Below are 42,228 nucleotides of genomic sequence, written 5' to 3'. Positions count from 1 at the left end.
CTATCCTTAAATCACTTGAGATAAACCAGAAATGGGAGATATACTGGAGTACCATCACTTAATATTGTACAGAAGGAAAAAGTACGGAATTAGCAAGGATTATTTTCGATATGCTCATTGCTCATCCAAAGGGTGATAACAGAACAAACACTTGTCCATTGGGCAGTGTTTGTTTTGGCTTTAGATCAAAAAAAACATTTCTTAAGTACCAAGGCAGAATTAAACATATCTAATGGGTAGGTGCAATTATAAGCAAGTTGCTCTTATCTTGTAGCTAATTACACCGATATACATCGGCACCCAAGACTTGCTGCTACTTAAAGCTTCTTCTTTTACACTTTATATTGAATATTTAAGCGCCATTTTCTTTCAATAACTCAATATTGTATTCTAATTGCACTCAATTTTGAACGATGTCACTAAAAACTTAGAACATTTTTTTGATTTCAGCAAATTTAGATTTTAGTTTAAAATTTGATAATTCAATGCAGCATGTTGTTGGGTTACAACTAATAAACATAATTTATCAAGCAATAACCTATTGGTAAAATGGCAAAGACACTTTGGGGCATAGATATGGGCGGTACCAAGATAGAACTTGCAGTGCTCAAATCTGCCGACGATCCAGAAGTAATCATACGTAAACGAATACCTACCGAAAGCGAACAAGGCTATGAACACGTAATTACTCGAATTGGCAAACTGGTAAATGATGTAGCTGAGGAACTGGGGCACAAGCCTGAGATAATAGGCATGGGTACACCCGGTATTATAGACCCTGAGTCACAAACATTAAAAAACAGCAACACGGTAAGCCTCAATGGTAAACCTTTTGCCAAAGATTTGGAACAAACCCTACAAATACAGATGGTGATGGCAAACGATGCCAACTGTTTTGCTATAGCAGAAGCCAACATGGGGGTAGTACAACAACGCCTGCCTGAAGCCAATACTGTTTTTGGGGTCATTATGGGCACGGGGGTAGGTGGTGGCATTGTAGTCAATCGTCAGGTGCTTACCGGTCGACACGGAATTGCCGGAGAGTGGGGGCATAATTTTCTGGATGAATCAGGTGGCAAATGTTATTGTGGTCGTGTGGGCTGCGTAGAAACAATGATTTCAGGTCCTGCCTCTGAGCGTTATTATGCTAAAGTAGCCGGGCAAAAAAAGCAGATGGTAGATATCGTACAAGCACACAAAGAAGGTACAGATCAATACGCTACTGAAACGATTCAACATTTGACCCATTTTTTTGGCAAAGCCATTGCCAATGTGATTAATATATTAGATCCTGACGCAATAGTACTGGGGGGTGGCTTGGGCAATATAGAGGCACTTTACAGCGAAGGAGTAGAGGCAGTCAAACCTTACCTTTTTAATCATAGACTAGACACGCTTTTCTTAAAGCCTGCCCTGGGCGATAGTGCTGGGGTATTTGGAGCAGCCATGCTTACGGTAAAATAGCACACTCAAAACAACATCGGGCTGCCAAAGCCCGGTTTTATTTTTTATGCCTGATATTACTTCGTTAACATTGGTATAAATACCACACTACCATAAAGCTAAAAACAGCCATTTCTTGCGTTTCAAACACCCAATCTATCCAATAAAGTAGGGTACTTTTTAGGTCAAAGATTTAACTCGTCAAACATCTACTGCACAAGGCTACCCCACAACAAATAAAAACACCTTAAAAACAACAAACCAGTCTTTGATAGTCATTGTTTTTTTGTCATAGAAACAAAACGTACCTTTTGGTGAAAAATTTGAGGGAAAATATGCACCAAGAGTTTGAAAAACAGATAAAAAAAATTTTTTAGGTAAAAATACTTGTTAATCAAGCCATAACACTTATTTTTAGTAAAATATTTTGTGTAAGTTATTGTCCAAACATACGGGAATTACAATCTGTAATAACCTCTATATGGGTTTGCCCGTAGTAAAATATAACTCAACATGATAATTTTCGAAGTTGCATATTATTTTGTAATATTACACTAAGAAATCAAATTGTAAACTTATTTTATAAACTTAAAACCGCACATATATATGGGGATTTTTGGTAGAATATCCGATATTTTCAAAGCCAATGTAAACGATGCCCTCGATAAAGCAGAAGATCCTTCAAAGATGATCAAGCTGATGGTAGTAGAGATGCAAGAATCTATTGCTAAAGCAACCTCTGCGCTGGCTACAGCAATGGCACAAGAAAAGAAAATGGAGCGTTCTTATAAACAACATGCAACTGCTGCTCAAAACTGGGAGCAAAAGGCAATGCAAGCTTTGAGTGCTGGTAACGAAGACCTTGCACGTAAAGCACTTGCCAAAAAAGCAGATGCCGAAGGACAAGCCAACCAATACAAAGGGATGTATGACCAGGCAACTGCTACAACAAGCAAGTTGAAAGGTCAGGTCGACACTCTAAAGGCAAAACTGAACGAAGCTAAAATGAAAGAAAGCACTTTGTTGGCAAGACAAGAAGCTGCGGATGCTCAAAAGAAAATTGCCAAGCAAGTGGGTAGCTTCGATGCAAACAGCACTTTCTCTAAATTTGACAAGTTTGAAGAAAAAATCTTAAAAGCAGAAGCAGAAGCAGAAGCTTTCACTGAGCTTTCTGGCGACGGTTCTGCCTCATTGAATGATGAGTTTAAACAACTAGAGCAAAGCTCTGCTGTGGATGACGATTTGGCAAAACTAAGAGCCAAGTTGAACCAGGGCGGAATTTAATTTAGCGGGATTCTACTGTAATACTCCAAAAACCCTTACATTTCATAAAGTGTAAGGGTTTTTTGTAGGCCCACAGCTATTGCAACTCTATGGCAAGCACCAAAATATCGTCGCGTTGCTCGGTGCCCGTCTTGTATTTTTCTACTAACCCATTCAATAATGTATACTGCTCATCTATGCTTTTATCAACACACTGGTCGATAAAAGATTTAAGGCGTTTTGTACCAAAACTTTTACGGCTTTTGGCACCCATAGCCATATCAGTGAGCCCATCAGTAGTCAGGTATACTCTATCTCCCTGGTCTAACACTACTTTTTGGAGAGAAAAACTTCGATACTCTTCTTTTTGTGTGCCTCCAATCGTTTTTCTATCACCTGCCACTACTATCAACTCACGTTGATGTAGACAAAACAAGTCGCGTTTTGCCCCCGCAAACAACACCTCTGTTTTACCTCCTTCCAGTTTTTCCAATCGACAAAGGCATATATCCATCCCGTCATTATTGCCAGAGTATGCCTGTTTCAAATCAGCACGAATGGTTTGATGTAAAGTTTCTAAGATTTGTGAGGGAGCATACACTGCTTTTTCATTGACAATCTCGTTAAGCAAAGTGTTCCCAATCATACTCATAAAAGCTCCCGGCACCCCGTGTCCGGTACAGTCTACTACCGCCAAAAAGGTGTATTGTTTTTTGGTTTGGTATACAAAACGAGCAATGGCAGTATTGGACGGCTGTTCGAGGGTAACTTGACTACACCAATAAAAATCGCCTGAGACAATGTCTTTGGGTCTAAATAACACAAAATAGTCTTTAAACAATTGCTGAAGTGCTTGTTCGGTGGGCAAAATAGCATCCTGAATATTGCGGGCATACTCTATGCTTTTGGTAATTTGCTGGTTTTGGAGCTTCAATACTCTTTCTTTCTCTTTAAGACGTCTGCCTGCTTTTTCCAAAATAGATTTATTGGTTTGCAAACGTTTTTCTTTTACCCTTATAATTTTGTCTTTTTCATGAATAGCTTCTTGCTGTTGATGAATGGTTTGTTGTTGCGTGTGTACCTGTTGTTGCAAATCGCTGTTTTGCTGAAGATAAAGCAAACGCTCCTGTACCTGTTGCTGTTTAAACAGTGCTCCCGAAAAAAACATCAATACCAACATAAGGGGTATTTCATAATAATGTACCTGGGCAATAATATTCACAATAAAAATACTGACCCAAATTAAAAAGCCCAGGGCAAAAAGTATATATGCTGTTTTTTTTTCTGACAAAAATTTCCACAAATGCAACCCTACCAACAAAGTAACCCCAGCAATAAACACTATAGAAATATGCTGAGAATAAAAATCAAGATAATGGGCAGAGGTTGCCAGTGTATAGGCAGCTATAGATGCCCAAAACATATAATCCTGCCACCGTTTGGTAGTTGCAGGTTTTAGAAAATGTACCCCAAACAACAAAAAAACGGGTACTACCAGCATTGTAAATAGCCCCAGGTCGTGCGCGTATGCCCTGGGGTTATAAAATAAATGAATAAGTTCATCGGGTTGACCAAGACTCACTGCAACTGCTACCGCAAGCCCAACAAGCTTCAAGTGCAACCTATGAGACAAGTTCACCAGGAAAGACATCAGATGATAGGCTGCCAATAACAATGGAAAGGCTATGTAACTGCTTTTTTCTAAAGGAGCATAAGACATTGCCATCGCAGGCTGAAACCCGGCAACGCCGATTAATACAAAAATGAGGGTATATATTTTAAGTTTTTTATATAAAAAAATAATGCTCCACATATTATCAAATCACAACCTTCAGGCAATCACTATTATGTACTAAAAGACGAATAAGTAATATTGACATCAAAAATGAAAGAATCCAAGTATTTTTGCTTTTTTGTGATGAAGATCAAAGTGCCCAGTATACCAAAACATTACAAAAACACGGTTTTTACCAAAGAATAATTACTGGCGATTGAAGTTGTACTCAATTATAGGGCTATAATTTATTACGATGTTAGAAGTTAAAAATATAAGCAAATCTTACCAAAATAAAATAGTTTTAGACAACATAAGTTTTCAACTTACTCAAAATAAAGTATTAAGCATTTTGGGTAAATCAGGGAGCGGTAAAACCACTTTATTGAAAATACTTGCCGGGCTCGAACCACCCAACCAAGGGCAAATATTGGTCAATGACCAAGTAATGAACAAAGTACCAGCACACCAAAGAAAAATAGTGTACTTATACCAGGAAAGCCTGCTCTTTCCGCATTTGAATGTGTTCGACAATGTAGCTTTTGGCTTAAGACTGCAAAAACACCGGGGGAAAGCACAAAAAAAAATCATTCAACAAAAAACAGAGGAATTACTAGAGGCATTAGGACTTGCCAATGAAGCGCATAAAATGCCTTATGAAATATCGGGTGGACAAAAACAAAGAGTATCGTTTGGGCGTGCCTTAATCATCAAACCTCAATTGCTATTACTCGATGAGCCTTTTGGCAACCTGGACCCTGATACTCGCCAACAAATGCAGCAATTATTAAAGTCTATGATTGCCCAATATCAAATTACAGGGCTATTCATCACTCATGACATCAAAGAAGCTTTATTAATGGGCAACCAGATAGCCTTGATGCAGCATGGTTGTTTACACACTTTTAGCTCTATAGAGGAGTTTATAGCCAACAAACAAACTGGAGCTCAGGCTGAGATGGAGTTCTGGAAAAACTTGCAAGGATAACATTTTACCATTGCCTGTTATTCCTGTTTTGTTGGTGATGCTTCGCGAAATAACAACGCCCCTAAATTAAATACAGAGGCCAGCACTATGAAGCTTACCTAACATAAGTGAAAATGAAATTTGCCAAATAATTACTTTTAATATACTTATTTCAGAGTTTTCACGAATTACCTGTTTTGTCTGGCATTTAACAAAATAAAAAACATTCGATCAGGGTCATCAGGGTTGAGACGCAATTGACCGGTAAGGGTGATTTTTTTACTGGTAAATTTTATCGGTTTTCGGGTGTTTACTTCTATAATAGACTCAGGGCCAGCCCCTCCACAAAAAAAACAAACTTTAATAGGGTAATAGGATAGCATAAAGTATTGATGCTCTTTGGCTTCATCTAGTGGGTACATATACCCACTAATGGTCACTGTTTTACGATCAAGTGCCTTATGTTTGGCTTCAAATTTGGGTATATACTTATTGTCTTTAAAATGGTATTTTACCTTTAATAAAATTTTCCAAATATCATTATTGAAGCTTGTTACGCCAACAAATGACGTAAACAACACCAACGATAATAACGTAATAAATGAAGTTTTAAAGTGCATAAAAATATTTTGTTTTAAAATAGTGAAAATAGCTTTACAACTTTAAACAAAGGCGAATCTTAAAGGCATAATATACTATTTTTTTGCTTTTTTTGTTATTTTCATAGGTAAAACCCCTATCGTTTTTCAAGGTTGTTTACCTATATAAATGAGAGTTTAATCGAAAAAAACAAACATATTAAATATAATGACTGTTTTTACTTTATTAATGCTTTAATGATCAAATTTAAATAATCACTCCTTCAAACAGCAAGCAACACACTGAGAGCTTGTTTAAAATTCAATAATTAGGTCTTTTACACGATTTTCCTGATTATATATTGTCAAATTTATCAGCAATAGCGCTGCTATTACTTCAAAATTTGACGCATCTAATCCGAAAACTCATTATAAAATCTCCTATGACCGAAAATTTAAACAAGCTCTGATTAATTTTTCCCAGACCAAGAACATTTACAACAATTTGAAGCCTGTAATGAACAACGAAATATTGAAAATCAAAGATATAATTATGTTTTTTGTTGTCATGCTATTTGCCTGTACTACCGCCTGGAGTCAAAAAGGCCCTGGTGGAGTAAGCACAGAGTCAGCAGGAGATAGCGACAACAAGGTTTGGCTTAAGGCAGATGGCATTATCAATGGTTCATCTACTCCAGCCGACAATACACTAGTACAAACCTGGCAAGACGAATCATTAAGCGTGATTGCCAATAACCCCTACCAAAATAACGCTGGGCAACGCCCTCTATTACGAACTTTGGCTGGGCAAGGCATCAACAACCGCCCAGTAATTAAGTTTAACGGGCTCAATCAACGCTTATTATTCAATACCTCAAACGACATCAATGGCAATGGTCCTTATGACGAACGAACCACTTATATAGTTTTTCGTACAGGGAACAATGTCAATACCCGCCAAATGATTTATGAACAGGGAGGTAATGTACGAGGTCTGAATATCTACATCGAGAATGGTAACCTTATCATGGGGGTTTACAATCAAGTAACATCTGATGGTCCTTATGATGGCTGGCAATACCAATACATTTCTACAGCAGTATCTGCCAATACCCCTTATATCATTACCCACGTATATGACGCAACCAACGCGGGACCTGATCCAAATGATCCTGCTACTTACACCGGAACAATTACTGGGTATTTAAACGGGGTACAATTTGGTACTACTTCAGGGCTGGGGCGGTTGTATACACACCCTGACACCCCAGGCATGGGGGCAGTAAACGGACAAACCGTGCTGACTAATAATAGCCCTGACAGTACTCCTGCTTACTTGAATGGTGACATTGCTGAAATGATTCAGTATGAGCGGGTGTTGAATGACGCTGAGCGAACAATTGTAGAAAACTACCTGGGAGCCAAGTATATAGCCAACCCTATAGGTGATGATAAATATGAATATCAGTTGCGTTATGGCTACAATGTAATAGGCGTAGGGCGCGAAACGGCTGGTAACGAACATACTACCAGTCAAGGACAAAATATATTTGAGATAAAGGTGAATAGTGGCAACCTGAACGACGGTGACTATTTATTTGTTGGGCACAACGACCAAGCAATTACAGCCTGGACAGCCAGCGGAGCACCCAATGCTGGAGTAAACTCCAGGGTACTGGAGCGGAGCTGGAGGTTTGACCATACCAATGACGTGGGCAGCACCGACATTACCGTAGACGCAAGCCTATTGCCTGCACTGACTGCCGGATATACAAAATATGTGCTATTGCTCGATAAAAGTGGAGGAGTAATTCCCAATTACCAGAGCTCTTCTACTGAAGTAATCGAATTGGTCAATACCTCAGGTACACTTTATCAGGCCACTGGCCTCACCATTCCTAAAGGTACTTTTGCCACCATAGGTGAGGTAATTCCTACTGTAGAATTTATAGAGGCTGAATCATATAAGTTTGAAACCAACACTCCCTCAAATAGTGTTACTGCACAGCTTAATTATACACCAGCATCACCTGTGACGATCAACTATCAGGTAACAGGTGGTACTGCTACCAATGGAGGGGTTGACTATACACTGGCTACTTCAGGTACCATTACTTTTGCTGCTGGGCAGCATACAAATAGCGTGACACTGGTAACCAACGATGATGCTATTTCAGAAAGCACAGAAACGGTATTATTGAGTATTCCTTCGGTAGTAACTGCCGGAATCACTATTGGTGCACAAAATACGCATACCTTTAACATTTACGACAACGATGCCCCTCCTAAGTTCAATTTTGCTACCAGTACCTCGGTTTTTGCTGAAGATGCTGGAACAGTGTCTGTGCGTATTTCACGCACTGGCTCCACTGCAGGGGTGGCATCTGTTGACTACCGATTAAGGGTATCAGGAGGAGCAGGAACATCTGCTGAAGGCACTGATTATACTTTTACTGCAGGTACTGCTAATTTTGCCGATGGAGTAGCCTTTGTCGATATTTCAGTTAACCTGCTCACTGATGGTACAGACGAAGATGATGAAACACTTATTTTAGAGTTGCATAACCCCAGTGTAGGAACCAACCTACAAACGCCCATAGAACATACCATCACTATTACAGATATTGACCCTACACCCATTGCATCGTTTGAACTAAGCACTCAAACCAACGATGAGAGTGTGTCTTTGCCAGTAATTAATGTGAATTTATCGGTGCCTTCGGCCAAAGTAGTGACAGTTGAGTACCAGATAGATATGGCTTCAAGTACTGCAACTTCTTCATTAGATTATTCGCTTGCTACTACTGGAACCATTACATTTTTGCCGGGCGAAACTACTGCTTCGCTTGCTATCACAGCTTTTATTGTAGATGATAGTGAGGTAGAGCCTAACGAAACTATCGTGATGGAGTTACAAAATCCGGCAAATGCTACTATAGACGCTGCCAAAGATCAGCATATTTATATTATAGAAGAAAATGATCCCTTTGGGTACCTGGCTGCTGCCGGAGTAGGAGAGCGAAGCTTTAATGTGTTTTGGCTACAAGCCGATAAACTGGTTGGGTATACCAATACTTTTACAGATAGCTCGCCCAACAATAATCCGGCAACCCAGACAAACGCTGCCAACCAACCTACGCTCCAAAGCAATGTAATTAACTCAATGCCTGCACTACAGTTTGATGGTGACGACTATATGACATTTGACAATGATGCCTCTATCAATGCTCCTTCGGGTTCTCCTAATTACCATGAACGAAAGATCATATTTTTGGTGATACGTACTGGAGCGGATGTTATTAACCGCCAAACTATTTTTGAACAAGGTGGGGGCACTCGTGGATTGAGTTTTTATATAGATAATAATGAGCTTTATTTTCACGGCTGGAACAATGCCGATGATGATGGAGGGTTAACTACCCCTTGGGGAGCAGATGGAGGCGGTGCGCCTGCCAAATTCGTAAAGGGAGGCATTACTGCCAATACCAATTACATTGTGGCTTTGTTTTACGACCACCTTAACGATAAAATGGAAGGCTTCATTAATGGAACCAGCATTGGCTCTACTACGGGGGTTGGCCGTCTGTTCTCTCATAGTGCTGCCTCTTTGGGAGGGATTGACGGTGGTTCTCGTTACCATGACAACGCTGCACCAGGAGGTCGTGATGAGTTTACCGGGCACATTGCCGAGGTAATCTATTACAACGACCAAGCGCTCAACGAAGCACGTCGTCGCATTATTGAAAACTACCTTTCGGCAAAATACAGCATTACAATTACCAATCAATATTATACTTTTTCGGGCACACACAATGGAGATGTAATAGGTATAGGTCAAACCAACTTTGACAGCAACCACGCCGACTCACAAGGCGAGGGGGTATTACGTGTTCGTCAGCCTTCGTCGCTCAATAATGGTGATTTTGTAATGGTTGGACATAATAACCTGGCAATGAACGAGGCAGACGGAATGGATATTCCCTCAACAGCGTTTAGCCGCCTAAAACGTACTTGGAAGGTAGGAGCAGCTGGTAGCGTGGGAACAGTTACACTGGATTTTGACATGAGTAATAACCAGGTAAGTAATGCTGATGATGTGATTTTGTTAAAAGACAGTGACAGTGATGGTAGTTTTAGCGACGAAAATATAATGACAGGGTTTGTAGCTGCAGCTTATGACGGTTCTACTAAAATACTCACTTTTGAAAATGTAAGCTTAAACAACGGTGACGAGTTTACAGTAGTTTCTTTACGTTCAACCTCTCCCCTACCCGTGAGCCTGGTGTCGTTTACCGCCAAAACCATCGACCAACAAAAAGTAGGGCTACAATGGACTACTATTCAAGAGAAAGACAATGATTATTTTGCTATCGAACGCTCTAGCGATGGAATTACTTTTGAGGAGATAGGTCGTGTAAAAGGGCTTGGAAACTCCACAACTCCTTATACTTATCAGTGGGTAGACCAAACCCCCAAAACAGGGCTAAACTATTACCGTCTCAAACAAGTAGATTTCGATGGTGCCAGCACCTATTCACAGTGGGTGTCGGCATTGGTAGCACAAAGCAAGCAACCACAAATACGGCTGTTTCCTAACCCTACAGTAAACTGGGCTTTTGTTACTTTGCCTTCTGACAATGCCCTAATTGATGCTAAAGCGGCAGATGCTCAAGGGAAAGTAGTCGCTACCCACTTAAAAATTGTCCGCCAAGACAATGGTAACTATGGCATTGATCTACAAACTTTGCCCCAAGGCATATACATCATTACTTTGCGCACCAGCACGCAGGTATACACTCTGAGGATACTGAAAATATAATCACAGTTATTTTTCTGCCATATTTCAGAAAGGTTAGGCAGTTATTTTATCCAACTTTCTAACCTTTCGTTTGAGTGTTTTATACCACTTACTCACTTTAATGATGAGCGTCTTTGCCGTATTTTTTCAACGCCTGTTGCACTGTTAGTTTGGGTACCTGTAGCAATCCCTTGCCTATGTTTTTGCCCGCAAGTGGGTCTATATTGCTTACATCATAAGGTTTGCTGTAAGCAGGGTTGAGATTAAACATAATAATATCAAAAGTATATGCCTTGTCACTCAGGGCTTTGTACCAATGCACATTGTCTTTTTCGTCTGAGATAGAGGTAGCCGCTCCAGCCTTGCTTATTTGATGAATGCTGGGTTTAATAATCATTTCACGAGTATTCTCCTGTACCTTGTCATAATGCTTCACTTCAAAACTTCCCTTCAGAATTAAGTGTGCCGAACTCATATTGTTATGCCCATGTGGAATAATTGCCCTACCTTTGGTCATACCAAATACTTTTTTAGTAAACACGGTATGAGCAGGCACTCCCGCTAGTCTTGGAAAACGAACCCTGCCCGTAGTAACTCCCAAATCAGGGTATTTCATCTGACGCGCCAAACGTTCAAAATCAATCCATTTTAACAAATCTTCCAAGCTAATTTTCTGCAACAACTCTTCTACTTTTTGTTGCCACAATACCTGCGAAAGTTGCTTTGTTTTCAGGTCGCGACACATGCTATCCAACTCCTTTACCCAATGTAAAGTAATGGGTTTTATTTTTTGTCCAAACAAATCCTGGGTAATGAAAGTCTCGAAAAAGGCAAAGCTCACCAAGCCTTTTGAAAACTTTTGGTTAAATGTTCTTCGGTTCATAGTTTTACAATAGTAAAGGAGATCAAACAAAAGCTTATATTTGCGGTTCACCTGTTTAAAACAAAGATACACTTTATGCAAGAAACATTGGATCAATTGTCATTGAATAAATGGGCAGAGGTAGTAGGTGTTGTGCCTGACAAGCTGACCCCTATCCTGACCGATATGGGCTTGTACCCTGGCAAAAAAGTAAAGATACTATTCAAGGCGCCTTTGGGTGATCCCATAGCCATTGATGTCGAAGGTTATACCTTGTCGCTTAGACTCAAAGAAGCCGCCCTTGTGCAGGTAAAGCCCTGTTAACCCAACAAAGGATGCCCCTTATGGTGAGCATCCTTTGTTGTACTAATGAATCGTTGGTGAACTATTACTTGCTCACCATTGCTTTTACTGTTTCCATAGTAACCTCGTCAAACTTCAACACGTTTGCACCTTTGTGCTCTTTCTTAAAGTCATCAGCTGCCGCTTTGTCCTTCAAAGGCACCAAATCGTGTCCCATAGGGCCTAGTATATCACTTCCGGTTACATAATAAGCTGTTTTAGCGTCTATTGGCTTAGTATTATAATATTCTACTACTTTTATTGCTTGAATTTCTTTAGGTGCTTTTGCTTTATCCAAAGTACTTATAAACATACAACGAGGTGAACAATACCAAATATCTCCTGCTTTGGCAGTTACTTTTACTTTCCATTTGGGAAATTCAGCCGAAGGCATTCCACAATGAAGACAATCGGTACTTGCTTTTCCTTTGCTATGATTGTGGGTAGTGCCATCTTTGTGTTTATGGTCGCCTTGGTGCTTATGCGACTCATCGCCTTTGGCTTGGCTGTGTTCTGTACCCCCTTTGTGCTCGTGCTTACCCTCTTTTTTGTCTGATACTTCACCACAAGCTGCTAACAATAAAGCAGTTATCGCATACAAAAAATATTTCTTCATTCGTTTTTTGTTTTAGTTTATTTGAATGGCAGCAAAATTAATGGATTTTATTTGATTAGCTAAAAATTTGCAGCAGATACCCACACCTTCCCTTTTCTCTACCAAACTGAGCAACTGCCGATACCAAGTTTCGTTGGTACCCAAAGTGGCTTCTAAAATAGGGTGTGTTTAAAATTAGCTGAAAAAACTGAGCCTCTGAACTTGATTCGGAGAATTTTGAAAATCGCTCAATGCTACACTTACCCGTACTGCTTAAAAAAGGTCAGCTTGAGTGATGCCTCTGCCCCCATGTGTTTCTTAAAGTTGATCAAGCCATGATTGGGCAGGCTAAATTCTGTAGAAATACCTAAATCAAATAATTTGTACCCTTGTTGTTGTCCGTAGGCGTACATACCCGCCAACAAAGCCACCATAGGACTTGCCGACAAATACTCAGCATCGTCAGCTGGCAAAAAATAATACAAAATATCAGCATTCACCCTCACTCCAGTAGCCAAAGCAATTACCCGCTGTTGGTGACACAAGGTAAATAAGGTGAAATTTTGCGGAAACTGAACATATAAACGCTGCAATGCTTCTAAAGACAACGACACCGGAAAGCCTTTGCGCTGCCTGCACTGACTAATAAAACGATGCACAAAGTCAAAATCAGGAGTAGTCCATGCCTCAAATTTGTATCCTAATGTATCACACTTGCGCAAGCGACGCTTTTCTGAAAGGTGCATACGGTCGCTTAGTGGAGTAGCATTTATATTGATATGATAGTTCAGGTTGTGCTCAATAATACGGAACCCCTGCTGTAGCCAAAGGTATTGCAACACCTGGGCGTTTTCGGGGTGATAACAGTGGGCATAGAGTTTAACCTGTATTGATTCAACCGCCTTTTTCTGTAAATACTCCTCTACAGTTTGCCAAAAAAACTGCAACACCTCCAGCCTAAGCTCAGGGGCAAACTCTATTCCGCCAAAAGGGGCTTGTCCGGGACTATAGCCTGCCTTATGCTGTACAAACAAATGAAAAGTAGCCTCTAAGCGTTGTTTTTTGGTATGTAACAAAAAAAAAGATATTCGCTCCCCTTTTTGCTGTTGGTTCAAGTGTGGCACAGTATTGTACAAGTAAGTCGGGTAGTCGTGTTGATACTGTGAGGTATGTACAGGGTTGATCAATACTTCATAATTTTTCATAAATACGTCATTATAGCTAAACATTGAGGTAGTTGAAAGGTTTTTATCAAAGGTGTTTGTAGATGGTATAAAATACTCAAAGCTGTTAGGACTCCAAACTCTTCATTAACATTCATCCTCCGGTATTAGGCATTATTCTTTAACTTTGCTCGCTTAATTTACTTTTGATATGATCAGTCTACTACTTGGCATTTTGTTTTCTGTAATGCTTTTCATCGCATTTCGTTCCTTCAAAACACTTAAAATCAACACACTACAAGCTGTAGTTATCAATTATTACGTTTGTGTTATCACAGGGTGGTTTGCCTTTGGGGAGTCGTCACAGCTTTCGCTCATATCTTTGAGCAACCCTTGGTTTATTTACGCAATTATATTGGGCATAGCCTTTATGCTGGTGTTTTACCTCATTGCCATTACCACCCAAATAGTAAGCGTAACCGCAGGCTCTCTGGCCACCAAGATTTCACTGGTAATACCAGTGATGGCAAGTTTGTTCATTTTTCAGACTCAACAAAAAACGTTCAATTGGATCAACTATTCAGGCATTGTGCTTGCTTTGGCCGCCATAGTGTTGAGCACCCTCAAAAAAGAAAAAAAAGATGTGCAAATACATTCACGTAGCACCCGAAACTTTTTATTGACCCTGGCTGTATTCGTTTGTGCCGGACTGATAGACACCACCCTTAACTACCTCAACTTGCACTACATCAAACCTGCATCCAGTGCCTTTTTTCTGGTAATATTGTTTGGTACTGCAGGCATAACAGGCAGTATAATCGCGGGTTACCGAATAGCCACCGGCAAAGACCGTCTCCAGAACCGTAACCTTGTAGGAGGCTTGTATCTGGGTATTCCTAACTTTTTTTCGGTGTATTTTTTACTCGATGCCCTTTCTGCTTTTGGCAACGATGGTGCCTTTTTGTTTCCTGTATTTAATATCGGTATCATCGTATGCTCTTCTGTTGCTGCCATCATTATATTCAAAGAGCGCCTGTCGCGCCTCAACCAATTGGGCATAGTACTGGCAGTGCTGGCCATATTTTTTATTGCCTATCAAGAGGTATTACAATACCTGACGGTCTCAAGTAACTGATTTTTACGTAACCATACCAGCATTTAATCGCACGATATATCAAATCTTTATACCTTTGTCTATCATAAGATGGCTCACAGATGATTAAAAAGCTTTTTTTTATTCCTTTCATTCTCTTGTTATTGTTAAGGGTTGATTCGGGCAAGGCACAAAACCTTCTTACCGATAAAGTCAGCCAACAAACCATGCTCAAGGCACTTCAACGGATTTATAACTGGGAATTTGCCCAAGCAAACCAAATCATAGCAAGCCTGCCCCCAAGCTACAGCAATCACCCCTCCTATTACTTGCTCAAAGCATTGGTACTTCACTGGCAATACCTGCCCCTGGAAAAAAGTCATCCACAGTTTGCCGCATACGAAAAGCTGCTCAACCGCTGTGCTAAGTTGTCTGAGGCACGTCTCAAAGCCAATAAAAAAGATGTAGAGGGTATTTTTTTCAAGCTAATGGCTTATGGGCTTAAGGCACTTGCCGAGGTAGAAACGGGTTCGTTGCGTAGTGCTGTAAGTCACGGGCGACGGGCGTATAGAGCCATAAAGCAAGGGTTTAAAAAAACCGATGACTTCAGCGAATTCTATTTCTCTACTGGCTTATACAGGTATTACGCCAAGCAATTCCCCCAAAGCCGTCCTATTATCAAACCATTTATGGTGTTTTTCCCTTCGGGCGATAAAAACAAAGGATTGGCACATTTGCGCACTGCTACACAAAAAGCCCTGTTTACCCGCCAGGAATCCTGGGTTTTTCTGGGCGATATTTATCTTAAATATGAAGCCAATATTTACCAGGCATCGCTTGCTTTTGCTCACTTGACAAACACCTTTCCCAAAAACCCATTTTTTGCCCTCAAATACGCCGAATGCTTGGTACACCTGGAACGCTACTACGAAGCCCAAAACTATTTTGCCAGATTTAAATTGCAATCTTTACCAGTTTACCGGGTGGGCAGTCTTACCCTAAAGGGAATGATCGCCGAAAGGCTACAAAAAAATGATAAGCAAGCACAAATGCTTTACCAACAAGCTATTCGCATCAAAGGGTTTGACCAACGCTATAGCCGTGACTATAGGGCACTGGCAAAAGCAGGATTGGCGCGTATTGCTGCCAAAAAAACAGACAAACAAAGCCAAAAAACGGCTAAAGAATTGTATAAACAAGCCCGCAAGCATACCGAGTACGAATGGCTAAAAAAAGTGATAAAAAAAGCATTGAAGGCACTTTAGGCTACTTAAGTAGTAGATTTTCACCAACACCCGTTACTTGTTGCGATTAAACATAAAAAAAATAATGAAAGATACTTACCAAATGATCACAGCTCCGTCAGAGGGCTTTTTTAAAGATCGAGGCAGCAAATTTTTTGCGTTTGCCTACCCGGTACACACCGAGGAGGAAGTAAAAGCCTGCCAGGACGAATTAAGAAAAAAATACTATGATGCCCGTCATCATTGCTATGCTTTTGTATTGGGTGCCAACCAACAAGCGTTTCGTGCCAGCGATGATGGCGAACCTAAACACTCGGCGGGTGACCCTATTTTAGGGCAAATACGCTCGTTTGACCTCACCAATATTTTGGTGGTAGTTGTGCGCTATTTTGGCGGAACCAAACTGGGCGTAAGCGGGTTGATCAACGCCTATAAAACTGCCGCAGCTGAAGCACTGGAAGCCACTGAAGTGGAAGAGAAACTAATGACACAAAATATCAGCATTCAGTTTGAGTATGACCAAATGAACCTGGTCATGAAGATGATTAAAGACTATGCACTAGAGATTGTGACACAAGAGCAAGCCATGAACTGTACAATGACCCTTGCCATTCGTAATAAATTGTTTGAAGAGGTAGCTACTACATTTGGCAAAATGCATCCGCTTAAGGTATTGGAAGGTGGTGTAAAGTAAGCTATTCCTTTGTTTTTTTACTGACGATAAATCGTGTCCAGTTTACAAAATTATACCCTCAAAAATATTTTTTTAATATTTTTCAAATCCAATAAATCGCTGATAATCAAACTATTACAAGTAAATAATCTCTAAACAAAGCATTTTTTTTATTTTTTGTATAAAAATTTAACATCTGTTCTTGCATTTAAATAAACAACCTCTTACCTTTGCAGAGCATTTGACAAAAATGCCCGATGGTGTAACTGGCAACACGTCTGATTTTGGTTCAGAAGAGTCTAGGTTCGAGCCCTAGTCGGGCAACAAAATATAAATTTTTCAAATGCAATTTGCCCGATGGTGTAACTGGCAACACGTCTGATTTTGGTTCAGAAGAGTCTAGGTTCGAGCCCTAGTCGGGCAACAGGAAGCCACTCAAATTCTTAGATTTGGGTGGCTTTTTTTATTCCCCCTACCCTCAAAAAAAATTATAGAATAACGTCATTTACAAAATACACACTCTAGAAAATATACTTAGCAAAAAAATATTTCATTCTCTACATAGAGCTTGCTTCAACTCAAAACACTTTGCTAAAACATAAATCCTATTGATGGGTTAACTAGCACAACACAACCTGCTCATTTGGTAAAATTTTGTCATTTTTTTATTTATATGCTTTTACTTTTAATGTAACTACATATATTTGCAGTCTATTTAAAACGAAACCAAATTTAAAACCTCATAAAAATGAATACTTCAAGATTTTTAACATTGGTACTGGTACTTTCTGTTACCTTTTTGTTTGTAAGATGCAGCGAATCGCCTAAGAGTGATAAAGCAAAAACTGGAGATGCCCAAAAAGTAGATACGGCAACAGTAGCCAATGCTACTACCATGAATGTAGACCTGGCAAGCAGTAAAGTTACTTGGGTAGGCACTAAACCTGTAGACAAGCATAATGGGGCCTTTGACCTCAAAAATGGTTCGGTTGCTGTAAAAGAGGGTAAGTTAACAGGAGGAAGCTTTATTATTGATATCAAAAGCCTAAAAGTATTAGACATTCCTGCTGATGAAGAGGGCAATGGCAAATTGGTGACGCATTTGCTAAGCAAAGACTTTTTTGCCGCAGACAAATTTCCTGAGAGCACATTCGAAATAGTATCTGTAGAAGACTACAAAAAAGAAAATGACAAAGATCGGGAAAATTTAGACAAGGAATATATACTAGCAAACCCTACGCACATGATCACTGGCAACCTTGAGCTTAAAGGAGTAAAGAAAAGCATTACTTTTCCGGCTAAAGTTACTATAGATGGTGACAAAGTAACGGCTGAAGCCAAGTTTAATATTAACCGTAAAGATTGGGGAATGAGCTATGGTGCCGATAAGTCGTTGAAAGATAAGTTTATCCGCCCTACTGTGCACGTGGGCTTCAACATATTAGCCAAGAAATAATATATAATCATCCATAGTTTTATTTTTTAGTAAAAAGCCTCAATACATAATTGAGGCTTTTTTTATTTGATTATGAGCGATTTACCCATTCTTTGCTTGCTACAATATAATACCCATGGTATACTTCTTCGTCTTGTTGCTTGCTCAGCCCTTTGTACAATGTTTTACGGTTGCCGTACTTAGGGTTAATTTCGCCGTGGTTGAGTTCTAACTCTGGCATTTCTCTACTTACTTGCTGTCCTTGAAACTCTATACCCAGATTGGTCACTGCGATACCAGTAAAATTTTCGGCGGTTGCTTTGGCTAACCACGCAATCAATAACGACTTTTCGAGGTTTTCTACGTCGCACTCTGCTGACGACACATTGCACACTAAAAAGCCTTCTACCGCTTGTTTCAGTCGATTATTTTTTTCTGTTTTTATTTCAAATTTTATTTTTTTGCTTTGGCCTTCAGTAACTTCCGAAGTCAAATGTATCTCTATATTAGTATCAATGTATACAGGTCTTTTAAATGCCACATCAAACTCCATAATACTCAGGTTGTGACCATACAACTCTACCAGAGCCGAAAATACCAAGCCCGATAATAGGGTGCCATGGGCTATAGGTTTGGCAAACCCTGCTTTTTGGGCTGCCTCTACATGGGTGTGTATAGGGTTAGCGTCTCCACTTACTTCTACATAAGTATTAACCATGTCACCTGTTACGTATAATTTTTTTACCTTGGTTTCATTTTCTGTGTGCTCATCGGTGTTTACTCCATTATTAAACCCCAGCAAATCTGCCAGCACTTCAATAGCATCCATTTGTTTTTCCATATTTTTAATTGACTAATTACTTATCAATATCAATGCTCACATGTTTACTTTCGTCATTGTAACACAAAGAAACTATATTTTTTAGATGAATACTTTAAAAGGCTCCATGTTTTTTATGCAGAAGTGATTGGTAAGAAATAACACGCCCTCTATTCAGCATTTTTTGCCTTGCTGCCTTATAGTTTAACCAGTAAAATCAAAAAGTACTATCTCATCACGCAAAAACACAAAACCATAATAAAAACATAAAAAAGTCACAAAAAAATATATTAAAACAATTAACATTGCTCATAAAATTAACATACAGAAAAAACCAACTAATATTTACTTTATACTGAATAATATTAATAATACAAAATTTTATACTAAATAAACATGTAATTTACAATTTGTGTATTTAAAAACTTATACTACATTTGCATCACACAAATTAAAAATGAGAGATCAAAAATAACATGCTAATTAAAATTCTCATTGAATATTCACATTAAAAAACAAAACAATGACTAATCAGATCAAACTAATCGCAGCATTAGTAATTACTTCATTTATGTTTTCTTGCCAAAAGTCAGAAAATGTAGAACCACAAAAACCTACCACCACTACTCAAAACAGTAGAACTACCAAAACTGCTCAAATCATAGAAGTAGCTCCACCCTTTTTAGAGTTTGACAAAATCAAAGTTTATAATAACTTAGATTTGCTTTTAAACTCAAAAGGTGAGCTTGTAGCTGGTCGTTTGGCTGAAGATGCTCGTGTGAGAGTAGCGGCTAAAAAAAGTAGCGAAAAAGCTAATTTTAAGAAAGGGACCATGATATACTTTGATATCAACGCAAAAGTGATAGGAGCCCTTCGTGGCAGACTTAAAAGTGACGCAATAGTTACTACAAGGGGTGTTTATGGAAAAGTAGTCAGGTTTTTAGCTGGAACAGAGATTAACTTCTCACCTGAGCGAAATAACTTAGGAGTTACTTTTGGTGTATTGGGTGCCTCTACCCAACTGATCAACTCTGATGGCACTGTTAGTTATTACCCACAAGGTACACGAGTAAACTTTGATGAACAAGGCTTGGTAAGCAGCTCAACATTACCTTGGTAATAATTTTTTTATAAACCAAAGCTATTAATCAAAACCACCGAAACATTGACGAATGTTTCGGTGGTTTTTGTATATATAAACACTTATGTTTAGAGGTTTACATTTTCACCCCAATAATCAATACATCATCTGTTTGTGGGTTAGTGTCTTGCCAATCCCTTAGCTCAGTCTCCAGCAGTTGCTTCTGAATCTTAAGTGGTCTGCCGCTTATCTCAAGCAAAAACTTTCTGAAATATTTTCGCATATATTTACGCCCCAACGCCCCCCCAAACTGGTCTTGAAAACCATCGCTAAAAATATAATAAACATCTCCCTGCTGTATATCCATTGTAAAAGTTTCAAACACTTTACTCACCCGGTACTGACTACTGCCAATGGGAAACTTAGAACCTTTTACCTGGTGTATTGCTCCGTCGCGGACATACCAAAAAGGATGCTTGGCTCCCGAAAAATACACCTTGCCGGCTTTTTCGTCTACTGCCAGTATAGATACATCCATGCCATCGTTGATGGGGGCACTATTTTCGGTACGGGTTTTTTGCAAAGTACTGGTCAAACGGTGGTCTAGTTCATATAAAATTTGTGAAGGCTCAGTAATTTTTTGATTCAAAATAATCTCATCCAACAAGTTTTGCCCCATGACTGTCATAAAAGCCCCCGGCACCCCATGTCCCGTACCATCAGCTGCAATCAATACCTTGACCCTTGGATGCAAACGTTTGCTATTATCATCTTCTTCGTCGTATACTGGCGGGGCAGTAATTTGTACACCCAAGGGTTCGTTTTTGTGCGCAAAAATATCTTCATTAAACCAGTAAAAATCTCCAGAAACAATGTCTTTGGGTGCAAGTAAAACAAAAGCATCTTTAAAATTTCGTGTAATTTCTTCCTGGTCGCACAAAATAGCCCGCTGGATTCTTCGGGCATAGTTGATACTGTCAGTAATGTGTTTATTGGTGCGTTGTAGTTGTCGGTTTTTATCTCCCAACTGACTCAATGCTGCCTTCATGTGCTCAGATTGTGCCGCAATCTCTTCTTTTTGTTGCAGCACCTTTGCTGTGCGCTCTGTCACCTTGTCTTCGAGCTCTTGAGTATGCTTTTTTTGCAATTTGTCGTTTTGGTGTAGTTGCTCTATCAAATCGGCCTGTGCCCGGCGTTTTTCCAGCTCATTCTCCTTGATTTTATAACCCAGTCCCAACGAAAAGAGCAATACTTCTAAAGCTGCTCCTGACTGGTAAACCAATGAGTAGGCAAAACGTGAATAAGAATAGATAAATATGCCTGCAATGACGGCAATATTGAGCGAAAGAGCCCCTAAAATAAAATAACGGGCGGTAATACTACCGGTTTTATACAATACCACAAACAACACCGCCGAAAGTAGCGCATCAATGCCCCCGCATACCAGCGAGAGGGTATTCATGAGCGGATAATTAGACGAGAAGTAGTAATAAATAAGTTCTATTGGAATCAAGGCAATGCGTATGCCCATATACACCCTTACGAAGGGATCTATCCTGGAGATAATGTCTTTGGTGTGCAAAAAAACCCGCATAAAACCAAAATACAATACCGACATCATACTTACTGTTACAATCCAGATGTAACTGTCTAAGGCGGGGTGTGCTGGAATAAAATACTCTCTAATAAAACCGTGAAAATAAAGAAAGTAGACGGCCAAAAACAGCATATAAGACGAGTAGTACAAATAAGTGCGGTCTTTTGTACTAAAAAAAATGACGAGATTGTACAAGATCATAATCCAAAAAACTCCTTGAAACATGCCTTGAAACAAACTCTCCCACCTTAAGCCTTCATTGTAGTTTTGTAAATCATGCAACTCCAGGTTAAACTTGGGGGTGCGTTTATCAAACATGACAATTTTTATATAAATTGTTTGGGGGGTTTGATAGGGTAAATATATCTTGGCCAATGATAAGATGGCTTCATTGACCGATTTTTGGGCAACCGGAACAAAAACGCCTGTTTTTTTTACCAATGCTTTGCCCTCTGGTTGTGGTATATACAACTCTACCACACTATTGCGCCCACCTATATGTAACAACCAATCGTCTTTTCGCTTGGCCTGATTTTGCAAGGTTATCTTTCCCCAATAGGTGTATTGATGTTTAAATTCTTTAGTTCGTTGGTTGTAAGGGGTAAACCGTTGTTGAAATGTGGGCGAAATGATCTGTTCATAAGTAAGTTTGCCAGCGGTATCTTCCAATACAGTAAGGTATTGATTCAAGCTTTCATGGATGGTTTTGGAGGGGTTAGCAATGACCGCTACCTGATGCTCAACGTTTGTATTGATTTTTGAGGTTTGAGCAAAGCAAACGCTGTTGCTCAATATCCAAAAAAGTACAATATAGGAAACCTTTTGCCACATATTGATGCTATAATTTTAGCTAAATTAGGAGAAATCTTTCAAAGTCAAACACACTTCCTACAATTTATCCGCAAATTGAGTACAAATCAATGTTTATTCAGGTATTGTTCACTACCTTTTCATGGCCGTATTATTTTGAAAAATAACGTGGTTCTTTGATAAGTTAGAATAACTTCAGGGAGACATTTACGAAACAACGTTATACTTCTTCGTTCGATAATCATGCTAAACACGAAAATTTAACCACAGGGGCTTGCCCCCAAGCTCTAAAGCGCAAAAAGAGAGCCTTAGGGCTCTCTTTTTATTATTTTTATAAAACTATTGATCTATTTTTTTTTGTCATTCATTTTGGCATTTCGAGCAGCATTCTTTTTCTCCGCTCTTTCTTGTTGTGCTTGCCTTGCTTTTTCTTGTGCTTCCTGCAAACGTACCTGAAAAGGAGATTTTTTCTTGGTTGCCTTGTCTTTGTACTTTTGCTCAGCTTCGAACTTGCTTATTTTCGCTTCTATTTTTTCTTCATCTACAAAATAACGCTTGATTATATGCTGCTGCCCCAGAGTAATCAGGTTTTGAATTAAGTAGTAAAAGCTCAGCCCTGAAGGGTAAGAGTTTAACACAAAGAAAAAGATAATGGGCATCATATACATCATCACCTTCATCATACCAGCATTTGGTCCACCTGCTGTGGCCGTATTTTGATTACTGGTCATGGTGATTCCAATAGATGAGATAGACATCAAAAGGGTGAAAATACTGATGTGATTGCCCAAAAATGGAAGGTTAAACGAGAATGTAATGACGTGATCGTATACCGATAAATCGTTTGCCCATAAGAATGGTTGTTGTCTAAGTTCGATGGCACTTGGGAAGAACATAAACATGGCAAACAAAATAGGCATTTGCAACAGCATAGGCAAGCACCCTTGTACAGCAGCAAATGGGCTTTGTCCAATTTTTTTATACAACTCCTGTTGATACATGCTGGTGGTTTGCATGTCGGGTTCTTTGCCACCATTTTCTTTACGGTGTTTCTCTTTAAAAGCGTCCATTCGTGGCTGAAGGTATTTGTTGATCACCTTCATTTTTGCCATAGACTTGTAAGAGCGGTACGTAAGTGGGAAAAGCATTGACTTGATGATGAGACTCAACAAGATAATGATTACTCCATAGTTTGACACAAACCCTTCGAGGAAAGCAAACAGTGGTACTACCAGGTATTTGGCAAACCAGTTTACTACCGGATAACCAAGGTATACGTTGTCGCTAAAGCTTTCTGCATCTACCTTTTTTAGTATATAGTATTGGTTAGGACCAAAGTAAAAAGAGAATTGCCCTTTGCCAGCTATGATATCGTTGCTGCCCACCAGTAAGTCTATTTCTCCGTGTTTCTCAACGGTCTTGCTTTTGGGGTCTTTTACTTCGGTAGCAAAAACTGCAGCATTAAAGTTTTTGTTTTTGGCAATTAGTCCGGTGGTAAAAAACTTTTGGTTGAAAGTAGCCCAGTGTAAAGTTTCTTTGATTCTTTTTTGTTGGTACTCAGCCTTAAGCCCTGACAATTCTTCAAAATCACCTTTGCTGAGGTAATAGTTGATTTTAGCTTTTTGGCGGCTTTGCTCTAGATCAAACTCCAGGCGTTTCATTTCGTTTACCCAGTGAAAGGCCACATTAGATTGTCTTCTTAGGGTATTTTCGAGCCCTACAAACTTCAAATCATAGCCTAACTCAAACCCATCGGCTTTTAAAGAATAGATTTGCTCTATGTATTGATTGGGTGCCAGCTCTAACTTAAAGCTTATGCTTTGTGCCTTGTTTTTTACTTCAATCTTAGCAGCAGCATTGGTGCTAAAATACAAGTCGGCAAGATTGACTTGCTTATTATCGGAGGTTTCTACAGTAAGATCGATCTTACTATTGGTACCATCCATTAAATACAAAGGTTTTTTATCGTAGGTTTTGTAGTTTTTCAACAATACCTTGTGTACCCGCCCCCCTTTTGTATTAAAGGATACTTTAATGTTTTTATTTTCAAGCGTAATTTCTTTTGCTGTGCCTTGACTTGCCTTTTTAAACTGACCATAATCGGCAGGTTTAGCTTTGCCTACTGGCTGTTTTTTTGGAGTTTTGGGTTTTTTCTGGCTCATCTGAACCGTGTCTTTCACATTTTTTGGATCTTGATTCTTTTTAGGATCTGGTCCAAAAAACTGAAAGTATACCATCAACATCACAAAAATCAACGCCAGCCCAATAACTTGATTTCTATCCATATCTTCAAAAATCTATCTTTTGTTCTTCCTTGGTTATCATCAAAAATCAATGAATAATAACCGCTACTTCTCGTTGTCTAGCAATCTGTAAAAAAATAAAACACCTCCAGGAAACACAATGTTTGGTAGTTGACCAGTAAAAACTGCACCTATAAGTTTGGTATGGTGAACTTTGCCAAGTCAATTTTACTTTGTTCACCCTTAAACTTTGATACCTCATAGGAATCAGCGCTATGGAACTGTTTTTTTATAAAGTACCACACCCAAAGATGATGTTCCGTAGAATAAGTTATTTCTGTTGGATTACTAATGACTTTACCAATGAATAATTAGTCTTGCAAAGTTGCTAAATGTTACACTAATAACCCGATAAAAAATGTTTTTTTTACAAAAACAAAGAGGTTTACCATGAGGCAAACCTCTTTCTACAAAAGTAATTGTACAAACTGAAGAACTCAATCCTATACTTTTGGGCTATTTGCTGTACTTTTTTTAGTTTCTTTTTTACTTTTTTCTCCCTTAGCACTTTCTTCATTAGAAGTTTGCTTACGGGCTGCATTCTCCATGGCAGCTTTTACAAAACTTACAAACAAAGGGTGTGGATTGAGCACTGTACTTTTTAGTTCGGGGTGAAACTGCGTACCAATAAACCAGGGATGCTCTTTGAGTTCCATGATTTCTACCAGCTCCGACTGAGGGTTGATTCCAGAAGCAGTCATTCCTGCTTCCTCGAAACGCTGAAGGTATAAATTGTTGAACTCATAGCGGTGACGGTGCCTCTCTTTAATTTCATCGACTCCATATATATCGGCTACTTTGGTTCCTTCTTTTAACACGCATGGGTAAGCTCCCAAACGCATTGTTCCTCCTTTTGCCGTAATATTTTTTTGGTCTTCCATCAAGTCAATGATCGGCTCTTTGGTCGCAGGGTTTACTTCGCTTGATATCGCCTTTTTGATTCCCAACACATTGCGGGCAAACTCTACCATGGCTACTTGCATGCCTAAGCAAATGCCAAAAAACGGCATTTTGTTTTCGCGGGCATATTTTACAGCCTTTATTTTACCTTCTACTCCACGGTCGCCAAAACCGGGTGCTACCAACATGGCATCCAGCTCGCCCAGTTTTTTAAAATCAAAGCTTCTTTTTTCCAGGTCTTCTGACTGTATCCACTGAATGTTTACCTTGCATTCATTAATGGCTCCGGCATGAATAAAAGACTCTACAATAGATTTGTAAGCATCATGCAGCTCTACATATTTGCCAATCAGTCCAATATTCACCTCATCGGTAGAGTTTTTAATTTTATACAAAAACTCTTTCCATTGATTAATGTCAGGTTTGCGACGGCTGGCAAGGCGTAGCTTGGTCAATACACGCTCATCGAGGCGTTCTGTTTGCATTAACAAAGGTACATCATATATAGTATCGGTATCTATAGCTTCTATCACCGACTCAAAGTCTACGTTGCAAAACAACGCTAATTTACGACGAATTTCTTCGGGCAAAGTATGGTCGCAACGAGCTACCAAAATATCGGGCTGAATACCCGCTTCGGCCAAGGTTTTAACAGAGTGTTGCGACGGCTTGGTTTTAAGCTCGCCTGCTGCCTGAAGATAAGGTACTAAAGTAAGGTGTACTACAATGGCATTGTTTTCTCCCAAATCCCACTTAATCTGACGTACCGCTTCTATAAAGGGCAAAGACTCAATATCACCTACACAACCACCTATTTCGGTAATGATGATGTCATACTTTCCGGTAGTGGCAAGTAACTGAAAATTTCTTTTGATTTCGTCGGTAATGTGAGGAATCACCTGCACAGTTTTGCCCAAATAGGCTCCCTGGCGTTCTTTCTGGATTACATTATGGTAAATTCTTCCAGTGGTGATGTTATTGGCCTGTGAGGTAGTAATGTTTAAGAAACGCTCGTAATGCCCTAAATCCAGGTCAGTTTCTGCGCCATCATCAGTTACATAACACTCACCGTGTTCGTAAGGATTAAGCGTGCCAGGATCAATGTTGATGTAGGGGTCAAATTTTTGGATGGTGACCGAAAACCCACGCGCTTGTAATAGCTTAGCCAAAGAGGATGCAATAATACCTTTACCTAAAGAAGATGCAACCCCTCCCGTAACAAAAATGTGTTTAGCAAATGCCATATATTAGTGATGTATTTTAAATGTCTTTTTTTTGCTTACGGGATACAAAGGTAGTACATATTATGAGATTTGCTAAGCTAAGGAATGGTACCAAAATAAATTTACATTCTTAACCTCATCTTTTGAGGCTATACTTTGTTAAAAAATAGCCGAATAGCGCTGCTATTAGCCGATTTTTTGCCGCGTCCAGCAACAAAATATTTTAGCGTTACTATAGAAATTTATTTTTACACCATTCCTTAGGAATGGTGAGAAATTAAATTACCATTCTTGAGGTAGAGGTTTTGTTTTGAGACGAGGCTATTTTTTGCGCCCATAGCAGCGCTACGGGCAATAAAAATAACGAAGTATCAAGGCGAAAAATCACCCCAATTTATTTTTGAACAATTCCTTAGTAGTGGGTACTAAAACAATAGCCTACAGCATTTGTTCTACACTGCATAGCTAAACCCGAAAACTTTTCACTTTATTTGTCGCTGACTGTCAGCCAATTATATTGTACTTACACGCTCATTTTAGCTTTAAAAAGAGTGATGGGTGTATATTTCAACATACGAATAAAAGCTTCATAAATAACTGATAATCAGTAATTTTCTTTAAATAAAACAGGTCTAAAACCACTTACAATCTTGACTATAGGAAGGAAGTGTTTTCAGATGTTCAATTATAAGGAGTGTAAAAACAGGGTATATTTGGATAATCATACAACCAATATCAGGGTTGGTTAGTCTTGGCTGATCTATAGCTTCAATCACTTCTATAGCTTGTAGGACAAAAAAAATTGATGGGCTAAAAATTAACCCACCAATTCACCCAATTATATTACACAATATATACTTTAATAAGGAGTTGTTGATTATCAACCATAAAGTTGGTTTCTGACAACTACTTATTCTGACTTCGTATTTTGATGACACAAAGGTAGTTACATCTGTCAAAACATTCTTTGGTTTGTAGGTTTTTCGTGTTTTTTGTCTCTACTTTTCTTTTTTCTCCTCTCAACTCTAACAAATCATTGTACTTTTCTAACAGTTAGCCAATAAATGTTAACTTTTAACATTCCTCGTTTTTTGCTTAAATTGAATATTTTCAACAATGCTTTAGGCTTTTTACTTCAAAAAATATCAATAAAATCTCCGAAAACAACCATTAACAAAATATTATTTTGATTTAAGCTTTTTAGGGACAAAAAAAGTAAGGGATGAAAGATTTTAACTAAAAAACCAGTTGATTCTTATCATTATCTTATTAAGGAAGGGAGTAGTGTAGAATAAATAGTAAAGAAACTGATTAGTTAACAAGGGGAAATATAAAGCTTAATAACAAAGATAGGCAATCTACAAAAGGGCAAAAAAAAATTGGCGCACTAAATATTAATGCGCCAATTCACCCAATTATATTACACAATGTATATATATTTAATACATTTTTTTCTTATTTGATGCTACAAAGGTAGGGAGTCATACCAGAACAATCTTTTGTTCATCATTTTTTTTATCTTTTTCAATACATTTTTTTTCAATTTTTGCATTTAAAGGCTATTTTATATAAACAAAGAGGCATACCATTTGTAACTACCTAATTTACAGTAGGTTTAATTTATACTAAAAGTCAGTATTTTTAATAATATTTCACCAATATAGCTTAATTAATATATTCAAACTTTATGTATTTACTACAAAAAACAATATATTATACTGATTAGGTAGTTTCAACAACTCTTTAATAAAAATATGCATCCTGCCATAGTACCAAAGATAGACAAACGATAGACAAGTAGGTAAACCAGCCACTATCGCTACATAAAAACAAGGGATGGCATCTTGGTAAAGGGAAAAGGCGAGGTGAAAAAACAGTGAGCTTAAAATGAGGCAAAAAAAATTGGCGCACTAAATATTAGTGCGCCAATTCACCCAATTATATTACACAATGTATATATATTCAATACATTTTTTTCTTATTTGATGTCACAAAGGTAGGGAGTTACAGCCAAACATTCTTTTGTTCGCAGGTTTTTCTTACTTTTAAGCAGGTTTTTTTTCAATGACCAGTTACTAGCTAAGAACTCATTGTACTTTTCTAATATAAGACTCTATCAACCTCTCTTCTTGCCACTACCAATTTGTATTGACAAATACCATAAATATCAATTATTTACACTACCCTTACAGTCTGCACATCTACGAATAGCATACATAAGCATTGACAACAAAATATTGTTTTGAAAACACCACAACTCAATGATTTAAAATAACTTTTTGGGTGCCCTGAAAGGTTCAGACTCAAAGTATTGCTCGATCAATTGCGTCAAAACTTGATTTTACTAATTGTGCATTGAGAGTTTTACACTTTCGCTAGGTATACCGCACATAACTGCCATATCGATAAAGAGGTGTATATCTAAACGCAGTTTTGTTGTCTTCCAAAATAAAAAAACCTAAATTTGCGCCTTCATTTCAGCCGAAAGATGGGCGATCATCAAAAAATACATCTTTGTAAAAAGAACAGGGAATAGCGGAAGAGGCAAAGAGGTGAAGTCTTAGTTATGATATGATTGATTCTTTATTACCCTTTATACTATACTAATTTGGTAGTAAAGAATTCTGTGGTTAGAAATTTATAGATTACATTTAAAACCAAAACAATATAAAATGTCCTCGGTTGTAAAAATTTTTTCAGGAACCAATTCTCACGATTTAGCCAGTCAGATTTCTCTCAAATATGGTCAGCCATTAGGTGAGCTTGTTATCAAGCGATTCAGTGATGGCGAAATTTCTCCAAGATTTGAAGAGTCAGTGCGTGGTTGTGAGGTGTTTTTGATTCAGTCAACTTGTCCTCCTTCAGATAACTTAATGGAGCTATTGCTGATGGCAGATGCTGCTCGCCGTGCTTCGGCAAAGTATGTAACTGCCGTGCTTCCCTACTTTGGCTATGCGCGCCAAGACCGCAAAGACAAGCCAAGGGTTGCTATAGCATCTAAGCTAGTAGCTAATTTATTATCTGCGGTGGGTATTGACCGCCTGATGACTTGTGATTTACACGCAGGACAAATTCAGGGTTTCTTCGATTTCCCAGTAGATCATCTCGACGGATCGGCAGTTTTCATTCCTTATGTAGAATCATTAGGACTTGATGACCTGATATTTGCAGCACCAGATGTTGGAGGAGTAGGAAGAGCCCGCGCTTATGCTACTTATTTCAAAACGGATATGGTAGTATGCGACAAACACCGTAAACGTGCCAATGAGGTTGCTTCTATGCAAGTAATTGGTGAGGTAGAAGGTGCCAATGTGGTAATTGTAGATGATATGTTAGACACTGGTGGAACCATGTGTAAAGCAGCTGAAGCCATTCTTGCCAAAGGTGCCAAAAGTGTGAGAGCAGTTTGTACTCACCCAGTATTTTCGGGTGCTGCTTATGACAACATCTCTAACTCAGTGTTGGAAGAAGTGGCAGTGTCGGATACCATTCCTTTGACCAAACCCGCACCCAAAGTACGCGTATTGAGCGTGGCAGATTTGTTTGCTACTGCTATACGTCGTATTCACGAACATGAATCAATTAGTAATTTGTTTATACAATCCAGCTAATTGTAGCTGAAAACCCGCAAGGGTTATTTTTTATTTTATATTTTAAACGAAGTGAGTTTATGAAAACGCTAGAGATTATAGGGTATCATAGAGCAAATCTCGGCAAAAAATCCTCAAAGGATCTGCGCAGAGACGGTAATGTACCATGTGTATTGTACGGAGGCGACAAGCAAGTACACTTTCAGTCACCAATGATTTTGTTCCGTGACTTGGTATATACTCCCAATATACACAAGGTACTTTTGAATGTAGAAGGTGACAAATACGAGTGCATCCTACAAGATATTCAATTTCATCCAGTAAGTGAGATGATCATGCATGCTGATTTTCTTCAAATATCTGAAGATAAAGCTATCAAGATGGATGTTCCTGTAAAATACGTAGGTACCTCTCCTGGAGTAATCGGAGGAGGAAGATTGGTATCAAAGCTTAACAAACTTAAAGTGAGTGCTTTGCCTGCCAAAATGCCTGAGTTCATTGAGGTTGATATTTCTGAATTAGAATTAGGTAAGTCGGTCAAAGTAGGTGCTTTGTCAACTACTGAATTTGAAATATTGAACAGCGATCGCTCTCCAATTGCATCAGTTGAACTTACTCGTGCTCAACGTGGTAAGCAGTCTGGAACTGAGGATGGAGAAGAAGCAGAAGGAGGAGAAGAAGGAGACGCAGAATAGTAACTTCGACTTTGTAAAACAAGTACAGGTCATTAGTCGTAAGGCTAATGACCTTTTTTGTAAAAGAAACTTTGTAAAACAATGAAATACTTAATTGCTGGTTTGGGCAACATAGGTGCAGAATACGAACTCACCCGTCATAACATTGGTTTTCTGGTGCTTGATCATCTTGCCGATAAACACGATGCGCCAGATTTTAGCACGCATAAACTGGCTATGAAGACCGAGTTTAAGCATAAGGGACGTACGTTTCATTTAATTAAACCTACTACTTATATGAACTTGAGCGGCAAGGCCATCAATTATTGGCTACAAGAGCTCAAGGTTCCTCGTGAAAACTTGTTGGTGATTGTCGATGACATTGCTTTGCCTCACGCCAAGTTACGTTTGAGGGGCAAAGGCTCAGATGGTGGGCACAATGGTTTAAAAAACATTCAGGAGGTATTGGGCAACAGTCAATACGCCCGCATTCGTTTTGGGGTAGGTAATGACTTTAACAAAGGTGAACAGGTAAAGTATGTATTGGCTAACTTTACCAAAGAGCAATTGGATACTTTGACCGAACCTATGGACCTGGCATGCGATATGACCATTTCTTTTGCCACTATAGGGTTAGACCGGGCAATGAACACCCACAACACTAAATAGTAGCAAGCCATTAGCTTCAAGCAACACATAAACTGCAGAGAGGCTTATTTTTGGAATACTCAAAATACATCATGTTTATATTGCTCAATTGTTACACTAAGCATCACAATTGAGCAATGTAAAATGGATTAAAACATCTTGAACAAGTTATCCCTGCTTGTTTCCTTTCACTTTCGTTTATATGTAGCGTTTACGGTTACGTCTACCCCTATCCCACGCACTGCCTGGATCACAGGTTTGCCATTTACTTTTCCTAAGCCATATTTACTAATGTCAGGAATATTGAACTGGGCAAAGCCTACTACTTCTTTTCTGCCAGTTGTAAGCTTTCCGGTAGCTTTTATAGGCCTGGTTACTCCACGCATAGTCAGCTCACCTTCTATGACTATTTCATATTCCCGCTTTTTTCTAAGTTTAATTGCTCCAAAGTCAACAATTTTCCCTTTGAATTTAATAAAGGGATATTTTTTTGAATAAACCAATCCGGGGTAATTGAAATACTTTTGAACAATGGCTCGCTTAAACTTAAACGCCTGTACAGGTACCGTAAATAACATTTGCCCGGTTTTGGGGTTTAAGGCGCTTGTAGCACTTTGGTTTTCACCTACAATGCTCCCTGCTTTGGTAGCAAAATCAAGCTTAACCGTAGAGTTTTTGGCTACATACTGTTTTTTTTGGGCTTGGGAGCCAAAGGCAAATCCCAGGCAAAACAAGGTGACTAAAACAGCCAACAAATGGGTTTTCATCATTTCATTATTTTTTAGGCTCTTATAAAGAATTGGGCTGAAGGGTTATTGTATAACCATGTTTGCTCTTCACTAGGGCAACCATTCCGATAAACCGCGAACTTCCATTGCATTACAGCAAGGGATTGCCCCTACACTTATCACTTTAATTTATACATAAATACCTGTATATCAGAAATTTTAAAAACTTTGTACACTCCTAAAATGTACCCGCAGGATGCTTAATAAGAGCCATTTTTTAATTATATCTATTATCTTATTTAGTCTACGGTTCATAGTCCCACTGCAGTAAATTTTGCACGAGTTACTGAGCACCGACCGACTTTTTGCTAACCGTTTATTCCTGCTTCTTTGGGTTCTACCAGGTCCCATAAGTTGCCATAAAGGTCTTCAAACACTGCTACTGTGCCATATACCTCCTCGCTGGGTTCCCTTACAAACCTGACCTTATTTTCAGTCATTTTTTTATAATCACGCCAAAAATCATCGGTATGCAAAAACAAAAATACCCTTTGCCCTGCCTGATCTCCCACCCTTATTTTTTGGGCTTCGTTTTTGGCTTTTGCCAACAACAAGCGGCTCTCGGTAGCACCCGGAGGCGACACTATGACCCACCTTTTGGTTTCGCTCATCACGGTGTCTTCTATGAGGGTAAACCCCAAACTTTTGGTATAAAACTCAATGGCTTCGTCGTAGTCGTTGACTAACAATACAATATTGGCGATTTTCTGTGTCATATTTTTTTAGTCTATAGTTTAAAGGTTCTCCACAAGCGGGATGTCGGCAACGCCTCCACTAGGTGCACCCTGTTCAATAGGCAACTAACAAGTTCATAGTACACTTATTTTCAGCGAGTTATAAATTCACCAGTATGGCTTTGTTAAGGAACCGAACGTAGTGAGCTCAACAGCATTGCCTCATAGTCGGTAGAAACTGGTAGAACAAAGTGTAAATACTACTCAGCTCTCGGTGGAAACTATGCCCCCTGTTTACGGGGCACCTTGCAAGCACTAACTACTACATGGTTTCAATTACTTTTTGGATTACTTCGGTAAAATAAGCCCCATTGTAAGGTCCAAACCAGTTCATGTGACGGGTTTCGGGTTCGTTTACATTGTACCATTTATCATCGGTAATGTAGCCTACATAGCCCCCGTTAAAGCTGGTAATAATGGTTTCTACTCCTTTGCGCTGGCTCACGGCATCGAACCGGGGCACCAGCTCACCCGAAAAGTCGCAAGGGGTACCTACAAATACCAAATCACCCAAACGAAGTGCCGTGATATAAGCCGGGTAATCGCCGTACAAGGCATAAAACAACCAAGGGCGTAAACGCCAATCTTCTGAGATTTTTACTTGTGGAGCACGCAAGTCTATTTTGAGCGAACGCATAAACAATTGCTTGTTGGCTTTGGTAGAAACACTGTCTATTTTATCGAGCACCAACGCCGACATTTTAGTCGATATATTTTCCAGTTGCTCATAGTCGTTGCCTCCAGGCACATCTATAGGCGCATGGCTGCCCATAGCTCCGGCAAAAAATGCGGCAAAATCTATTCGAGGGCTTTTTTCCAACAACTGAATGACTCGATTGGGATAGTCGCCCGAAATAGGTTTGCGCTCAGAGGCAAAGCAGGTAGAGTGGGCGGCAAAAGTAAAAAGTGTGGCTACCTTGCCCGATTGTTTTTTTATTTTTAGCAAACGCAACCAAGGATCGACAATGCCTTTTTCGCGCACCAGGCGATTGTATAGCAAGTCTTTAGCGTTTATTTTAACATATCCGAGTTGGGCGTATTCTTTGGTTTGGTTGGCTTGTTTGATCGCACTAATCACCGCATGGGCTATATTATCTACAACACTTTGCTCATAACTTCCCGCAAGCAACCTCCCTACTACTCTCGATCCCCAGTGCCCTACACTGTTATGGCTATGGGTAGCCGAAAAGTATACGTTTTCTTTAGCAAAACCAATAGTCGAAAGTTGTTGGTGTATCACGGCAAGTATGGTAGGTGGCACTATGAGTAGGTCTATGGTCACCATCGCTACTTTACGGTCACCGTTATCAAACACAAAAGCCCTTGCCCGTAGCGAATCCTGTAAACCTACGCTATTGCCGTAGCGATCGCCATAGCCTGCCAGGTGTACCGGATGATTGGGCGTAAAATCTGCCTTACCCCAGCCTACTTTTATTGAGTCGGTTTTATTGTTTACCACAGGGACAGGTGTGTTTTTTAGCGATTTTATACGCTCCATAGTGGTACGGTAGTAGGGCATTTTTTTGTAGGGGGTACGATCTATTTTGGTCAGGTTTGCCCCAATAAAAACTAACAATAGCAGGATAAAAACACCCAATGCTTTCAATATGAAAAAGGTGATTTTTTTGGTGATGATCAATGCTTTTTTAACGCCTGGGTTCATTATATCAAGATTAGTGTAAACTACAGGATGCTTATGCCTGGCAATCGGCAAAAGTACACATTTTTTTCGAATAGCCTGACGTTGTTCCAAACGATGTCGCTCCACCCCAAACACCTCCGGGCATTTTATTTATTTTATCGGCTGTCCTCTTGCAAACTTCCATAAATTATGACGATATTTTGCGCCAATACCTGGCTTTGGTTTAGCTCAATTGTGCTTTCCGGGCTTTCTCAATCAATTGATTATAACAACTGTGAAAAAAGTAATTACCATCATTTATATCGGCTGCTTGCTAAGCCTTGCCTCGTTGGGTTGGGCACAAGTAAATTTAGAAGTAAGTCTTCTTCGCCTCCCTGACCTTCAGCCAGTAAAAAACCTTAAGGTATACCTTGAAAACCCCGCCATTGGTTACCAGGCCCAAAGCGTGAGCAATGCCCAGGGTAAAGTATGGTTTAGGGGTTTGTCTACGCTGGGAGCTTACCAGGTAAGCGTGCCAGGAAATGAGCAATACTTGGCGACTAAAGTCACTGGCATAGACCTCCGCGCCCAGGCAAAACCCAGTGTGCAACTGTTGTTGATCCGCAAAAACTCAAAGCAACTCGATGAGGTAGTAGTATCGGCTGCCAGTTCTAAAATAAACACCATCAATGCCGAAGTAGCCTCAGACCTCCAGCTCAAAGAAATTCAGACATTGCCTATAGAGGGACGCGACATTACCAGGGCTTTGTATCGTTTGCCCAACATAACCCAAGCCACAGGGTTTTATCCCGAAGCCCCCAATATCAGCATCAATGGAGCAAATAGTCTGTTTACCAATTATATGATAGATGGCTTGGACAATAACGAACGTTTTTTGGGTGGACAAAAATTTGCTATTCCTGTAGGGTTTACCAAAAACATTACGGTGCTTACCAACAACTATTCTACTGAGTTTGGGCTCACGGGCAATGGCATTGTCAATATCACTTCGCGTTCGGGCAGTAATCAGCTCAATGGTGAAGTTTTCTTGCTTGTCCGCCCTGGTTCGGTCATTGACTCCCCTTCAGAGTTTGCCCAACGCGATTTAAGCGGCAATCAGGTAAAAGATGGTTTTCAACGCTACCAGACGGGGTTTGGACTAGGGGGAGCTTTGATTAAAAACAAGACTTTCTACTACATAAATGCAGAGCAGACCATTGATGTAAAAGACAACTTGCTCAACTCGCCCGACCTCAATGTAAACGAGACCGTGAGGGGGCAAAACAGGTTTACTTACCTTTCGGGCAAAATAGATCATTTCTGGAGCAAGCATTGGTCTACTACTTTGCGGGCAAATGTGGGCATAAGTGCCATTGAACGGCAAGGCGGTGGCTTGGAAGGAGGCACTTTGTTTCCTTCTGCGGCAAGTTTGCAAGACAGAAACTCGACATTGATTGCATTAAAAAATCTCTATACGGGCAAAAAACTGATCTGGGAAAGCAATGTGCAGTTTGCCCGCTTTCGCTGGAACTATGGCAGGCCTCAAAACGGGGAAAGCCCTCAGGTAAATATTTTAGTCAATAACCTTCCCGCAGCGGTATTAGGGCACCCAGGGTTTATTTTTGACTCTCACGAAAAAACCTGGCAAATTCAGCAAAAGCTGGAATACTCGCTAAGCAGCCAACATACCATCAAAGCCGGGATTGAGCTTATCAGTGCCCAGCACTCGTTGTTTGGCGGGGGCAACATCAATGGCAACTATACCATCTTGCCCACCAATGCCGAGCTTGCCGCAATGATTGCCCAAAACAAAGGGGCAAACCTCCAGATTGGCGATGTACCCGCTACAGTGCAGGTACTCAGCGCCAGCGTAGAACTCAGACCCAACTCATTTGGGGGCACCCAAAACATTTACAGTGCTTATGTAGAAGATGTATACTCGGTCACCTCGCGTTTGAACCTGATCTTGGGGCTTCGCTACGATTTTGACAACTTATCGCAAACCGGAGCAGGCAAAGGGGATTTTAATAACATTGCACCTCGCTTTAGCTTCAATTATAAAATCAATGCGTCGAGTACGATAAGAGGTGGTGTAGGTACTTTTTTTGAAAAAATACTGTATGCTGTGTATAGCGATGCCCTACAGCAAAATACCAGGTCTGACAATTACTTGCTGCAACTGCAACAGCTACAGGCGCAAGACCTGATTGATCCATCGGCAGATTTGAACCAACTCATTTTTGATGGCAATCTTACGGCAAGTGTAGACAATGTGGGCTATCTTCAGGCGCCTGCTCCAACCGCCTTGCAAAACGAAAGAAATAATATATTCAGCAACGAACGCCGCATATTATCGCCCAATGGCTGGCAAAACCCTTACACCCACCAAATATCGTTGGGGTATCAATATGAGTTTGACCGTGATTTTTTGTTTTATGTCGACCTGGTACACAATCAGTCGTATAACTTGTTTAGGCTGCGCAATCTCAATGCTCCCAAACCATTTAGCCCTAGTGAAGCAAAGCCAATACGCACCCAAACCGAAGCGGATTTTACCCGCCCAGTACCCATACTTACCGATGCCAATGGCAGTTATGCCATTATCAACGGACAACGCATCAGTGGCATAGCACGCAATGTGGTTGTATCAGAAACCGCCGGAAGGTCTACCTATTGGGGGGCGAGTTTTAATCTCCAGAAAGCCCGAGGCAAAAGTAAAGTAAGTTACCGTTTTACCTACACTTTGTCGTTGCTGGAAAACAACACCGAAGACATTAACTTCAGGGCAATGGATGCCAATAATTTTGAAGCAGAGTGGGGTCCCGCCCTCAACGATCGCCGCCACGTGATCAATGGGGTGATCAATTTTTTTCCTATTAAAAACTTCACGGTTACTACCGCATTTTTGCTACAAAGCGGGCAACCCATCAACCGTATTCCTGATGCCAGCATATTTGGCACTACTGACCTCAACGGCGATGGCAGATCATTTGGTGATGCTTATGTAGGAAACAGTGACCGCTCGCCAGGAGAACCCCGCAACAGCGACCGCTTGCCTTGGTCTAATACGTTTGACTTGAGTGTGCGTTATCAAATACCTTTGGGTAAAAACAGTCGCCACAAGTTCGAGATAAGTGCCGATGTATTCAACGTGTTTGATGCAGAGAACCTGAGTGGATTTTCAAACAATGCCAGTCAAAGCAACCAGATTCAGGTAGGGCCTCGTGCTTCGGGCAGTTTAACCATCAGAAATGCCGCCCCACCCCGACAGTTTCAGTTTGGAGCGAGGTATGTGTTTTAGAAGAGTAAAGGGTAAAAGCAACAAGGGAAAGTAACTTTATAGTTGTTACTCTTTGGTGATCTTGTTTTGCAAAAACTTTTCAATATCGTGGCTCAAGGCATTTTGGCAAGCACCTTCAGAGTCGTTTATCTTCATCAATATAACAAATAGTGCTGCCAAAACTATTATATCCTGTAACCAATCAGGAGTAGCCGGAGATAATATCTCTTGTGAAAACTCATCCTGGATGCGTTCCATTTCTGCCCGAAGTACTTGCTTTTTTTTCTTGAAGTAAGGAAGCTTGTACTTCCAGCTTTTTAGTGTTTTTTCCAAATAGGCGAGTCGTTCATGCTGTTGCATCGCCCTCTTGCCTTTTTCTATACCATAATATACTCCATTATAAGCACAAGTAACGGTATTGTATACTCTTCCGAGAAGGTCGAGACTGGGAGGATGAGGCAAAAACAAAAGGGCATAATCTTCATCAGTTGTTACCTTTGCCCGAATGGTTTCCAGGTCATTGCGCAACATTTCGTCAACTACTTTTAACACCAATGCTGTATTTATTTCCTCAATCATTACTCAGGGCGAATTGTGTTGGCTATGCGTTGCTTAAAAAGTTGCTCAATATCGTGAATCAAGGCACTCTCAATCACGCTTTCAGGATCATTTATTTTCAGTACATCAACCAAACAGCGGGCAACCGAACTATACTGTTGGACCAAATTAGGAGGACCTAACGGGGAAGCCAGGTTACGGTGCAATAAATCACGTTTTTTTTCAATAATACCGTCTAACTCCTCCTGCAACTCTTCTTTCGCGGCTACGCCTACAGGTTTACCCAATGCCTGGGTCAAATAAGCTTCCCGCTCGTCCCAATAGGCTATATTGACAGCCTCTTGCTTGTGTTTTGCTACTGCCTCATAAGCACCATTGACAGCGAAGTGAATGCTCCTAAGTTTAATAGGTTTGGGTAAAACCAAACACGCATCACCTGGGTCAGTTGTTAACTTTACCCAAGCGGTTTCCCAATCATTGTCCAATACGCTTGTCACTATTCGCAACATCAGCGAAGTGTCTACATCATCATTCATCATTATTTATTTTTTATATTCATCTTTTACTGTTCTAAAAGTAAGCGAAACCCTGCGCTTTTGCACATTTACAATGCTATGTTGCCAGTGGTGGCGGACTTCGCCTTGCATCACCAGCAAACTACGGGCTGCCAATGCCAATGCCTGCTTACCTTGCCCAACCTCTGGCATTGGCTCGAGCTCCATGATACAGTCTGCTTCCAGGCTTACAATCAAAATGGTTTCACCAAAAAGCAGTGGACTATCTATGTGAGGCTTAATCCCCTCCCCTGCCTTGTATTCGTTTACGATTAATAAGTCGGGCAGGGTGTTTAAATATTGCCTTATTAAAAAAGCCTGGGTAAGTTGGGCAGCCCAACCGGGCAAGGGGGTATGGGTAGACACGTGATCCATTGTACGCTTAAGAAAGTGATACCTATAGCCATATTGTTGTACCCGTCTCACATAGAGGTCTTCCCAGGTAGCTCTGGCTATTTCCTTCAGTAGCTGCTTTTCTTCTTTTTTATTTACAAAATCGGGCACATACTTTAGTCCCTCTATAGGGGGTAAAACAGAATTAGACATAGTTGAATGGTTTATTGATGATTACCTCTGCCGTTGCTGTGACTTTGATTTCTGAATGCTCCGATTAAGCCAATGTACTGGTTGTACCTCAGAGCTGAGACTAATGAGATTTCAATTTCTAAATGACCGGATTAAGCCTCGTGAAATAATAGTTGAAAATGGGCGTTTGCAGGCTCAAATCAAAGTTGAGGCAAGTTTTTTTAACTTGGTAAAGTCTGAAACCTACCATCGTCTAAAAAGCTCTAGAGGGTTTCAGACTTTGCAAATACCTAATTCTCAAAACTTACCCATAAGTAAAACACCAACAGGAGCCTTACTCTTTTCAAGGTGGTTTTGGTAAAAGTTATTAGCTTTGAGGTATACCAAGTAAGTTTTGCACATTAAAGATAGCATTAATTGAGCACTATTTTTTGATTTAAATTACTGTTGTACTCAAACTTAAACCAAGTTAGAAGTCAAAAAAATAAATATGTAAAAAATGATAAACTGGAAAACAATTGTTGGAGCCTTATTAATTTTAGGAACTTGTTCTGAGTTGTCAAATATAATAAGTGATTATAGATCTGGTAGTCTAGAGTATTGGCCATTTGGTGTTGGGATTGGAGCAGCTTTAGTCATATTTGGTGGTGGGTGGTTGATAAAATCAGGTTTAAAAAATAAAACTTAACATTAGAGTGTAATTTTTGAATAACGGAATACAGACATGCGCAATACAGTACTGCAGTAGTAGTGCCACTGGTGGTGGAAATTTTTCGGGGGATTGAGGGGGTGGTCACAGGTAGTCAATCACTGGTGACTAAGGTAGTAGTTAGTAAGCAGTTCACTAAACTGTCAAGCTATATGAAACATCAAATAATTCCAAAATATTGTGTATTTTAGGTCTTATGGAAGACAAGGAATGGGTCTACCCTTTTGAGAAGCCCCATAGTTGGGATTCGCGCGACGAGCAATGATACATGCGTTACTTAGAGCTCAAAGCGTACAAAAAAATATACGGAGATTGTAGAGTGTTGGGTGGGCGAAAAACAAAGCCTTGGGAGGTTGGGTATCTGGCCAACGAATCAATAAGATGAGAATGGTTTCGTGGCGAAAAGAGTTGTTGAACAAGTTGGGTTTTACCTGGTAAGCGAAGGAGCGGGTAATTTCAGCAAAATACAGTCATCTGTCTAAAAAAGAGGGGGTTTGGATGACAACCTTTGACAAACTAGCGGCTTATTTGGAAAAAACGGGGCATATCACGGCAAGCCGTCAAACTCCAGAGGGATAAAGCTAAGTCGTTGGGAAAGCAAACAACGTGGGCGTCGTAAACAGGGCAAGCTATCTAAAAAACGCATTGAATTACTGGATAGCATCGGATTTTCCTGGTCATTAAAAGGAAAGAGACTAAGTTTGCCTGTATACGATTACTTATGGAATGAGAGATTTGCTAAGCTAAAGATATTTCAGGCTGAGCATGGGCATTGTAATCCTTCTAAATCAAGGAAACGAAAACTTTGGGATATTGTTTTTTTTTCCAAAAGGAAAGGTTCAGAAGAGGACAACTTGCCCAACATTTCATTGACTTATTAGATGATTTAGGTCAAGAATGGAAAGTACCTACACGACGCAATACTAAAAAAGATAAATAAACCTTACCCCGACAGTTTCAAAGGCGAATCAGTCGGGTAAATCTACTTAAAATGACTATTTTTGAACAACTACTGCCTGCCTTTCCACATTTTCAAAATATTTCTTGTTAAAAGCGTCCAAAGTCAACCACTGAGATGGGTATATCCAATTGATACCCAAGATAAAGAAAAAGCTAATGGCTAAAAGCCAACAGCTAAAGTTCAACAGAACTCAAAAGCCAAGAACAAAAAGGCTAAAGGCCAAAAGCTAAAGTTCAACAGAGCCCAAAAACCAGAAGCGAAAAAGCTAAAGCTCAACAGAACTCAAAAGCCAAGAACAAAAAGGCTAAAAGCTAAAGCTCAACAGAGCCCAAAGGCCAAGAACAAAAAGGCTAAAAGCTAAAGCTCAACAGAGCCCAAAGGCCAAGAACAAAAAGGCTAAAGGCCAAAAGCTAAAGGCTAAAAACCAACTACTTAAACCAAACCAAGGTCATGCGTATCCATTTATTCAAGTGCCTTATTATTGCGGGAGCTGTAACTAATCAGTTGCTTGCTTGATTTTGTTTTTTTGCATTTGCGATTAAGAATTTGTTCGGATGTTATTTGTTTTTGTTTAATATTTTGTACTTTGGATTTATGGATTTGAGAGATTTAGCCAAACGTT

General features: G+C 39.7%; 31 protein-coding genes and 2 tRNA genes. 18 read left to right on the top strand and 15 right to left on the bottom strand.

Annotation, left to right across the window (positions count from 1 at the left end):
* Nucleotides 1–549: 549 nt before the first annotated feature.
* Both Q0954_RS16135 and Q0954_RS16130 read left to right on the top strand, forming a co-directional pair.
* Nucleotides 550–1,464, top strand: a complete 915-nt coding sequence (locus Q0954_RS16135; RefSeq protein ID WP_299458524.1) for an ROK family protein — start codon at nucleotides 550–552, stop codon at nucleotides 1,462–1,464.
* Between the two features lie 585 nt (nucleotides 1,465–2,049).
* The gene (locus Q0954_RS16130) at nucleotides 2,050–2,727 is read left to right on the top strand and encodes a PspA/IM30 family protein (protein WP_299458523.1); all 678 of its coding nucleotides are present in this window, start codon (nucleotides 2,050–2,052) and stop codon (nucleotides 2,725–2,727) included.
* Nucleotides 2,728–2,803: 76 nt separating this feature from the next.
* On the opposite strand, the gene Q0954_RS16125 is transcribed toward Q0954_RS16130, so the two are convergent.
* A complete protein-coding gene (locus Q0954_RS16125) occupies nucleotides 2,804–4,519 on the bottom strand; it encodes a SpoIIE family protein phosphatase (RefSeq protein ID WP_299458522.1) in 1,716 nt (571 codons plus the stop codon).
* 217 nt (nucleotides 4,520–4,736) lie between these two features.
* On the opposite strand from Q0954_RS16125, the gene Q0954_RS16120 reads away from it, so the two are divergent.
* Nucleotides 4,737–5,468 carry an ABC transporter ATP-binding protein gene (locus Q0954_RS16120; protein ID WP_299458521.1) on the top strand — a complete coding sequence of 244 codons (732 nt, stop codon included), beginning with the start codon at nucleotides 4,737–4,739 and terminating at the stop codon, nucleotides 5,466–5,468.
* 167 nt (nucleotides 5,469–5,635) lie between these two features.
* Here the strand turns inward: Q0954_RS16120 and Q0954_RS16115 are convergent, their stop codons facing one another.
* The gene (locus tag Q0954_RS16115; protein WP_299458520.1) at nucleotides 5,636–6,067 is read right to left on the bottom strand and encodes a hypothetical protein; all 432 of its coding nucleotides are present in this window, start codon (nucleotides 6,065–6,067) and stop codon (nucleotides 5,636–5,638) included.
* A 475-nt stretch (nucleotides 6,068–6,542) separates the two neighbouring features.
* On the opposite strand from Q0954_RS16115, the gene Q0954_RS16110 reads away from it, so the two are divergent.
* Nucleotides 6,543–10,844, top strand: coding sequence for a Calx-beta domain-containing protein (locus Q0954_RS16110; RefSeq protein ID WP_299458519.1), 4,302 nt, complete (start codon nucleotides 6,543–6,545; stop codon nucleotides 10,842–10,844).
* A gap of 97 nt (nucleotides 10,845–10,941) precedes the next feature.
* On the opposite strand, the gene Q0954_RS16105 is transcribed toward Q0954_RS16110, so the two are convergent.
* Nucleotides 10,942–11,706 (bottom strand): hypothetical protein, encoded by a 765-nt coding sequence (locus Q0954_RS16105; RefSeq protein WP_299458518.1) that lies wholly within the window; start codon nucleotides 11,704–11,706, stop codon nucleotides 10,942–10,944.
* Between the two features lie 75 nt (nucleotides 11,707–11,781).
* Here Q0954_RS16105 and Q0954_RS16100 point away from each other — a divergent pair, with 75 nt between their 5' ends.
* Nucleotides 11,782–12,009: a FeoA family protein gene (locus Q0954_RS16100; protein ID WP_299458517.1), complete on the top strand. Its 228-nt coding sequence runs from the start codon at nucleotides 11,782–11,784 to the stop codon at nucleotides 12,007–12,009.
* A gap of 64 nt (nucleotides 12,010–12,073) precedes the next feature.
* On the opposite strand, the gene Q0954_RS16095 is transcribed toward Q0954_RS16100, so the two are convergent.
* Both Q0954_RS16095 and Q0954_RS16090 read right to left on the bottom strand, forming a co-directional pair.
* Nucleotides 12,074–12,643 (bottom strand): nitrous oxide reductase accessory protein NosL, encoded by a 570-nt coding sequence (locus tag Q0954_RS16095; protein WP_299458516.1) that lies wholly within the window; start codon nucleotides 12,641–12,643, stop codon nucleotides 12,074–12,076.
* Nucleotides 12,644–12,882: 239 nt separating this feature from the next.
* A complete protein-coding gene (locus tag Q0954_RS16090) occupies nucleotides 12,883–13,827 on the bottom strand; it encodes a GNAT family N-acetyltransferase (protein ID WP_299458515.1) in 945 nt (314 codons plus the stop codon).
* A gap of 169 nt (nucleotides 13,828–13,996) precedes the next feature.
* Here Q0954_RS16090 and Q0954_RS16085 point away from each other — a divergent pair, with 169 nt between their 5' ends.
* The 6 genes from Q0954_RS16085 to Q0954_RS16060 all read left to right on the top strand — a co-directional run bounded on the left by Q0954_RS16085 (nucleotide 13,997) and on the right by Q0954_RS16060 (nucleotide 18,251).
* Entirely contained in the window at nucleotides 13,997–14,920 is a 924-nt protein-coding gene (locus Q0954_RS16085) for a hypothetical protein (RefSeq protein ID WP_299458514.1), read from the top strand.
* Nucleotides 14,921–15,000: 80 nt separating this feature from the next.
* A complete protein-coding gene (locus Q0954_RS16080; RefSeq protein ID WP_299458513.1) occupies nucleotides 15,001–16,143 on the top strand; it encodes a hypothetical protein in 1,143 nt (380 codons plus the stop codon).
* 64 nt (nucleotides 16,144–16,207) lie between these two features.
* Nucleotides 16,208–16,816 carry a YigZ family protein gene (locus Q0954_RS16075; protein WP_299458512.1) on the top strand — a complete coding sequence of 203 codons (609 nt, stop codon included), beginning with the start codon at nucleotides 16,208–16,210 and terminating at the stop codon, nucleotides 16,814–16,816.
* 230 nt (nucleotides 16,817–17,046) lie between these two features.
* A tRNA-Gln gene (locus tag Q0954_RS16070) sits at nucleotides 17,047–17,119 on the top strand.
* Between the two features lie 27 nt (nucleotides 17,120–17,146).
* Nucleotides 17,147–17,219, top strand: a tRNA-Gln gene (locus Q0954_RS16065).
* A 324-nt stretch (nucleotides 17,220–17,543) separates the two neighbouring features.
* Nucleotides 17,544–18,251 carry a YceI family protein gene (locus Q0954_RS16060; RefSeq protein ID WP_299458511.1) on the top strand — a complete coding sequence of 236 codons (708 nt, stop codon included), beginning with the start codon at nucleotides 17,544–17,546 and terminating at the stop codon, nucleotides 18,249–18,251.
* Between the two features lie 70 nt (nucleotides 18,252–18,321).
* On the opposite strand, the gene Q0954_RS16055 is transcribed toward Q0954_RS16060, so the two are convergent.
* Complete coding sequence (locus Q0954_RS16055) at nucleotides 18,322–19,071, bottom strand: MaoC family dehydratase (protein WP_299458510.1); 750 nt, start codon at nucleotides 19,069–19,071, stop codon at nucleotides 18,322–18,324.
* 502 nt (nucleotides 19,072–19,573) lie between these two features.
* On the opposite strand from Q0954_RS16055, the gene Q0954_RS16050 reads away from it, so the two are divergent.
* Nucleotides 19,574–20,170, top strand: coding sequence for a hypothetical protein (locus Q0954_RS16050; RefSeq protein WP_299458509.1), 597 nt, complete (start codon nucleotides 19,574–19,576; stop codon nucleotides 20,168–20,170).
* Nucleotides 20,171–20,267: 97 nt separating this feature from the next.
* Here Q0954_RS16050 and Q0954_RS16045 read toward each other — a convergent pair whose 3' ends face one another.
* The 3 genes from Q0954_RS16045 to Q0954_RS16035 form a co-directional block, all read right to left on the bottom strand.
* Nucleotides 20,268–22,559 (bottom strand): 7TM diverse intracellular signaling domain-containing protein, encoded by a 2,292-nt coding sequence (locus Q0954_RS16045; RefSeq protein ID WP_299458508.1) that lies wholly within the window; start codon nucleotides 22,557–22,559, stop codon nucleotides 20,268–20,270.
* Between the two features lie 326 nt (nucleotides 22,560–22,885).
* Entirely contained in the window at nucleotides 22,886–24,823 is a 1,938-nt protein-coding gene (gene yidC, locus Q0954_RS16040) for a membrane protein insertase YidC (protein ID WP_299458507.1), read from the bottom strand.
* Nucleotides 24,824–25,284: 461 nt separating this feature from the next.
* Complete coding sequence (locus Q0954_RS16035) at nucleotides 25,285–26,985, bottom strand: CTP synthase (protein WP_299458506.1); 1,701 nt, start codon at nucleotides 26,983–26,985, stop codon at nucleotides 25,285–25,287.
* Between the two features lie 2,651 nt (nucleotides 26,986–29,636).
* Here Q0954_RS16035 and Q0954_RS16030 point away from each other — a divergent pair.
* The 3 genes from Q0954_RS16030 (at nucleotide 29,637) to pth (ending at nucleotide 31,897) form a co-directional block, all read left to right on the top strand.
* A complete protein-coding gene (locus tag Q0954_RS16030; protein ID WP_002706112.1) occupies nucleotides 29,637–30,575 on the top strand; it encodes a ribose-phosphate pyrophosphokinase in 939 nt (312 codons plus the stop codon).
* A 59-nt stretch (nucleotides 30,576–30,634) separates the two neighbouring features.
* Nucleotides 30,635–31,249, top strand: a complete 615-nt coding sequence (locus Q0954_RS16025; protein WP_299458505.1) for a 50S ribosomal protein L25/general stress protein Ctc — start codon at nucleotides 30,635–30,637, stop codon at nucleotides 31,247–31,249.
* Between the two features lie 81 nt (nucleotides 31,250–31,330).
* Complete coding sequence (pth, locus tag Q0954_RS16020; protein WP_299458504.1) at nucleotides 31,331–31,897, top strand: aminoacyl-tRNA hydrolase; 567 nt, start codon at nucleotides 31,331–31,333, stop codon at nucleotides 31,895–31,897.
* 167 nt (nucleotides 31,898–32,064) lie between these two features.
* Here the strand turns inward: pth and Q0954_RS16015 are convergent, their stop codons facing one another.
* From Q0954_RS16015 to Q0954_RS16005, 3 genes are all read right to left on the bottom strand, one after another.
* Nucleotides 32,065–32,646, bottom strand: coding sequence for a YceI family protein (locus Q0954_RS16015; protein ID WP_299458503.1), 582 nt, complete (start codon nucleotides 32,644–32,646; stop codon nucleotides 32,065–32,067).
* A gap of 326 nt (nucleotides 32,647–32,972) precedes the next feature.
* Nucleotides 32,973–33,380, bottom strand: a complete 408-nt coding sequence (locus tag Q0954_RS16010) for a VOC family protein (RefSeq protein WP_299458502.1) — start codon at nucleotides 33,378–33,380, stop codon at nucleotides 32,973–32,975.
* 280 nt (nucleotides 33,381–33,660) lie between these two features.
* Entirely contained in the window at nucleotides 33,661–35,061 is a 1,401-nt protein-coding gene (locus Q0954_RS16005) for a neutral/alkaline non-lysosomal ceramidase N-terminal domain-containing protein (protein ID WP_299458501.1), read from the bottom strand.
* A gap of 253 nt (nucleotides 35,062–35,314) precedes the next feature.
* Here Q0954_RS16005 and Q0954_RS16000 point away from each other — a divergent pair, with 253 nt between their 5' ends.
* Nucleotides 35,315–38,320, top strand: coding sequence for a TonB-dependent receptor (locus tag Q0954_RS16000; RefSeq protein ID WP_299458500.1), 3,006 nt, complete (start codon nucleotides 35,315–35,317; stop codon nucleotides 38,318–38,320).
* A gap of 45 nt (nucleotides 38,321–38,365) precedes the next feature.
* Here Q0954_RS16000 and Q0954_RS15995 read toward each other — a convergent pair whose 3' ends face one another.
* From Q0954_RS15995 to Q0954_RS15985, 3 genes are read right to left on the bottom strand one after another with little or no spacing between them, the layout of a single operon-like run.
* Nucleotides 38,366–38,878, bottom strand: a complete 513-nt coding sequence (locus Q0954_RS15995) for a hypothetical protein (RefSeq protein ID WP_299458499.1) — start codon at nucleotides 38,876–38,878, stop codon at nucleotides 38,366–38,368.
* Nucleotides 38,878–39,396 carry a hypothetical protein gene (locus Q0954_RS15990; protein ID WP_299458498.1) on the bottom strand — a complete coding sequence of 173 codons (519 nt, stop codon included), beginning with the start codon at nucleotides 39,394–39,396 and terminating at the stop codon, nucleotides 38,878–38,880. Before Q0954_RS15990 ends, Q0954_RS15995 begins: the two co-directional genes overlap by 1 nt.
* A gap of 3 nt (nucleotides 39,397–39,399) precedes the next feature.
* Entirely contained in the window at nucleotides 39,400–39,957 is a 558-nt protein-coding gene (locus tag Q0954_RS15985) for an alpha-ketoglutarate-dependent dioxygenase AlkB (RefSeq protein WP_299458497.1), read from the bottom strand.
* Nucleotides 39,958–40,435: 478 nt separating this feature from the next.
* Between Q0954_RS15985 and Q0954_RS15980 the strand changes: the two genes are divergently transcribed.
* Nucleotides 40,436–40,624: a hypothetical protein gene (locus tag Q0954_RS15980; protein ID WP_299458496.1), complete on the top strand. Its 189-nt coding sequence runs from the start codon at nucleotides 40,436–40,438 to the stop codon at nucleotides 40,622–40,624.
* Nucleotides 40,625–41,220: 596 nt separating this feature from the next.
* Complete coding sequence (locus Q0954_RS15975; protein ID WP_299458525.1) at nucleotides 41,221–41,526, top strand: helicase associated domain-containing protein; 306 nt, start codon at nucleotides 41,221–41,223, stop codon at nucleotides 41,524–41,526.
* Nucleotides 41,527–42,228 lie beyond the last annotated feature (702 nt).

This window comes from uncultured Microscilla sp., assembly GCF_947493425.1.
GTDB lineage: Bacteria > Bacteroidota > Bacteroidia > Cytophagales > Microscillaceae > Microscilla.
The sequence above is the reverse complement of the archived record's forward strand: the minus strand, read 5'-3'. Positions and strand labels throughout refer to the sequence as shown.

What these genes read in the sequence shown, in the direction of transcription:
- Q0954_RS16055 (WP_299458510.1), bottom strand. Translation starts at nt 19,071, where the DNA reads ATGGAAAAACAAATGGATGCTATTGAAGTGCTGGCAGATTTGCTGGGG.
- Q0954_RS16060 (WP_299458511.1), top strand. Translation starts at nt 17,544, where the DNA reads ATGAATACTTCAAGATTTTTAACATTGGTACTGGTACTTTCTGTTACC.
- Q0954_RS16015 (WP_299458503.1), bottom strand. Translation starts at nt 32,646, where the DNA reads ATGATGAAAACCCATTTGTTGGCTGTTTTAGTCACCTTGTTTTGCCTG.
- Q0954_RS15990 (WP_299458498.1), bottom strand. Translation starts at nt 39,396, where the DNA reads ATGATGAATGATGATGTAGACACTTCGCTGATGTTGCGAATAGTGACA.
- Q0954_RS16075 (WP_299458512.1), top strand. Translation starts at nt 16,208, where the DNA reads ATGAAAGATACTTACCAAATGATCACAGCTCCGTCAGAGGGCTTTTTT.
- Q0954_RS16130 (WP_299458523.1), top strand. Translation starts at nt 2,050, where the DNA reads ATGGGGATTTTTGGTAGAATATCCGATATTTTCAAAGCCAATGTAAAC.
- Q0954_RS16080 (WP_299458513.1), top strand. Translation starts at nt 15,001, where the DNA reads ATGATTAAAAAGCTTTTTTTTATTCCTTTCATTCTCTTGTTATTGTTA.
- Q0954_RS16085 (WP_299458514.1), top strand. Translation starts at nt 13,997, where the DNA reads ATGATCAGTCTACTACTTGGCATTTTGTTTTCTGTAATGCTTTTCATC.
- Q0954_RS16095 (WP_299458516.1), bottom strand. Translation starts at nt 12,643, where the DNA reads ATGAAGAAATATTTTTTGTATGCGATAACTGCTTTATTGTTAGCAGCT.
- Q0954_RS16100 (WP_299458517.1), top strand. Translation starts at nt 11,782, where the DNA reads ATGCAAGAAACATTGGATCAATTGTCATTGAATAAATGGGCAGAGGTA.
- Q0954_RS16025 (WP_299458505.1), top strand. Translation starts at nt 30,635, where the DNA reads ATGAAAACGCTAGAGATTATAGGGTATCATAGAGCAAATCTCGGCAAA.
- Q0954_RS16050 (WP_299458509.1), top strand. Translation starts at nt 19,574, where the DNA reads ATGACTAATCAGATCAAACTAATCGCAGCATTAGTAATTACTTCATTT.
- Q0954_RS16105 (WP_299458518.1), bottom strand. Translation starts at nt 11,706, where the DNA reads ATGAACCGAAGAACATTTAACCAAAAGTTTTCAAAAGGCTTGGTGAGC.
- Q0954_RS15980 (WP_299458496.1), top strand. Translation starts at nt 40,436, where the DNA reads ATGATAAACTGGAAAACAATTGTTGGAGCCTTATTAATTTTAGGAACT.
- pth (WP_299458504.1), top strand. Translation starts at nt 31,331, where the DNA reads ATGAAATACTTAATTGCTGGTTTGGGCAACATAGGTGCAGAATACGAA.
- Q0954_RS15995 (WP_299458499.1), bottom strand. Translation starts at nt 38,878, where the DNA reads ATGATTGAGGAAATAAATACAGCATTGGTGTTAAAAGTAGTTGACGAA.
- yidC (WP_299458507.1), bottom strand. Translation starts at nt 24,823, where the DNA reads ATGGATAGAAATCAAGTTATTGGGCTGGCGTTGATTTTTGTGATGTTG.
- Q0954_RS16030 (WP_002706112.1), top strand. Translation starts at nt 29,637, where the DNA reads ATGTCCTCGGTTGTAAAAATTTTTTCAGGAACCAATTCTCACGATTTA.
- Q0954_RS16120 (WP_299458521.1), top strand. Translation starts at nt 4,737, where the DNA reads ATGTTAGAAGTTAAAAATATAAGCAAATCTTACCAAAATAAAATAGTT.
- Q0954_RS16135 (WP_299458524.1), top strand. Translation starts at nt 550, where the DNA reads ATGGCAAAGACACTTTGGGGCATAGATATGGGCGGTACCAAGATAGAA.
- Q0954_RS16010 (WP_299458502.1), bottom strand. Translation starts at nt 33,380, where the DNA reads ATGACACAGAAAATCGCCAATATTGTATTGTTAGTCAACGACTACGAC.
- Q0954_RS16005 (WP_299458501.1), bottom strand. Translation starts at nt 35,061, where the DNA reads ATGAACCCAGGCGTTAAAAAAGCATTGATCATCACCAAAAAAATCACC.
- Q0954_RS16090 (WP_299458515.1), bottom strand. Translation starts at nt 13,827, where the DNA reads ATGAAAAATTATGAAGTATTGATCAACCCTGTACATACCTCACAGTAT.
- Q0954_RS16125 (WP_299458522.1), bottom strand. Translation starts at nt 4,519, where the DNA reads ATGTGGAGCATTATTTTTTTATATAAAAAACTTAAAATATATACCCTC.
- Q0954_RS16115 (WP_299458520.1), bottom strand. Translation starts at nt 6,067, where the DNA reads ATGCACTTTAAAACTTCATTTATTACGTTATTATCGTTGGTGTTGTTT.
- Q0954_RS16110 (WP_299458519.1), top strand. Translation starts at nt 6,543, where the DNA reads ATGAACAACGAAATATTGAAAATCAAAGATATAATTATGTTTTTTGTT.
- Q0954_RS15985 (WP_299458497.1), bottom strand. Translation starts at nt 39,957, where the DNA reads ATGTCTAATTCTGTTTTACCCCCTATAGAGGGACTAAAGTATGTGCCC.
- Q0954_RS16035 (WP_299458506.1), bottom strand. Translation starts at nt 26,985, where the DNA reads ATGGCATTTGCTAAACACATTTTTGTTACGGGAGGGGTTGCATCTTCT.
- Q0954_RS16045 (WP_299458508.1), bottom strand. Translation starts at nt 22,559, where the DNA reads ATGTGGCAAAAGGTTTCCTATATTGTACTTTTTTGGATATTGAGCAAC.